The sequence below is a fragment of the Alcanivorax sediminis genome (genome assembly GCF_009601165.1).
GTDB classification, from domain to species: Bacteria; Pseudomonadota; Gammaproteobacteria; order Pseudomonadales; family Alcanivoracaceae; genus Alcanivorax; species Alcanivorax sediminis.
This window is the reverse complement of sequence record NZ_WIRE01000001.1, coordinates 517,208-572,540: the sequence shown is the minus strand read 5'-3', so window position 1 is coordinate 572,540 and position 55,333 is coordinate 517,208. Positions and strand designations below refer to the sequence as shown.

56 protein-coding genes (2 of these 56 cut by a window edge) are annotated in these 55,333 nt (G+C 58.7%); 29 read left to right on the top strand and 27 right to left on the bottom strand.

Annotated features, from left to right (window positions below; genetic code table 11):
- The 6 genes in view from GFN93_RS02435 to pilG are tightly spaced (at most 60 nt apart) and all read right to left on the bottom strand, a layout consistent with a single transcriptional unit that may run on beyond the window.
- Window positions 1-2,993 carry the 5' end (the start) of an Hpt domain-containing protein gene (locus GFN93_RS02435; RefSeq protein ID WP_153498836.1) on the bottom strand. The gene continues 4,129 nt to the left of window position 1, outside the view, so only the first 2,993 of its 7,122 coding nucleotides appear in the window; it begins with the start codon at window positions 2,991-2,993; the stop codon falls past the left edge of the window.
- Between the two features lie 50 nt (window positions 2,994-3,043).
- Window positions 3,044-3,922: a CheR family methyltransferase gene (locus tag GFN93_RS02430; protein WP_153498835.1), complete on the bottom strand. Its 879-nt coding sequence runs from the start codon at window positions 3,920-3,922 to the stop codon at window positions 3,044-3,046.
- Between the two features lie 31 nt (window positions 3,923-3,953).
- A complete protein-coding gene (locus GFN93_RS02425; protein ID WP_153498834.1) occupies window positions 3,954-5,984 on the bottom strand; it encodes a methyl-accepting chemotaxis protein in 2,031 nt (676 codons plus the stop codon).
- A gap of 60 nt (window positions 5,985-6,044) precedes the next feature.
- A complete protein-coding gene (locus GFN93_RS02420; RefSeq protein ID WP_153498833.1) occupies window positions 6,045-6,593 on the bottom strand; it encodes a chemotaxis protein CheW in 549 nt (182 codons plus the stop codon).
- Window positions 6,594-6,610: 17 nt separating this feature from the next.
- Window positions 6,611-6,979: a twitching motility response regulator PilH gene (pilH, locus tag GFN93_RS02415; protein WP_153498832.1), complete on the bottom strand. Its 369-nt coding sequence runs from the start codon at window positions 6,977-6,979 to the stop codon at window positions 6,611-6,613.
- A gap of 32 nt (window positions 6,980-7,011) precedes the next feature.
- Window positions 7,012-7,395: a twitching motility response regulator PilG gene (gene pilG / locus GFN93_RS02410; RefSeq protein WP_153498831.1), complete on the bottom strand. Its 384-nt coding sequence runs from the start codon at window positions 7,393-7,395 to the stop codon at window positions 7,012-7,014.
- A gap of 254 nt (window positions 7,396-7,649) precedes the next feature.
- On the opposite strand from pilG, the gene gshB reads away from it, so the two are divergent.
- The 5 genes from gshB to GFN93_RS02385 all read left to right on the top strand — a co-directional run bounded on the left by gshB (window position 7,650) and on the right by GFN93_RS02385 (window position 11,684).
- The gene (gene gshB / locus GFN93_RS02405) at window positions 7,650-8,603 is read left to right on the top strand and encodes a glutathione synthase (RefSeq protein ID WP_153498830.1); all 954 of its coding nucleotides are present in this window, start codon (window positions 7,650-7,652) and stop codon (window positions 8,601-8,603) included.
- Between the two features lie 232 nt (window positions 8,604-8,835).
- Entirely contained in the window at window positions 8,836-9,711 is an 876-nt protein-coding gene (locus GFN93_RS02400) for an energy transducer TonB (RefSeq protein ID WP_153498829.1), read from the top strand.
- Between the two features lie 203 nt (window positions 9,712-9,914).
- The gene (locus GFN93_RS02395) at window positions 9,915-10,475 is read left to right on the top strand and encodes a YqgE/AlgH family protein (RefSeq protein WP_153498828.1); all 561 of its coding nucleotides are present in this window, start codon (window positions 9,915-9,917) and stop codon (window positions 10,473-10,475) included.
- Between the two features lie 170 nt (window positions 10,476-10,645).
- Window positions 10,646-11,047, top strand: a complete 402-nt coding sequence (gene ruvX, locus GFN93_RS02390) for a Holliday junction resolvase RuvX (protein ID WP_153498827.1) — start codon at window positions 10,646-10,648, stop codon at window positions 11,045-11,047.
- A gap of 58 nt (window positions 11,048-11,105) precedes the next feature.
- A complete protein-coding gene (locus tag GFN93_RS02385) occupies window positions 11,106-11,684 on the top strand; it encodes a hypothetical protein (RefSeq protein WP_153498826.1) in 579 nt (192 codons plus the stop codon).
- 150 nt (window positions 11,685-11,834) lie between these two features.
- Here GFN93_RS02385 and GFN93_RS02380 read toward each other — a convergent pair whose 3' ends face one another.
- Together GFN93_RS02380 and GFN93_RS02375 are read right to left on the bottom strand one after the other, a co-directional pair.
- Window positions 11,835-12,425, bottom strand: a complete 591-nt coding sequence (locus tag GFN93_RS02380; protein ID WP_153498825.1) for a YceI family protein — start codon at window positions 12,423-12,425, stop codon at window positions 11,835-11,837.
- 30 nt (window positions 12,426-12,455) lie between these two features.
- Window positions 12,456-13,019, bottom strand: coding sequence for a cytochrome b (locus GFN93_RS02375; RefSeq protein ID WP_153498824.1), 564 nt, complete (start codon window positions 13,017-13,019; stop codon window positions 12,456-12,458).
- A 306-nt stretch (window positions 13,020-13,325) separates the two neighbouring features.
- Here GFN93_RS02375 and pyrR point away from each other — a divergent pair, with 306 nt between their 5' ends.
- From pyrR to GFN93_RS02360, 3 genes are read left to right on the top strand one after another with little or no spacing between them, the layout of a single operon-like run.
- Window positions 13,326-13,913, top strand: coding sequence for a bifunctional pyr operon transcriptional regulator/uracil phosphoribosyltransferase PyrR (gene pyrR, locus GFN93_RS02370; RefSeq protein ID WP_407921779.1), 588 nt, complete (start codon window positions 13,326-13,328; stop codon window positions 13,911-13,913).
- A 2-nt stretch (window positions 13,914-13,915) separates the two neighbouring features.
- Window positions 13,916-14,923 carry an aspartate carbamoyltransferase catalytic subunit gene (locus GFN93_RS02365; RefSeq protein WP_153498822.1) on the top strand — a complete coding sequence of 336 codons (1,008 nt, stop codon included), beginning with the start codon at window positions 13,916-13,918 and terminating at the stop codon, window positions 14,921-14,923.
- Window positions 14,913-16,193: a dihydroorotase gene (locus GFN93_RS02360; protein ID WP_153498821.1), complete on the top strand. Its 1,281-nt coding sequence runs from the start codon at window positions 14,913-14,915 to the stop codon at window positions 16,191-16,193. Before GFN93_RS02365 ends, GFN93_RS02360 begins: the two co-directional genes overlap by 11 nt.
- A gap of 207 nt (window positions 16,194-16,400) precedes the next feature.
- Here GFN93_RS02360 and GFN93_RS02355 read toward each other — a convergent pair whose 3' ends face one another.
- The 4 genes from GFN93_RS02355 to GFN93_RS02340 are packed head-to-tail and all read right to left on the bottom strand — an operon-like array spanning window position 16,401 to window position 19,276.
- Window positions 16,401-16,952: a thioredoxin fold domain-containing protein gene (locus GFN93_RS02355; RefSeq protein WP_153498820.1), complete on the bottom strand. Its 552-nt coding sequence runs from the start codon at window positions 16,950-16,952 to the stop codon at window positions 16,401-16,403.
- Window positions 16,949-17,767: a TlpA family protein disulfide reductase gene (locus GFN93_RS02350; RefSeq protein WP_153498819.1), complete on the bottom strand. Its 819-nt coding sequence runs from the start codon at window positions 17,765-17,767 to the stop codon at window positions 16,949-16,951. The genes GFN93_RS02355 and GFN93_RS02350 overlap by 4 nt, the downstream gene beginning before the upstream one ends.
- Window positions 17,768-17,815: 48 nt before the next feature.
- Complete coding sequence (locus GFN93_RS02345) at window positions 17,816-18,328, bottom strand: DUF4136 domain-containing protein (protein WP_153498818.1); 513 nt, start codon at window positions 18,326-18,328, stop codon at window positions 17,816-17,818.
- 48 nt (window positions 18,329-18,376) lie between these two features.
- On the bottom strand, window positions 18,377-19,276 hold the full coding sequence (locus tag GFN93_RS02340) for a LysR family transcriptional regulator (protein ID WP_153498817.1): 900 nt from the start codon (window positions 19,274-19,276) through the stop codon (window positions 18,377-18,379).
- A 126-nt stretch (window positions 19,277-19,402) separates the two neighbouring features.
- Between GFN93_RS02340 and GFN93_RS02335 the strand changes: the two genes are divergently transcribed.
- The 3 genes from GFN93_RS02335 (at window position 19,403) to GFN93_RS02325 (ending at window position 22,019) form a co-directional block, all read left to right on the top strand.
- On the top strand, window positions 19,403-19,990 hold the full coding sequence (locus tag GFN93_RS02335; protein ID WP_153498816.1) for an FMN-dependent NADH-azoreductase: 588 nt from the start codon (window positions 19,403-19,405) through the stop codon (window positions 19,988-19,990).
- Between the two features lie 56 nt (window positions 19,991-20,046).
- Window positions 20,047-21,051, top strand: coding sequence for a glutathione S-transferase family protein (locus tag GFN93_RS02330; protein WP_153498815.1), 1,005 nt, complete (start codon window positions 20,047-20,049; stop codon window positions 21,049-21,051).
- 107 nt (window positions 21,052-21,158) lie between these two features.
- On the top strand, window positions 21,159-22,019 hold the full coding sequence (locus GFN93_RS02325; protein ID WP_153498814.1) for a pirin family protein: 861 nt from the start codon (window positions 21,159-21,161) through the stop codon (window positions 22,017-22,019).
- A 38-nt stretch (window positions 22,020-22,057) separates the two neighbouring features.
- On the opposite strand, the gene GFN93_RS02320 is transcribed toward GFN93_RS02325, so the two are convergent.
- Window positions 22,058-22,216 carry a YqaE/Pmp3 family membrane protein gene (locus GFN93_RS02320; protein ID WP_153498813.1) on the bottom strand — a complete coding sequence of 53 codons (159 nt, stop codon included), beginning with the start codon at window positions 22,214-22,216 and terminating at the stop codon, window positions 22,058-22,060.
- A gap of 267 nt (window positions 22,217-22,483) precedes the next feature.
- Here GFN93_RS02320 and GFN93_RS02315 point away from each other — a divergent pair, with 267 nt between their 5' ends.
- The gene (locus GFN93_RS02315; RefSeq protein WP_153498812.1) at window positions 22,484-23,029 is read left to right on the top strand and encodes an NADPH-dependent FMN reductase; all 546 of its coding nucleotides are present in this window, start codon (window positions 22,484-22,486) and stop codon (window positions 23,027-23,029) included.
- A 186-nt stretch (window positions 23,030-23,215) separates the two neighbouring features.
- Here GFN93_RS02315 and GFN93_RS02310 read toward each other — a convergent pair whose 3' ends face one another.
- The 5 genes from GFN93_RS02310 to GFN93_RS02290 form a co-directional block, all read right to left on the bottom strand.
- Entirely contained in the window at window positions 23,216-23,800 is a 585-nt protein-coding gene (locus tag GFN93_RS02310) for an LOG family protein (RefSeq protein WP_153498811.1), read from the bottom strand.
- Between the two features lie 191 nt (window positions 23,801-23,991).
- Window positions 23,992-25,302 (bottom strand): phosphate regulon sensor histidine kinase PhoR, encoded by a 1,311-nt coding sequence (phoR, locus tag GFN93_RS02305; RefSeq protein WP_153498810.1) that lies wholly within the window; start codon window positions 25,300-25,302, stop codon window positions 23,992-23,994.
- Between the two features lie 71 nt (window positions 25,303-25,373).
- A complete protein-coding gene (gene phoB / locus GFN93_RS02300; RefSeq protein WP_153498809.1) occupies window positions 25,374-26,078 on the bottom strand; it encodes a phosphate regulon transcriptional regulator PhoB in 705 nt (234 codons plus the stop codon).
- A gap of 321 nt (window positions 26,079-26,399) precedes the next feature.
- Complete coding sequence (ubiA, locus tag GFN93_RS02295; protein ID WP_153498808.1) at window positions 26,400-27,272, bottom strand: 4-hydroxybenzoate octaprenyltransferase; 873 nt, start codon at window positions 27,270-27,272, stop codon at window positions 26,400-26,402.
- A 173-nt stretch (window positions 27,273-27,445) separates the two neighbouring features.
- The gene (locus GFN93_RS02290) at window positions 27,446-28,015 is read right to left on the bottom strand and encodes a chorismate--pyruvate lyase family protein (RefSeq protein ID WP_153498807.1); all 570 of its coding nucleotides are present in this window, start codon (window positions 28,013-28,015) and stop codon (window positions 27,446-27,448) included.
- 218 nt (window positions 28,016-28,233) lie between these two features.
- On the opposite strand from GFN93_RS02290, the gene rd reads away from it, so the two are divergent.
- The 6 genes from rd (at window position 28,234) to GFN93_RS02260 (ending at window position 32,895) form a co-directional block, all read left to right on the top strand.
- Window positions 28,234-28,398 (top strand): rubredoxin, encoded by a 165-nt coding sequence (gene rd / locus GFN93_RS02285; protein WP_153498806.1) that lies wholly within the window; start codon window positions 28,234-28,236, stop codon window positions 28,396-28,398.
- Window positions 28,399-28,521: 123 nt separating this feature from the next.
- Complete coding sequence (locus GFN93_RS02280) at window positions 28,522-29,670, top strand: NAD(P)/FAD-dependent oxidoreductase (RefSeq protein WP_153498805.1); 1,149 nt, start codon at window positions 28,522-28,524, stop codon at window positions 29,668-29,670.
- Window positions 29,671-29,741: 71 nt separating this feature from the next.
- Window positions 29,742-30,119 carry a hypothetical protein gene (locus GFN93_RS02275; RefSeq protein WP_153498804.1) on the top strand — a complete coding sequence of 126 codons (378 nt, stop codon included), beginning with the start codon at window positions 29,742-29,744 and terminating at the stop codon, window positions 30,117-30,119.
- Window positions 30,120-30,209: 90 nt separating this feature from the next.
- A complete protein-coding gene (locus tag GFN93_RS02270; protein ID WP_153498803.1) occupies window positions 30,210-30,689 on the top strand; it encodes a hypothetical protein in 480 nt (159 codons plus the stop codon).
- 84 nt (window positions 30,690-30,773) lie between these two features.
- Complete coding sequence (locus GFN93_RS02265; protein ID WP_153498802.1) at window positions 30,774-31,415, top strand: DUF4136 domain-containing protein; 642 nt, start codon at window positions 30,774-30,776, stop codon at window positions 31,413-31,415.
- A gap of 418 nt (window positions 31,416-31,833) precedes the next feature.
- Window positions 31,834-32,895, top strand: coding sequence for a GGDEF domain-containing protein (locus GFN93_RS02260; RefSeq protein ID WP_153498801.1), 1,062 nt, complete (start codon window positions 31,834-31,836; stop codon window positions 32,893-32,895).
- A gap of 282 nt (window positions 32,896-33,177) precedes the next feature.
- Here the strand turns inward: GFN93_RS02260 and GFN93_RS02255 are convergent, their stop codons facing one another.
- The 3 genes from GFN93_RS02255 to znuC form a co-directional block, all read right to left on the bottom strand.
- Entirely contained in the window at window positions 33,178-34,461 is a 1,284-nt protein-coding gene (locus GFN93_RS02255) for an MATE family efflux transporter (RefSeq protein ID WP_153498800.1), read from the bottom strand.
- 203 nt (window positions 34,462-34,664) lie between these two features.
- Window positions 34,665-35,447 carry a zinc ABC transporter permease subunit ZnuB gene (gene znuB / locus GFN93_RS02250; RefSeq protein WP_153498799.1) on the bottom strand — a complete coding sequence of 261 codons (783 nt, stop codon included), beginning with the start codon at window positions 35,445-35,447 and terminating at the stop codon, window positions 34,665-34,667.
- Window positions 35,440-36,213, bottom strand: coding sequence for a zinc ABC transporter ATP-binding protein ZnuC (gene znuC, locus GFN93_RS02245; protein WP_153498798.1), 774 nt, complete (start codon window positions 36,211-36,213; stop codon window positions 35,440-35,442). Before znuC ends, znuB begins: the two co-directional genes overlap by 8 nt.
- Window positions 36,214-36,368: 155 nt before the next feature.
- Between znuC and GFN93_RS02240 the strand changes: the two genes are divergently transcribed.
- Entirely contained in the window at window positions 36,369-37,232 is an 864-nt protein-coding gene (locus tag GFN93_RS02240) for a metal ABC transporter substrate-binding protein (RefSeq protein WP_153498797.1), read from the top strand.
- 93 nt (window positions 37,233-37,325) lie between these two features.
- On the opposite strand, the gene GFN93_RS02235 is transcribed toward GFN93_RS02240, so the two are convergent.
- Window positions 37,326-37,685, bottom strand: a complete 360-nt coding sequence (locus GFN93_RS02235) for a hypothetical protein (RefSeq protein ID WP_235901624.1) — start codon at window positions 37,683-37,685, stop codon at window positions 37,326-37,328.
- Window positions 37,686-37,838: 153 nt separating this feature from the next.
- On the opposite strand from GFN93_RS02235, the gene GFN93_RS02230 reads away from it, so the two are divergent.
- A complete protein-coding gene (locus tag GFN93_RS02230; RefSeq protein ID WP_153498796.1) occupies window positions 37,839-38,930 on the top strand; it encodes a cellulase-like family protein in 1,092 nt (363 codons plus the stop codon).
- An 83-nt stretch (window positions 38,931-39,013) separates the two neighbouring features.
- Here the strand turns inward: GFN93_RS02230 and GFN93_RS02225 are convergent, their stop codons facing one another.
- Entirely contained in the window at window positions 39,014-39,934 is a 921-nt protein-coding gene (locus GFN93_RS02225; protein ID WP_153498795.1) for a homoserine kinase, read from the bottom strand.
- Window positions 39,935-40,035: 101 nt separating this feature from the next.
- Here GFN93_RS02225 and GFN93_RS02220 point away from each other — a divergent pair, with 101 nt between their 5' ends.
- Both GFN93_RS02220 and GFN93_RS02215 read left to right on the top strand, forming a co-directional pair.
- A complete protein-coding gene (locus tag GFN93_RS02220) occupies window positions 40,036-40,668 on the top strand; it encodes an outer membrane beta-barrel protein (RefSeq protein WP_153498794.1) in 633 nt (210 codons plus the stop codon).
- A gap of 91 nt (window positions 40,669-40,759) precedes the next feature.
- A complete protein-coding gene (locus GFN93_RS02215; RefSeq protein WP_153498793.1) occupies window positions 40,760-41,803 on the top strand; it encodes an alpha/beta hydrolase in 1,044 nt (347 codons plus the stop codon).
- A 128-nt stretch (window positions 41,804-41,931) separates the two neighbouring features.
- Here GFN93_RS02215 and GFN93_RS02210 read toward each other — a convergent pair whose 3' ends face one another.
- On the bottom strand, window positions 41,932-42,705 hold the full coding sequence (locus GFN93_RS02210; protein WP_153498792.1) for an ATP-binding protein: 774 nt from the start codon (window positions 42,703-42,705) through the stop codon (window positions 41,932-41,934).
- 182 nt (window positions 42,706-42,887) lie between these two features.
- Between GFN93_RS02210 and GFN93_RS02205 the strand changes: the two genes are divergently transcribed.
- The 4 genes from GFN93_RS02205 (at window position 42,888) to GFN93_RS02190 (ending at window position 46,943) form a co-directional block, all read left to right on the top strand.
- On the top strand, window positions 42,888-43,187 hold the full coding sequence (locus tag GFN93_RS02205) for a hypothetical protein (protein WP_153498791.1): 300 nt from the start codon (window positions 42,888-42,890) through the stop codon (window positions 43,185-43,187).
- Window positions 43,188-43,199: 12 nt separating this feature from the next.
- Window positions 43,200-44,546, top strand: a complete 1,347-nt coding sequence (locus GFN93_RS02200) for a DUF2868 domain-containing protein (protein WP_153498790.1) — start codon at window positions 43,200-43,202, stop codon at window positions 44,544-44,546.
- 43 nt (window positions 44,547-44,589) lie between these two features.
- Entirely contained in the window at window positions 44,590-46,068 is a 1,479-nt protein-coding gene (locus GFN93_RS02195; protein WP_153498789.1) for a DUF3482 domain-containing protein, read from the top strand.
- Window positions 46,069-46,217: 149 nt separating this feature from the next.
- Complete coding sequence (locus GFN93_RS02190; protein ID WP_153498788.1) at window positions 46,218-46,943, top strand: DUF1963 domain-containing protein; 726 nt, start codon at window positions 46,218-46,220, stop codon at window positions 46,941-46,943.
- Window positions 46,944-48,107: 1,164 nt separating this feature from the next.
- On the opposite strand, the gene GFN93_RS02185 is transcribed toward GFN93_RS02190, so the two are convergent.
- Window positions 48,108-49,016 (bottom strand): helix-turn-helix domain-containing protein, encoded by a 909-nt coding sequence (locus GFN93_RS02185; RefSeq protein WP_153498787.1) that lies wholly within the window; start codon window positions 49,014-49,016, stop codon window positions 48,108-48,110.
- A 114-nt stretch (window positions 49,017-49,130) separates the two neighbouring features.
- On the opposite strand from GFN93_RS02185, the gene GFN93_RS02180 reads away from it, so the two are divergent.
- From GFN93_RS02180 to mmsB, 3 genes are all read left to right on the top strand, one after another.
- Window positions 49,131-50,627 carry a CoA-acylating methylmalonate-semialdehyde dehydrogenase gene (locus tag GFN93_RS02180; RefSeq protein WP_153498786.1) on the top strand — a complete coding sequence of 499 codons (1,497 nt, stop codon included), beginning with the start codon at window positions 49,131-49,133 and terminating at the stop codon, window positions 50,625-50,627.
- A gap of 108 nt (window positions 50,628-50,735) precedes the next feature.
- Entirely contained in the window at window positions 50,736-51,887 is a 1,152-nt protein-coding gene (locus GFN93_RS02175; RefSeq protein ID WP_328594140.1) for an acyl-CoA dehydrogenase family protein, read from the top strand.
- Between the two features lie 175 nt (window positions 51,888-52,062).
- On the top strand, window positions 52,063-52,953 hold the full coding sequence (gene mmsB, locus GFN93_RS02170; protein WP_153498784.1) for a 3-hydroxyisobutyrate dehydrogenase: 891 nt from the start codon (window positions 52,063-52,065) through the stop codon (window positions 52,951-52,953).
- A 171-nt stretch (window positions 52,954-53,124) separates the two neighbouring features.
- Here the strand turns inward: mmsB and GFN93_RS02165 are convergent, their stop codons facing one another.
- Together GFN93_RS02165 and GFN93_RS02160 are read right to left on the bottom strand one after the other, a co-directional pair.
- Window positions 53,125-53,493 carry a group I truncated hemoglobin gene (locus GFN93_RS02165; RefSeq protein WP_153498783.1) on the bottom strand — a complete coding sequence of 123 codons (369 nt, stop codon included), beginning with the start codon at window positions 53,491-53,493 and terminating at the stop codon, window positions 53,125-53,127.
- A gap of 250 nt (window positions 53,494-53,743) precedes the next feature.
- Window positions 53,744-55,333 carry the 3' portion of a hypothetical protein gene (locus tag GFN93_RS02160; RefSeq protein WP_153498782.1) on the bottom strand. The gene runs 192 nt beyond the window's last position, so the window shows 1,590 of its 1,782 coding nt (coding positions 193-1,782); its start codon lies off the right edge, out of view — the gene reads right to left on this strand; it ends in the stop codon at window positions 53,744-53,746.

Below are 55,333 nucleotides of genomic sequence, written 5' to 3'. Positions count from 1 at the left end.
CGATGCACTTCGTCATCCACATCATGCTCGGACAGGTCGCTGTCCAGGCTGTCCAGCCAGGTGCTGACCAGAGTCAGATTGCGGCGCGCCTCGCTGGCGAAGATCTCGCGCAGTACCGGGTCGGGTGCGTCGCCGTTCTCGTCTTCAGCGGACAGGTCGGGGATATCGGCCAGCTCATCACTGGCTTCGAACTCCACCATTTCAATGGATTCAGATGAGCCATCTTCGCCGTCATCCATCGCCAGCGCGGTGATTTCAAGGGTGTCATCCTCGCCGGCGCTGTCCTCTTCCGACAGGTCCAGCGTGATGCTGTCCTCCGCCTGGTCGTCTTCGTTATCGAACGCTTCCAGGGTGATTTCGTCTTCAGCGTCTTCCCAGCTTACGGCGGGTGCCGGCGAGGCGTCTTCGATCTCGACATTCGGCAGGGTGTCGAGGGTCAGGGTGTCGTCTTCGCCCTGCTCCTCGTCGCTGTCGAACTCGACCAGCTCCAGATCGTCGGCTTCCGCAGAGACCTCAGTCGTGTCGTCGGCAGGCTCGACAATATCGTCTGCCGGACTCTGTGCGGCCTCTCCGGTAACGCTGGGAATAGCATCAATCTGGCCGCCAGCGGCCAGGGTGTCAGCCGCATCAGAAAGTGGTTTTGGGTCAAACGGGTCCGGCTGACGGGTACAGAAGGCGTCCACCAGCGGCTGGATATGATTACGTACGGTCTGCACCAGCTCAATGAGAATCGGGGTCGGCGTGATGGTTTTGTCGATCACCCGGTTCATCATGTTTTCTACTGACCAGGCCAGTTCGCCAACGGTCATGGCGCCGACCATGCGGCCGGACCCCTTCAGGGTGTGGAAGGCACGACGGAATTCCACCAGGGATTCTTCATCACTGGTATTGGCAGCCCAGCGCGGAAAGTATTCGTCCAGGGCTTCCAGTACTTCACCCGCTTCTTCCTGAAAGATCTCGATGATTTCGTCGTCGATCAGGTCGTCATCGTCTTCCTCGGCGGCCGGGGCTTGCGCCACCGGTTCCGCAGCGGCGGGCTCGACAACAGGCTCGGCAAACGCTTCTTCGCTGGGGAGCGTGATGTCGTCTTCATCCGCCTCGACGAAAGCGACGTCGTCATCCGAAGCAGCGTCCAGGCTGAGGTCTTCAGCCTCTTCCGGTTCTGCGGATTCGAGAGTGAGCTCACTGACAGTGTCATCTTCATCGGCGGGCGTTGCTTCGTCAGAGGCGCCATCTTCGATGACCACATCGGTATTCATCTCGATGCGCTCAACCTCGACGCCACTGTCAAAATCACTTTCTGAATCCAGAGGATAGCCAAGCGCATCCACACTGGAGCGGGCCAGCTGGAGGATGTCATCGCTGGTTTCCGGATCGTCGCTGAGACGTTCCAGATAGTATTCCACCGAGGTAATCGCATCGGCGAGGGTATCCATGCTTCGCCAGTCCGGCTTGGCGCGGCCCTCTTCGAGCAGTTGTTCCTCGATATAGCGGACGCACTGGCGCAGGATCACGGCAGGACGGTTGAGCTGGATCACTTCCAGGCCGCCGCGAACGGCGTTGAGGCGCTCCGGCACCGGTGCCAGATTCTCTGTATTCCACTGCGAGGCAATGAATTCGACAATGCCGTCTTTGGCTTCTTCCAGGCCAGCACGGCATTCACGCAGCACGGCATCCATGGCCTGGCCCACGTGGCCGGGCATGGTGGTGGGCTCGCCGCCCCCGGCACCGCCGCTGTGGCGGTCGTTGCCGGAGAGGCCGGCCAGGGTCGCTTCCACGTACAACAGCGCGCCGGCGATATCCATCAGCTGGTCGCGGTCGGCCGGGCGTTTACCGCCGACGATCTCTTCCATCACCCTCAGTTGTTCTTCCACCAGCTTGCGCGGCTGGCCAAGGCCAAGCACGGCAACGGTGTCGGCCACCTGCTTGAGGGTAATGGTCTGGGGTTGCAGTTGGCTGGCATCCCGTTCGCCATTGTGGACGAAGGCTTCCAGGGCATCCTTGACGGTGGTGATCTCTTCGGAGAGGGCCACCACCACCGAGTTAATGGCATCGGCATCCGGACCGGTCATGCGCTCGCGTTCGGCGCTCACCAGATCATCCGAGGGCAACGCGTCTTCGAGACGGAAACGGGCCTTCACATCCTTGATGCGCGGGCTTTCCACCTCGGCCTTGGCCACGTAGTAAAGCAGGTTCTTGAGCAGGTCGGTGGGCGCAGGTTCGTTAAGACTGGCAGCGCCTTTGGCGGTCAGGTCACGCAGGGTGCGATCCACCTGACCCAGCATCATTTTCACCGAGGTGCCCAGCACGATGGCGTTCTCGGAGAGGCCTTCTATCAGGGCATTACTGATACTCCACAGCGGTGCGCGGGGGGCATCACCGGTGACCTGCTCCAGCTTGGTGAAGACCTTGGCCATGTAACCCAGGTTCTCGCCCATGCGATCGTTACGCAGCACGCCAAGCAGGGCAATCTGGAACATCTGACGAATTTTTTTGGCCAGGCTGGCAAAGCGCGGATCGTTGAGTAGTGCTGCGGGGATTTGCCCGCGGCCAGTGGCATCGGTGAGATCCGGCTTGAACAGGGAGGTTTCGGACAGCAGGGATTCACCGCGAGCGGCACGCAGGTCATTGAGCAGCGGCAGCAGGACTACGGGCAGGTCGCGGCGGTTGCTGGCGACACGGTCCAGATACGGAGGCAGCTGGAGCAGGGCCCGCATGAGGGTCTCCTGACCATCTGCCACATTGCCGACACGGCCTTCCAGCAGTGCCTGGGCCAGCTTTTCCATTTCTTCGGCGAGCAGGGCTGCGCCATAGAATTCGACCATCTGCAAGGTGCCGTACACCTGATGCAGGTGTGCCTGGCAAAAACGCATGCGGGTGGCATCGCTCGGGTTTTCCACGAACGCTTCCAATGCCTGCTGCGCCTGGTTCAGGGTTTCCTGGATTTCCCCGCGAACCCAGTCCAGAGCCAGATAGTCGTGACGGTCACTCATGACGTCTCCTGTCATACATAAACCTGCCTTCTCTACAGGCAGATTTCTTGTTATCTACAGCGGCGGAAAGCCAATGTGTCGGCAAAATGCACCCGTTCCAGATCCGGATGTTGCCAGTCGGTGACTTCGCCGGGGCCCAGTACCAGTAACCCCCCGGGAGCCAAACGTTCCGCCAGCCGGTTAACAATCTGGCGTTTCCGCCAGCGGCGGAAGTAAATCAACATGTTCTGGCAAAAAATCAGATCCATGTTGTTCATGGGCGCATTGCCCAGGTCGAGCACGTTGAGACGGGCAAAACAAATGTGCTGCTTCAGTTCTGGTGCCACCACCACAGTCTGCCCTGTTTCGCCCGGCTTGAAGTATTTCTCCCGCAATACAGGATCGACCTGCAGGGCGCGGCGCGCCGCGTACTCCCCTTTACGGGCCTTGGCCAGGGTAGGCAGGCTGATGTCGGTGGCGGTAATGCCAAAGAACATCTTGCGATCATTGCCGGCAAGTTGCTCGTTGATCAGCATGGCAAGGGAATAGGCTTCCTCGCCGGTGGAGCACCCCACGCTCCACACATCCAGGTTGGCGTTGTCAGGTTGTTCGGCGACAAAGCGCTGGACGTATTCCTCCACCAGTGCATAGGAGCTCTGGTGACGGAAAAAGCTGGTTTCCTGAACGGTAAGACGGTCCACCAGGATGGACCATTCCATGGCACGGGATTCGGTGGTGCCCACCATCAGGTGTTCGTAATAGGCTTCGTAGTCCTCGAAGCCCAGCTCACGCATGCGAATGCTCAAGCTGGTTTCGAGGAAACTCTTGCGTGCGTCGGACAGGGTCATGCCGGTTCTGTCTTCCAGCAATGCCTGCCATAGCTGGAATTGCTCCGCATCCATGGCGGGCGTGCTTCTGATTGACCATCGGTCTGTCACGGCAGCACCCATATCCTTGTATCCCTAACCGGCGCAGGCCGGATCAGGAATGCTCCGGCAGGCGGAAGCCGGCTACGGAGTTACGCATTTCCTGAGCCATCTCGGCGAGGTTACCAATGGACCGCGCGGTGGCGGTGGTACCGGCAGAGGTCTGAGAAGTAATTTCCTGGATCACGTTCATGGTGTTGGAAATGTGACCCGCAGACGCCGCCTGCTGACGCGCCGCGTTGGAAATGTTCTGGATCAGGTCCGCCAGGGTTTTCGATACGTTCTCAATTTCTTCCAGTGCCACACCAGCGTCCTGCGCCAGGCGGGCCCCTTTCACTACCTCAGCGGTGGTCGCCTCCATGGAGATTACCGCTTCGTTGGTATCGGTCTGAATCGTCTTAACCAGGGTTTCAATCTGCTTGGTTGCAGCGGCAGAACGTTCCGCGAGGCGCTGTACTTCATCCGCAACCACCGCGAAGCCGCGGCCCGCTTCACCCGCCATGGACGCCTGAATCGCGGCGTTAAGAGCGAGGATGTTGGTCTGGTCAGCAATGTCGTTAATCAACGATACGATGTCACCAATTTCCTGGGAGGATTCACCCAGACGCTTGATCCGCTTGGAGGTTTCCTGAATCTGCTCGCGGATGGTGTCCATGCCGTGGATGGTTGCCTGTACCACTTCGGCGCCCTTGTTGGCGATGGCTACCGCTCGTTCCGCTACCGCCGCCGATTCGGAGGCGTTAGCCGATACCTGGTCAATGGAGACCGCCATTTCGTTCACAGCGGCAGAGGCCCCGGCAATTTCCTGGGCCTGATGCTCGGAGGCCTCGGCCAGATGCATCGCCGTGGACTGGGTTTCCTGGGCAGCGGAGGCCACCTGTACCGCCGAGTTGTTGATCGTCTGTACCAGGCTGCGCAGCTGGTCAATGGAGTAGTTGATGGAGTCCGCGATGGCCCCGGTGAAGTCTTCGGTTACCGTCGCCTGTACGGTAAGGTCACCATCCGCGAGGTCGCCCAGCTCATCCAGCAGACGCAGAATCGCGGCCTGGTTACGCTGGTTCTCGCTTTCCAGTTCGTCTTTCTTTCTGGCTTCCTGACGGTTCCGCTGGGCCATGATCAGGAAGAACAGCAGGATGGCGATGGCGCCACACAGCGCCCCCAGACCCACCGAGGGGAACAGGCTGCCGGTAGAGCGCTCAAACTGGTTGTTCAGGTTGGTGGATTCCTGCAGCAGATCCTGGGAGCGGCGGAAGATGGTGTCGGCCGCGTTACGTACCTGGAACAGTTCCGGCGCGGTTTCCAGGATCTCATCCACGGACTGGTTTACGAATTCGTCAAACAGGTCGGCAATCTCGGCCAGGTAATCCAGGGCGTCCGGGTCGTTCACCTGGTCGATGCCCATGGCGCTGTCGCCTTCGATCATGCCGTTCATGACACGGCCGAACTGGCTGGCGTCACGACCGAAGGAGTCCGCCGCGATGACCGCGCCGTCGCCCCCTTCCAGTACCTTGGAGATGGATCGCACGATACGCTCGGCCAGCCAGGATTGGCGCTGCGCAAAAGCAATCTGTTCCGGTTCGGCACCGGTAGTCACGAGAATCTCGACAACGCCTTCATATTCGGCTTGCAGGGCAGGAATGGTCTGGGCCAGGGTGTCTGCCACTTCGTGCAGATCCAGAACCGTATCTTCCCCTCGCAGAATGGTGGCGGTGTTTTGGTCAACCTCTTTCCACAGGGTTTCCAGACGCTGCATTACCTGGGGATCGGAGACCTTTTCGTCTTTTACTGCGTCCCAGGCCTCCTGGAAGCTCTTGCGGGATTTATCCAGCAATTCGAAGGCGTCGGCGTTGCCGGCCGCGGCTTCAAGGGAGTTCTTGGCGATCTGCTGGGACACTACGCGCATCTCTGAAGCCCGGGTAATATTTTCCTGGGCCTTGTTCGCGGTGGTGGCAGAGAGGAGGAAGTTGACCAGTGCCAGTACGATAAAGATGGCAAGGCCCAGATACAGCGCAAGGTTCAGCGAATTGCCGCCGCTGCCTGCACCCCCCCGCAGTTTTTCAAAAAATGCTCCCGGATTGAACTTCATAGTCTGGCTCCTGGCCTGGCGTTCACTCTTCTTATGTACCCCAAAGTACGCGCAATGCGGTTAGCCTGTGCGGGCCACCTGCATGAAACGCGGGTCCTCTGCCAGCCGGGACAGGCTGAACACGGACCAGTACTCCCCGTCGCGCCGATAGGCCCCACGGACATAACCTGTCACGCTGGGATCACTGACCGGCAGTGATTCGACAAATTCATCAATGGGGAAATGCTGCATCCCCAACACCTCATCCACGGTCATGCCTGTGTAGAGGTCGTCCTGATCCAGTACCAGCAGTCGACGCCGCTTTTCCTGAATCGGTGAACTTTTTTCCAGAAAGCCGCTGAGATCCATGACGGTCATCAGGCGGCCACGTACGTTGGCGATACCCTTCATCCAGCTTTGCGCGCCAGGAATATGGGTATAGGCCGGCACCGTGAGGATTTCGGATACTTCATCAATCGGTGCAACGTATTTCTTGCCATCAAGCACAAAGCCCACGCCACTCCAGTAGCTCACCGCATCCTGTTGCATGGGCAGGTCTTTGGCCTTTTCCCGGCAACGCTGATGGTATTCAGCAAGCTTGATGTAGGCGGCGGAAGCGCTAGCGCTCATTCATGGCTCCTTGCGGTTCAGCTGTCGGCCAGCAGGCGGTCGACGGTTTGCAGGAGCAGATCTTCATCCACCGGCTTGGTCAGGTAGTCCCTGGCGCCCTGGCGTTTCCCCCAGACACGGTCGGTTTCCTGATCTTTGGTGGTGACGATCACGATGGGAATATGCGCGGTATCGGCGCCCTTGGTCAGTTGACGGGTAGCCTGGAAGCCGTTCAGGCCGGGCATCACCACATCCATGAGGACCAGTTCAGGCAGTTCGGAGCGGGCCATGGCCACGCCATCGGCGCCGTTGGCAGCCTCGAGAACCTCGTGGCCGTGCTTTTCCAGAATCTCCCGTAACTTGTAGGTTTCGGTGGGAGAGTCATCAACAATAAGAATTCGAGCCATCTTTTCCTCTATCCGGTCAGCAAAGGTGCTGCCTAACCTGCCATGTGCTGGCGAATTGCGCCGAGCAGTTCATCCTTGGAGAAGGGTTTGGTCAGGTATTCATCAGAACCCACGATACGCCCCTTGGCCTTGTCGAACAGGCCGTCCTTGGAAGACAGCATGATCACAGGGGTGGACTTGAAGGCGCTGTTGTTCTTGATCAGGGCACAGGTCTGATATCCATCCAGTCGCGGCATCATGATGTCCACGAAGATGATGTTGGGCCTGGTGTCGGCGATTTTGGCCAAGGCGTCAAAGCCATCGGTGGCGGTGATCACTTCACAACCTGCTTTTTTCAACAAGGTTTCCGCGGTTCGACGAATCGTCTTGGAATCGTCGATAACCATCACCTTGAGGTCTTGGAAATTGTCAGTCATGGAAACTGCCTTTAACCGTGAACCGTAATTGGCCGCAACTTGTTGTAATTTTTGGCCTTTCTAATAATGCGTTGGGCGGGTCCTGTGGCGGTGTCAGCCCAAGGAAAGTTTTTAACACAGATTCTACAATCAATCTATAAGACCCTATGAAACTTGGGAAAACTCCCCCGCGCCACACGGTGGTTTCCCGCATGGCGATCCCCTGCTGGCACTGCTAATATTGCCCGGCTCGCACCCCTATCTGTGGAGATCCCATGAGCCTGAAAATCGGCGTGGTGATGGACCCCATCGCCAAGATCAAACCCTGGAAAGACAGTACTTTTGCCATGATGCTGGAGGCCCAGCGCCGTGGCTGGTCTCTCTTCTACATGGAGCCTGGCGATCTCTACGTGCGCGATGGTCGCAGCTTTGCGGCCACACGGGCAGTCACTGTGACCGACAATAACGACGATTGGTACCGTCTAGCCGATACCGTGAACCAGGACCTGGCGGATTTTGACATTATCCTGATGCGTCAGGACCCGCCCTTCAACACGGAATACATCTACGCCACCTATTTGCTGGAGAAGGCGGAGCGGGAAGGCGTGTTGGTGGTGAATCGCCCTGGCAGTGTCCGTGACAGCAATGAAAAGCTGTTCGCCACGGACTTTCCCCAGTGTTGCACCCCGACGCTGGTGTCCAGCCAGGCGGGCCTGCTGCGGGATTTTGTACGGGAATTCGATGACACTGTCATGAAGCCGCTGGACGGCATGGGCGGCAGCAACATCTTCCGCGTGCGCAAGGACAGCCCGAATATCTCGGTAGTGATCGAAGTGCTGACCCAGCACGGCAAGACGCCGATCATGGCCCAGCGCTACGTGCCCGAGATCAAGGATGGCGACAAGCGCATCCTGATGATCAATGGCGAGCCGGTGCCCTATGCGCTGGCGCGGATTCCCAAGGAAGGCGAGCTGCGGGGCAATCTGGCCGCCGGCGGTACTGGCCAGGGGCGCGAGCTGACTGACCGTGATCGCTGGATCTGCGAACAGGTCGGGCCCACCCTGAAGCGCAAAGGGCTATATTTCGTGGGGCTGGACGTGATCGGTGACTATCTCACCGAAATCAACGTCACCAGCCCCACCTGCATCCGCGAGCTGGATGCGATTTTTGATATCAACATTGCCGGGCAGCTGTTTGATGCCCTGCTGGCGGTGCGGGACGCGTCCTGACCGCCTCTACCGCAGGAGCCTGCCTGCAGGCGAAAAGAAGTAACGAAAAGAAAGTAACGAGTCACGAGAAGCGAGTTTCGAAAGGCCAAACCCGGTACCACGCAGGCCTGGTTTTCGCAACTCGAGACTCGAAACTCGCTTACACCAGTGTATTCTCATGTGATGGTATGCCCGGGGGCACGGAGAGTGCTTGCGGAAAAAACACAATAAGCAGTAGTGAAAAGAAGAATTCATGGCAGCCAACTCACCCGTCAGTGCCTCTGATCGCCTCACCTTTACCGTGTTTCTGGCGCTGGCATTTCACGGCATTCTCATCTTTGGGGTCAACTTCGCGCCGGAGAAGCCGCGTGCGGCACCCCATACCCTGGAAGTGACCCTGTCCCAGTTCCGCAGCGATGACGAACCGGATGAGGCCGACTTTATTGCCCAGAGCAACCAGCAGGGCTCCGGAGACCTGGCCGAAAAACAGGAGCTGACTACCACCGAGCAGGCTGATTTCGCCGACAGCAAGCTGGAAAATGTCCAGCTCAAGGAAAAGACCACTCGCCAGCAGCGAGATCGTCAGTCCCAGCTGTTGGTGATCACCACCGCCCGTGAAAGTGAGCAGAAAGTGCAGGCGGAGCAAAAAGAAAAGGCGGACAACAAACCCCTCAAGGTGGCCGAGCAGGAAAATCTGCTGGATATGAGTCAGCAGATCGCCAGCCTGCAGGCCCGGCTGGCCGAGCAGAAGCAGGCCTACGCCAAGCGCCCGCGCATTCGCCGATTGACCTCGGTTTCCGCCAAGGCCCACTACGAAGCCCAGTACATCGACAGTTTTCGCCGCGAGGTGGAGGCCATGGGAACCCGCAACTTTCCCGCCCAGGCCCTCAACAGCAATACCTTTGGTGCGGTGCGCCTGATGGTGGCCATCAAGAAGGATGGCAGCCTCAAGGAAGTACGGGTGCTGCAATCGTCCGGCCACAAGTTCCTGGATCAGGCCGCGATCCAGAGCGTGCGCCTTGCCGCGCCCTTCGACACCTTCACCCCCGAAATGCGCCAGCATATGGATGTGCTGGAAATCATCCGCACCTGGAAATTCGATAGCACCCGCAAGGTGTCGTCGAAGTAACGCAACACGCAGCACGCAGCACGCCAGGACCGAAGCCGCGGTAGGAGGCTCAACGTGTTGAGCGAAAATCAGGGTTCGAGTTGCGAGTAGCGAGTTTCGAAAGGCTAAACCTCGGTGCGGCAAGGCCTGAAGGTTTTCGCTCCTCGAAACTCGTCACTCGCTTCCTGCTTGCAGCTCCACCCCCGGCACCGGATACTGTCCCCATGGACAACACAAGCCTCAAACACCAGTTGCTGGTGGCCATGCCACAGATGGCCGATCCCAACTTCGAACATTCCGTCACCTATATCGTCGAGCACAGCAGCGAAGGCGCCATGGGGCTGACCCTCAATCGCCCGGTACAGATCAGCCTGGGCGATATTCTTGAAGACATGGACATCGAAATCGAAGTGCCCCCCTCCGAGCGGCACCGCGTGGTGGCGGGTGGTCCGGTGCAGCAGGAAGCCGGGTTCATTCTCCATGAGGCATCCACTCACTGGGAATCCAGCATCCTGCTCAGCGATGGCCTGATGCTGACCACCAGTCGTGACATCCTCGAAGCCATCGCGGTGGGCGAAGGTCCGGACCGATCCCTGGTGTGCCTCGGTTACGCGGGTTGGGAAGCGGGGCAGCTGGAACAGGAGCTGGTGGAGAACGCCTGGCTGAGCACCCCGGCCAGTCGCGAACTGGTCCTGGATACCCCCTTTGAACATGCCTGGCATGATGCCGCAGCCTGCATCGGCGTGGACATGAGTCTGATCGCCACGCAGGCGGGACACAGCTAAACAGTTAATAGTGAATAGTTAACAGTGAACAGTGACGCGAGATCGGTTTGTTTTTTCTTCAAGGCGGCAGGCCGCGCTGAGAGATTGTGCGCGGCAGATAAGCTTTCAAAAGCACAATTAGCTTGTCGCGCCACTGTTCACTATTCACTGTTCATTGTTCACTGCTCCCCATGATTCTGGCCTTCGATTACGGCACACAAAAAATCGGTGTGGCGAGCGGTAATGAGCTGCTCGGCACCGCCTCTCCCCTGAAAGCCCTTCCCTGCAAAAATACCCAGCCCAATTGGGATGATATTGCTGCGCTGTTGAAAGAATGGGAGCCGGAAGCCCTGGTCGTGGGCTTGCCGCTGAACATGGATGGCAGCGAAAGCGAGTCCACTGCCCGGGCAAAGAAATTTGCTGGCCGTCTGAAAGGCCGCTTTGGCATGAAAGTCTGGCTGGTGGATGAGCGCCTAAGCACCCGCGAGGCGCGAGAACGGACCGGTATCCAGAAAGCCGATCCGCGTGTGGATTCCATGGCAGCGGTGATAATTGCGGAAGGTTTCTTAAGCCAGGGAGGAAAAGAAGTTTGAGGTACTTGTGGGAAATGGGAGGCCTGACCCATCTCACGTGTTTTGATGGCTAAGGATAATGATGGTGTTTGGAAAATTAAATGGATATGGCCTCATAATCTTCCTCTTTACTGCTGCTGTTTTTTTATATTTATGGGGAGGGTCTGAGAAAACTTACAGGACAAATGATATCAGCATTAAAGTTTTCTCCGGTGAGGGGGTGCCCATCGTTAACGCTTTGGTGGTGGCAGCTTGGCTGGATCGATGTGCCCCACATGGATCTTTTAGGGCAGTGGTTTTTGCTGTAGAAAAAGTTACTAACTCTGACGGCATAGCTACTTTTCCTGGAATGGAAATTGAGACATTGAATTGCATTGATCAAGATCAGCCGAGCATTGGTGTATTTCATTCTGGTTACGATTTTATTGGTCGAACCATTCATTCTGAAAAAGAAAGGATTGGATTGTTTGAATACAAGCTGATTTATGACGACGAATTTATAGTTACGGGTAGGGAGTGTTCTGATTGTTTTGACTTTAATACCAAAGTTTATTCGGTTTTAAGTCCAGTTAAATATCATGAGATGAGCTTGGAGCAGAAAAAAAATCTGCCAATTTTAAAAAGTCTGGTAGATGGGGTTGATAAAGAAGGTGTCTGAAGCCGGCCCATGACCCTAGGGAAGTTGAGAAAAGTGTAGCGTTAGCATTGTGAGAAGAGTAACGGGGCCAGGTCTTGCATCGTGTGTCTAGATGAAACACGCAGGAACTAACCCCGAATCTGACAAATCTCCGCCGTTGTATCAGCGCTGCTACTTCTTGATCCCTTCCACTGAAATAATAATCGCCACAGACTCAGAGGCCGGGCCCAGATCCTTGGTGATGCCGAAATCAGACAGCTTCAGGGTCGTGCTGGCTTCCAGGCCCATGCGGTAACCGCCCCACGGGTCAGCGCCGTAACCAATCATTTTGGCGTCCAGAGTGACCGGCTTGGTCACGCCATGCAGGGTGAAGTTGCCGGTGATCTTGGCGGTGTCATCACCGGTTTGCTCAATCTTGGTGCTCTTGAAGGTGGCGGTGGGGTATTTGTCCACATCCAGGAAGTCATCGCTGCGCAGGTGCTTGTCACGTTCGGCGTGGTTGGAGTCGACGCTGGCGGTCTGGATGGTGGCTTCCACCTTGCTGTTTTCCGGGTTATCCGCATCCACGGTGAAGCTGCCATTGAAATCATTGAAGCGGCCATACAGCCAGCTGTAACCCAGATGGGAAATCTTGAACATCACAAACTGGTGGGCACCCTCCTTGTCGAACTGGTAAGTGCCTCCGGGCTGGGCGGCCAGTGCCAGGCTGCTCATCATCACCGTCACGGTAATCAGCGCGGCTTTTTTCATCAGGTTCATCATGGTCTGTTCCTCAGGTTTTCAGGTGGGTGTTCATGGAATTTGACGGAGTGACATGCCCAGCATTCGGCGCAGGGTGTCATCCCGATCGAGAAGATGGTGTTTGAGTGCAGCCAGTGCATGCAGGCCGGCCAGAATGATCAGCGACCACACGGCGATTTCATGAATGTCGCCGGCAATCTCTTCGAGGCCGGAACGGTGGCCGGTGATCGATGGCACCGCGAACCAGTTGAATACGGATACGGAGGAGCCATCTGCGCTGGTGATCAGGTAACCGCTGACCATGGCCACGAACAGCAACCCATAGAGTGCCCAGTGGGCGAGATGGCCAAGTATGACCTCCCAGCGTTGATGGGTAGCCAGAGTGGCAGGGGGCGGAGAAATCCAGCGCCAGAGTAGCCGGGCAGACATCACCAGGAAAAGCAGGATGCCGATGCTGCGATGAAGGTCGGGGCCCTTGCGATACCAGGCATCGTAGTAGCCGAGATCGACCATCCACAGCCCAAGTGCAAACAGGCCGACCACAGTCATGGCCACCAGCCAGTGCAGGCCGATGCTGATCCATCCATAGCGTTGGCTGTTGTTGCGCAGCTGCATCCCTGTTTCCTGTAGATCGCGGTGACAGGTTAGAACCTGTTCTGCGTGCCAAGTTTCATTAATGTACAAAAGGTACCTTGCTGCTGTGTACGACTCCCATCCCAAAAAACTGAAGGGTTTGATCGGATTGTTAGGTAAAGAGTGTAGCGGACGATTGTGGGAGCGTGCCTGCACGCGATGGGAAGGAGGGAAAGCGAGTTTCGAGTTGCGAAAACCAACCCTCAGGAACCACCCGGTTTTGCCTTTCGAAACTCGCTTCTCGCAACTCGTCACTGATCAGGCTTTATTCTTTGCACAACAGGCGCCATGCTTGGTTCTTTCGCCATGCGAGCATGGCACCTTTGGATCGCTTTTCTGGAGAGCCCTTTGAGCTGGGACGAACAACAACTGCAGACACACCTGGATACCATGGCTGTGGCCGTGGCAGAGCGTTTTGCCGGGCAGGCCCCGCTGCTGGTCGGTATCGAATCCGGCGGAGCCTGGGTCGCGGAGGCCCTGAATGCGAAGCTGGAGACTCCGCTGCCGCTCGGTACCCTGAACCCGGCGTTCTACCGGGATGATTTTGATACGCGGGGACTCAAGGCCACCGTCACACCGTCGAAGCTGCCTTTCGAAGTGGACGGTCAGCATATTGTGCTGGTCGACGATGTGCTGATGACTGGCCGCACCATTCGTGCCGCCATGAACGAACTGTTCGATTTTGGCCGTCCGGCGTCTATTAGTCTGGTGGTGTTGTTTGATATTGGCCACCGGGAATTGCCAATCCGTGCGGATATTTGTGGCGAAACTTTGGCATTGCCCCCCCATCAACGGGTAGAATTACGCGGGCCCTCACCACTCATTGCGGAGATCCGCGAACTGGTGGCTGAGGACAACAGAGAGACAAGGTCCTAAGAATGACGCCGACGCTTGCGCCATCCTCCCGCGTACAACTTACCGAAGACGGTAAGCTTCGCCATTTTCTCACTACAGAGCATCTCCCCCGTTCCCTGCTGGAAGATATTCTCGACACCGCCGCCAGCTTTGTGGATGTGGGTGGCCGGTCCATCAAGAAGGTGCCGCTGTTGCGCGGCAAGACGGTGGTGAACCTGTTCTTTGAATCCAGTACTCGCACTCGCAGCACGTTTGAGCTGGCCGCCCAGCGTCTCAGTGCGGATGTGCTTAATCTGGATATCGCCAAGTCGGCTACCAGCAAGGGTGAGACCCTGCTGGATACCCTGCGTAATCTGGAAGCCATGGCCGCAGACATGTTCGTGGTCCGCCATCAGGATTCGGGTGCGCCGTTCTTCATTGCCAATGAAGTGACCCCCAATGTAGCGGTGATTAATGCTGGCGATGGTCGTCATGCCCACCCTACCCAGGCCATGCTCGACATGTACACCATCCGCCACTACAAGGGTGGTTTCGAAGGTCTCAAGGTGGCTATTGTCGGTGACATCCTGCACTCGCGAGTGGCCCGCTCCCAGGTACATGCGCTCAATACGCTGGGTGCCGAGGAAGTGCGGCTGATTGGCCCGAAGACCTTGCTGCCGGTGGATGCGGAGGCTCTGGGCGCCACGGTCTTCACCGACATGGCCCACGGCCTGAAAGATGTGGATGTGGTGATCATGCTGCGCCTGCAGAAGGAACGTATGGATTCCGCCCTGCTGCCCAGCGAGGGCGAGTTCTTTCGCCTCTACGGGCTCAACAACGAAAAACTGCACTACGCCAAAGAGGACGCCATCGTGATGCACCCGGGCCCCATCAACCGCGGTGTGGAAATCGCCTCGGAAGTGGCCGACGGGCCCCGTTCGGTGATCCTCAACCAGGTGACCTTCGGCATTGCCGTGCGTATGGCCGTCATGTCCATGACCATCAGTGGTCAGGACAGCGCCCCGGCGGGAGGTGCCGCCCATGGCAGCTAAGGCCCATATCCTGATTCGCAAAGGCCGGGTCATCGACCCGGCGTCTGGCCGCGACGATGTGGCCGACCTGCTGATCGAAAACGGCAGGCTGATTCGTATCGGTGCCAGTCTGGACGCGCCTGGCGCTGACATCATCGAGGCTGAGGGCCACTGGGTGTTGCCCGGTCTGGTGGATGCCTGCGTGCATCTGTCGCTACCCGGCAGCGGCCGTGCCGGTGACATCGCCAGCGAAACCCGTGCGGCGGCAGCCGGCGGGATTACCCACCTGGCGGCCCAGCCGGACTGTGGGCCGGTGGACTCCACTGCCGTGGTGCGCTTGATCCGCGAGCAGGCCGGCCAGGCGGGTTTTGCCCGCATCCTGCCCATTGCGGCCATGACCCAGGGGTTGAAGGGTGAGCAGCTGGCGGAAATGGCCACCCTGGCCAAGGCCGGCTGTATTGCAGTGGGTAACGCCGGTGGCAAGGTGGCCGATGCGCTGGTGCTCAAGCGTTGCCTGGAGTATGCCGCTACGTTCGATCTGCCCGTGATGTTCCGCCCCCAGGACGCCGCCCTGGGGGCGGGAGGTTGTGCCCATGAAGGGCCGGTGGCAACTCGCCTCGGTCTGCCCGGTATCCCGGCGGTGGCGGAAAGCGTGGATCTGTCCCGCGACCTGTTGCTGGTTGAGGCCACTGGCGTGCGCGCGCATTTCCAGCAAATTTCCAGCCGTGAATCCCTGCGCTTGCTGCGCGCCGCCAAGAAGCGTGGCCTGCCCGTCACGGCGGACGTGAGCATTCAGCACCTGTTGCTGGACGAATCGGCCCTGGAAGGCTTTAACAGTCACTGCCATGTGATCCCGCCGCTGCGCAGCAGCGATGACCGCGAGGCACTGCTGGAGGCGGTAGCGGATGGCACCATCGACGCTATTTGCTCCCAGCACACTCCCGTCGGGTCCTCGAGCAAGGCCGCCCCCTTCCCGGCCACCAAGCCCGGCATGGCAGGCGTGGATACGCTGCTGTCGCTGGTGCTGGGCCTGGTGGAAGACGGCAAGCTGGAGTTGCCGCGTGCGCTGGATGCCGTCACCGCCGCGCCGGCCCGTTGTCTGGGTATCCAGGCAGGCCAACTGGAAACCGGTCGCCTGGCCAGCCTGTGTGTGCTGGATGCCCGGGCCGAGAAAGACTATGGCGAACAGTGGCTGTCGGCCGGCAACAACTCGCCCTGGCGCCGCAGTGTGCTCAAGGGCAGCGTCAAACTGACAGTGTGTCAGGGCAAGGTGAGCTGGCTAACGGACTGAGGCAGTTAACAGTGAATAGTGAACAGTGCGCGTTAGCGCATTGGGATTGCTCAAGGCCAGGAGGCCGCGCCCGAATCTGGGTGCGGCCTTTTTTGTTCGGATCAGTTAATTAACGCTGGCAGTGTTGTGGTGCGATTGCCGCGGTCCAAGGCGTTGCGGAAACAGAAGCCCGCTATCGCGGGCTGTTCACTATTCACTGTTAACTGTTCACTGAAGTCGAAACACCTTCTCCCGCAAATCCCGCTCCCCGATCACTCCTGAGGCGCTGTGCCATTTGCCGTTGCGGCCCTGGTAGAACAGGGTCGGGGTGCCTTGCAGGCCGAGGTGGATAAACAGGCCGGTATTACTGTGGATCTGGCTACGGATGGCAGCAGGCACGGGCTCCACGGGGCGAATACCCCCTTGTTGAAACTGGCTTTCATGACGGGCCAGGGCGTTGGCGGGGTGACGTGCACCGAGTACGGCAGCACCCTGGGTGAAGCTGCGCTTGGGGTGGATCATGCCGACAATGATGTGACGAACCTCCAGGGTGTTGTCGGGATCGTTGACCATGGGCTGCATGTTGACCCACAGGCGCGCGCAATAGGCGCAGGCCATATCGGTAAACACATAAGCCACCCGTTCCGGCTTTTTCGGGCCCTCGGCCACCCAGTGACTGGATTCAAGCCTGCCCAGCAGTTCTTCCATGGCCGGGTCGCTCTTGGCCTGTGCCAGTAATGGCAACATCAGCAGGGCCAGCAGCAGGCGTGCAGTCTTCATGGGATCTCTCCGCTCAGGTAAGGATGGATAAAGTGGTGCAGGCTTGCATTGGACAGGGGACCAAAGTGGCGAGCCAGTTCATTTCCGTCGGCATCCACCAGCAAGGTCAGAGGCAGGCCGCTGTTGCCCGCATACTGGCCGAGCTGGGTGCGCGGGTCCATAAACATAAAATTGAAATGTAGCCCTTGCTCCGTGAGATAACGTTGCACAGTGGCGCTGTTTTCACCCTGGTTGGCAAGCAGCACCCGCAACGTCGGGTAAGTGGATTGGGCGGCCTGCAGCACGGGCATCTCCCTGCGGCAGGGTGGGCACCAGCTGGCCCAGAGGTTGATCAGTGTGAGATGACCCTGGGTAACGGAGTGCAGTGCCACAGGCTCACCCTGCAGGGTGGTCAGTACTGTGTCGGGAAGGGGTGAGGCCACAGGGCGCAAGGCAAGCAGCGTGACCAGTGCCACGGTGGCGCTGGTTGCGCTGGCCCCCAGGGCGATCATCAGGCCTTTGCGGTTGGCGGATTGTCGCCACACACAGACCGCGGCCACGGGGATCGCCAGCGCTGCGCCTGGCCACCACCAGCCGCCATCACGGACATCCAGCATGTCGGCAACACTGGGATACTGTTCCTGATAACGCCACAGAAATGCCAGTCGGGCAGCCAGCAGGCCGCTTAAAGCGGTGAGCCAGAGGGTTGTTTCGCTGCGCTCGCCGTCTACCCGCTTTTGCCACCACTGGTAAGTCAGCAGGGCGGAAAAGAAGGCAATCAGGGTGACAAAGGCGGGGGCAGGCAAGGCCAGGGGCCCAATGATGACAGCGTCCAAGCGGTATCCCGGTGAGCGAGGGTCGTGGGGTGAAGTGAAGAGCGCCGTTTAGTTCAGACGTTCGAACATGTCCTTCACGGCCTTGTCGATGTGGGCCTGACGCCGTTCGCTACTCATTTCATCGTGCAGGCGGTCGCGGCTGGTGGCCTGCCACACCACATTATTGCTGGCGGGATCGACGAATTGAACAACAAGTTTGTATTCCTCGGTCATCTCCCCTTCCACCGGCGTACTGGCGCCGACGCCAAAACGGTCGAAGCCGTAGCCAAAACCAAACTGCATGACAGAGCCGTCATAGCGCTGCTCGCGTTTGAAAAAATGCCGCACATGAACCTCGGCCTGATCCGCCGCCGCGGGCTGTACCCCCTTGGCCGCAAGAGCGGTTTCCAGTGCCTTGCGGGCACGCTGGTCGTCCAGTGCCCGCGGGGTGTCCTGATTCTGGTCGATGAAGGCGTAGGTCTGGTAGTTGCCCGGATTGGTGCCGCTTTGCTGGTCGATGACCACCGGGCTGACGCAGGCGCTGAGCAGCAGGCTGGCAATCATCAGGATCAGTGGACGCATGAACTTCTCCAAAGTGCTTTGCTATTCAGTGTGCCGATGCGGGGGTCACTAAACCGTGACGCCCGGACAAGGTTGGGCAACAGCCAGACGAATCTGTTCCCCAAGATAACGGGCAGCCTGCCCGGCGTATTGGCCGTCCGCATAGATCAGGTGCAGATCCACGAAACGCTCGAAGCCCTCTGCCAGCGGTAACACCTTCAATTCGCCGGTCTCAAGACTGGTGCCGATGTCTGATTCTGGCATCCAGGCAAAGCCCAGGCCGCGGAGAATGGCCGCATTGCGCGTGGACGAGTGCGACACGGTCCAGCGCTGCTCGGCGCCCAGCCAGCCGGCATCCATGCGGCGGGTACCAGAATCACGGATGACGATCTGGCGATGCTGGCGGAGGTCCTCGTGAGTCAGCGTTTCCCGCTGGTTCAGTGGGTGATCAGCCGCCGCCACGGCCAGAAAGCGAACCCGCATCAGGGGTTCACCAACGAAGCCGGGCGGAATCCGCGCATTGACGACCACATCGGCTTCCTTACGTAACAGGGCCTCATCAGTGCCAGAGAGCACCGTTTCCGTGTACTCAATACGGGTCAATGGGCTCTGTCGGGCGAAAGCGTCCAGCGCAGTGAGCATGCAGTGTTGCGGAAACAGGGCGTCAGCGGTCACACGTACCACCGGTTCCCAGCCCTGGCTCAACTGGATAGCGGTACTTTCGATTCGCTCAGCCTCTTCCACCAGAATCTTGGCCTGGCGGTATAGCATCTGGCCGGTTTCGGTGAGTTTGGCTTTGCGGCCCTCCAGGGCAAACGCCCGGACCCCCAGTTCGGTTTCAATTTTTTGCACCGCATAGCTGATGGCGGACTGGCTCTTGTCCAGTGCTTCAGCGGCGTTGGCGTAGCCGCCCTCGTCGACCACGGCAATGAGAGCCTGCCACTGATCCAGGGAGATTTTGGCTGACATATCGAAATTCCTGACCTAAACAAGCAAATTTACTCCGTTTTATATCGCCTAAACTGAAATCACAATAGCTTCATCGAATAAATACACCCGGCCAAGGTGGTCGGTGAGCGCGATGGAGTGAACGACATGAATATTCTGGTGATCAAGAGCAGTGTTTTCAGCGATGGCGGCAACTCCTCCACCCTGGTGAACGCCAAGGTAGAGTCTCTGAAAGCCGAACATCCCGACGCCACCATCGTGGAGCGGGATCTGGCTGCCAATCCGATCCCCCACCTGGACGGCGACCGCGTTGGAGCCTTCTTCACGCCGGCGGAGAATCGTACTGCTGAGCAGCAGCAAGTGGATGATTTCTCCATGACGCTGATCGAGGAGTTGAAGGCGGCTGATCACGTGGTGGTAGGGTTGCCCATGTACAACTTTGGCATTCCCAGCCAGCTGAAAAGCTGGATCGACCACGTGGCACGGGCAGGGATCACCTTTCGCTATACCGAAAACGGTCCTCAGGGTCTGATTGAGAACAAGCCTGTCACTATCCTGGCGGCTCGCGGTGGCCTCTACGCCGGCACCGAGAATGATACGGTGACCCCGTACATCAAGCTGTTCTTTGGTTTTGTAGGCATTACGGACGTGGAATTCGTGTTTGCCGAAGGGCTGAACATGGGTGATGAGACGAAGGCAAAAGCCATGGACGAAGCCAGGGCGGCGATTAGTTAAACGCGGCAACAGGCACGTTTAACGCAATAAATCCGGGACACTGATCAGGAGACATCATGGGACTGTTGGTAGATGGCAAATGGCAGGACAAGTGGTACGACACCAAGAGCACGGGTGGTCGTTTCAAGCGGTCCGAAAGCCAGTTCCGACACTGGATCACCGCAGACGGAGAGGCAGGGCCCAGCGGTGAATCCGGCTTTGCAGCCGAAAGCGGTCGCTATCACCTTTATGTCTCCTACGCCTGCCCCTGGGCGCATCGCACTTTGATTGTGCGGGCCCTGAAAGGCTTGCAGGAGCATATTGGTGTCTCGGTGGTGCATCCGCACATGCTGGAAAACGGTTGGGAATTGCGTGATGACTTTGACGGCGCCACGGGTGACGCGCTTTATGGTTTTGAAAAACTGTATGAGCTGTATCTGAAAGCGGATGATCGCTATAGCGGTCGGGTCACCGTGCCGGTGTTGTGGGACAAGCAGCGTGAAACCATTGTCAGCAATGAGTCTGCCGACATCATCCGCATGTTCAATGCCAGCTTCGATCATCTGGGGGCATTGCCGGGTAACTATTACCCGCAAGGGTTGCAGGCAGATATTGATGCGATCAACGAGCCGGTTTATCACGACGTGAATAACGGTGTGTACAAAAGCGGATTTGCGACCAGTCAGACGGCCTATGACGAAGCGGTAACTACCTTGTTCGAACGCCTGGAAGCCCTTGAGCAACGCCTGGCTGAGCAGCGCTACCTGGTCGGCAATACATTGACTGAGGCCGACATTCGTCTGTGGACTACCCTGGTGCGGTTCGATCCGGTTTACGTCACGCACTTTAAATGTGACCGCAAACGCATCAGTGATTACCCGAACCTGCAAGGGTTCCTGAAAGAGATTTACCAGCTGCCCGGGGTGGCAGAAACGGTGAATATGGCCCATATCCGCCACCACTATTTCTGCAGCCACCCGACGGTAAACCCCCACGGAATTATTTCCATCGGCCCGGAGCTGGATTGGCATACTCCCCATGGCCGTGAGCGGTTGGGGGAGCGAGAAATTATCAACCAGTAACGAGTTGCGAGCTGCGAGTTACGAGAAGCGAAAGGCAAAGACGTAGTTCTCTTTTGATTTTCGCAACTTGATACTCGCTTCTCGAAACGAATTATCAGGAGGTTCCCATGGAACGCACAATTCTCAACACAATTCGGGCCCTGGATACATCCGACGGTGCTGGCGTTCGCCTTAAGCGCGCGCTGGGTTATAACCCAATGGTGCGCCTGGATCCGTTCCTGATGCTGGATGCTTTCTCTTCGGACAATCCGGACGATTACATTGCCGGATTTCCGCCGCACCCGCACCGTGGCTTCGAAACCGTGACCTATCTGGTGGAAGGCCATATGCGCCATCGTGATCACCTTGGAAACGAAGGGGATCTCAAGCAGGGTGGCGTACAGTGGATGACCGCAGGCCGCGGAATTATTCATGAAGAAATGCCACAACAGCAGGATGGTTTGCTGCGTGGTTTTCAATTGTGGATCAATCTGCCGGCAGCGGAAAAACTGAAGCCCGCCGGCTACCGCGACATCGTGGACACGGAAATGCCGCGCCAGGATTTACCCACGGGTGGCCAGGTGAAAGCCATCGCGGGTGAAGTCACCCTGGACAACGGCGTGCTCACCGCACCGGTTAAAGGCGGTGCCACCGATCCGCTCTATCTGGATGTGGTGTTGCGCCCGCAGGAGAGTCTCACGGTGCCGATCAAGAAAGGCTATGGCAGTTTCCTGTACGTGTTTGAAGGCGCGATGCAGGTGGCGGGTGAAACGGTGTCCTGTGACCATCTGGCGACACTCACTGACGGTGAAGCCGTCACCGTGCAGGCTGGCAAAGACGGTGCACGGTTGCTGTTGCTGGCGGGTAAGCCTCTGGGCGAACCCATAGCGCAATACGGCCCCTTTGTGATGAACACCCAGGATGAGATCAATCAGGCCCTGAGTGATTATCGCAACGGGACACTGACGGCAGAACCGTCACTACTCTAAAGAGAAAGTAACGCCCCGGTTGATCCGGGGCGTTACGGTTAGCGAGAGGCAATCACCCACACGGCGTGCACAATGCCAGGCAGGTAGCCGAACAGGGTTAAAACGATGTTAATCCAGAAATGCTTGCCCAGCCCTTCCTGTAGAAAAACGCCCAACGGTGGCAGGAGGATGGCAATAAGAATGCGTAACAGATCCATGAACTGATTTCCTTTATTGTCTTGTCATAGTGAAAAGCCGTGACCCGAAAAAGGCCCCTCGCCCAGTCTTTACAAGATAAACATGGTTGCCCGGCAGTGTCAGCGCCAGGACGTAAAAAATGCCAGGGGATTTGCAAAAAGTGTTGGCTACGTCGGTAGGCGGCGCAACGTTGGATTGATTTCTGAAATGAGGTGTTCATCTCATGCGCTAACGGGCGTACCGTGGCAAACGAAAGAACCGATAACCCCAGGTGCAGGAGTGATTGCATGAATGTGTTAGCGTTTTCAGGGTCTCTCAGACAGGCATCGTTCAATTCAGGACTGATTCGCGCGGCGAAAGAACTGGCCCCGGAAGGAGTAAGGGTTGAACAGGCCGACATTTCAGCAGTGCCGCTTTATAACGGCGATGAAGATGGTAACAACAAGCCTGCTGCGGTTGCTCATCTGGCACAGAAAATCATCAAGGCGGATGCTTTGCTATTCGCTACCCCGGAATACAATTATTCCATTCCAGGTGTGTTGAAGAATGCCATTGATTGGTTATCCCGGGTCGAGGGCAGTATCTTTGCCGGCAAGCCGGCTGCGATCATGGGAGCGTCCATGGGCGGGATGGGAACCAGCCGAAGCCAGTATCACCTGCGTCAGGTACTGGTGTATCTGGATGTACATCCGCTCAACAAGCCGGAAGTGTTTGTGTCGGCAGCGCATCAGAAGTGCGATGAAAGCGGTAATCTCACTGATGAGAAAACCCGTGAAATGATTGCCAAACAACTCCAGGCATTGAAAGAGTGGCACGACACCTTGAAGGGTTAGCGTAAGATAAGGCGCGGGTTGTGAGGTACGAGTTTCAAGTTTGGAAAGGCAAAAGATCAAGAGGAAACCCTTTCGGTTATAGCCGGACCGGGTTTTGCTCTTCGAAACTCGAAACTCGAAACTCGAAACTCGAAACTCGAAACTCGAAACTCGAAACTCGCGATTGTCTCGCGTGCAGCGTCCTGCTCACAACTGGCTCGTGCGCTCGATCCAGATGTCCAGTAAAGGCGCGGGTTCGCTAAGGAAGTTGTCGAGCAATGTTTCGGGGTCCTGCTGAACCCGCAGCAAGTCACGATGCTGCTGGCGCAGTAGTCCTTGCTCTACCGTATGATCCAGAAACTGGATCAGGTGATCGTAATAGCCATCAATGTTCAAAAGGCCGACAGGCTTGTTATGAAAGCCCAGCTGAGCCCAGGTGAGAATCTCGAACAGTTCCTCGAAAGTGCCCATGCCGCCGGGCAAGGCAATAAATCCATCGGACTGATCTGCCATGGCGGCCTTGCGTTCATGCATTGAATCAACCACCTGCAACTCGGTCAGGTGATCGTTGCCGATTTCCCGGCGCATCAGTGCCTGCGGCATGATGCCAATCACGCTCCCTCCGCGCTCCATCACGGCGCTGGCCAGCGCCCCCATGATGCCGATGCTGGCGCCGCCATAGACCAGCTCCAGGCCGCGCGATACCAGCGCGTCAGCCAGCTTATCTGCAGCGGCAAGATAGGCATCCCCCTTGCCGGAACTGGAACCGCAATACACACAGATTTTTTTCATGGATTTCTCTGCCATTGATGCGATTAGACAGCGCAGAAAGCGAGTGTCGAGTGACGAGTTTCGAAAGGCAAACCCGATTTTGATTTTCGCAACTCGCAACTCGCAACTCGCAACTCGTTGCTTGGAATCGTATTGATTGTGGCGCTAACACTGATGCTCGCAGGAGAAAGGCATCCTGCGTACAGGGCGTGTTATCCCGCCACCGCCGTGGGCTTGTTGACCAGTCGATCAATGGGGAAGTGGCAGGTAAAGGTGCTGCCCTGTCCCAGCTGGCTCTTGATTTCGAGTCGCCCACCGTGGCGAATCATGACGTGCTTGACGATGGCCAATCCAAGACCGGTGCCGCCGGTCTGGGTGACGCGGCTGTTATCGGGTCGGTAAAAGCGTTCAGTGAGACGGGGGATGTGGGCCGGGTCTATACCCAGACCATTGTCTGTCACCGACAGATGTGCGCCCTTGTCATCCTGCCACCAGTTGATCCTGATGTGGCCGTTGGCGGGAGTGTACTTGACGGCATTGGTAATCAGGTTGCCGAATGCACTTTCCAGTTCTGCAGGGTTGGCGACCAGGCGAGCATCATCGGGTACCTCCAGTTCGATGACGTGCTGTTTGTCTGCACTGATGGCCAGCGCATTTTCCCGCATGCGGTTGAGCATGCCATGCACGGCCACGGCCTGGCGGTCATTGTCGGCATCGGTGTTTTCCAGTCGGGACAGTAGCAACAGGTCGGTCACCAGGGCTTCCATCCGATTGGACTGGCTTTCCATCTGGGACAGCGCCCGGCGTAAACGCGCCTGCTCTTCGGGAACGGTATCCAGCAATGTTTCCAGATAACCCTTCAGCACCGTGAGCGGGGTTTTCAGTTCGTGACTTACATTGGCGACGAAATCTTTTCGCATCTGTTCGAGGTGATGCAGACGGGTCACATCCCGGGCCATGATGAGTTGTTCGCCTACGCCAAATTCCGTGACCCGGAATTGCAGAATACGGTTGTCATCTACCGGAGAGGGGATTTCCAGCGGTTCCTTGAAATCACCTTCGTGCAGGTAATCAGTGAAACGCGGGTGGCGGACCAGGTTCGTCAGTGGTTGGCCCAGATCCTGGCCTGCATTGAAGCCCATGTAGCGTTCGGCAGAAAGGTTCCAGTACTCGAGATAGCCGTGTTGATCAATCAGGATGACCACGTCTTCCAGGGCATTAACCGATTGCTGGGCTCGATGAATGATGCCCTGAAGGGTTTCCTGCGCGCGGCGTTCCTTCTGAAAGAGATGTTCCAGGCGAGTGTAGAACTCCCCCCACAGGCCGATACTGTCCGGTGGCTCGGTGTGGTCATCGCGCACTAGCCAGCTATACAGGGCGAACAGCTGGCGGGTACTCCAGAAAATATAACCCACCAGGCCCGCCAGCAACGGCCAGATATGGCCGACGGCAAGGGCCGCAACGGCGGCCAGTGTGATAAGGCCGGCAATGCGGTTAACTTCTTTGGCCAGACTGGCTTTCATGCTGTCGAGTTGCCCTTTTCGGGAATCATCGGGGTACGGCGAACAAGCTGCACCCTATCACATTTTCCACTTCAGGACGCCTTGGCCGCCTTCACTGAAAAACGGTACCCGGTGCCACGTACTGTCTGGATAAAACGATCAAAACCAAAGGGGGCCAGGGCCTTGCGCAGGCGGCGGATATGGACGTCGATGGTGCGGTCTTCCACATACACATTGGCACCCCAGACCTGGTCCAGCAGCTGGGTGCGGGAATAGGCGCGCTCCTGATGGCTCATGAAGAATTCCAGCAGGCGGTATTCGGTGGGCCCCATGTCGACAGGCTCGTCATTGGCGCTAATGCGGTGGCTCACGGGGTCGAGGCACAGCCCTTCTACCTCGATGGCTTTTTCGGCCGCAGCGCTGGAAACGCGGCGCAGCACTGCCTTGATACGGGAGATCAGTTCGCGGGTAGAAAAAGGCTTGGTGATATAGTCGTCCGCACCCACGTCCAGCCCCTGCACCTTGTTATCTTCTTCGCTCTTGGCGGTGAGCATGATGATGGGGATTTCGTTGGTGGTCTCGTCGCGCTTGAGGCGGCGGGCCAGCTCGATGCCGGTGACGGAGGGCAACATCCAGTCCAGCAAAACCAGATCCGGGCGTTCGTCCACGATGATCTCGTGGCCGCGCTGGGCGTTTTCGGCTTCCAGAACGTCAAAGTCGGCCAATTCCAGGGCGACGGCGACCATCTCGCGGATAGCGGGCTCGTCATCAACAATCAATATGCGGTTTCGGGACATGGCGTACCTTTCCTTGCCTGTCTGTGATTTGACCCTATTAGATTGCTCTTTTATGACATCAGTATGACAAGTTGGGCTGGATTTGGGGGAAATGCAAGAGTAGTGACAAGCTTCAAGCTGCAAGCTACAACGCGGATCGATTGCGGAGCCACCCGAAGACTTCGGGGGCCGCGTTTCCAGGTCCGAGTGGGTAAGCAGTGGGCTGGACTTGAAGCCGTAAGGTTTGATCAGCCATTAATCGCGGGTACGGCATGGCAGAACCTGAAACCCTGACCCGCGTTGTAGCTTGTAGCTTGTAGCTTGTTGCTTGAAGCTTGCTACTCAAAAGTACTGGAAATACAACCCCACAAACACGCACGCCCCGCTCCAGTGATTGTTCAGGAAAGCGTGGAAACTGGGCCAGCGTTCCCGGTAACGGATCAGGGTATGCTGATAAATAAAGGTCAGCGACATGGCGGCGATGCCGGCATACCAGGGCCAGGTAAACTCCAGCCGCTGACCGACCATGATCAGTGCCAGCAACGTGAGTCCCTGCAACACCCCGATCATCAGCCGGTCGGCATCGCCAAACAGGATGGCGGTACTCTTGATGCCCATCTTCAGATCATCCTCCCGGTCGCACATGGCGTACTGGGTGTCATAGGCGACAGTCCACACCACATTGGCCACATACAGTAGCCAGGCGATTTCCGGTACTTCGCCGGTTTCCGCAGCAAAGGCCATGGGAATGGCCCAGCTGAACGCAGCACCCAAAAACAGCTGCGGCATGAAAGTGAAGCGTTTGGTGAACGGGTAAAGCACCGCCAGACCCAAACCGCCGAATGACAGCCAGAAGGTCAGCTCATTCAGGAACAGCACCAGCACAAAGGCCAGCAGGCCCAGCCCGGCAAACAGGGCCAGTGCTTTTTTGCTGCTGATCGCCTCGGTGGCCAACGGCCGCCCCTTGGTGCGCTCGACGCCGCCGTCAAAATCCCGGTCGGCAAAATCATTAATGACGCAACCGGCGGCGCGCATGATCACAACACCGAGAAAGAAAATGACGATGGTCTTCAGGCTTGGCGCGCCCTCCCCGGCAATCCACACCGCCCAGAGAGTTGGCCACAGCAGCAGCAAGGTGCCAATGGGGCGATCCAGGCGCATCAATTGCAGGTATGGCCATAGGGCAGGATAGCGGCGTTCAACGAAGGCAAACATGGGACATCCGGTTGTCAGGGCGGGGATAAGTTTCAAGTGACAAGATGCAAGTTGCAAGGAGACAGTTTCGAGTTACGAGAAGCGAGTTTCGAAAATCAAAACCCCGGCCCGCTTGCGGGGTTGTTGCCTTTCGCAACTCGAAACTCGTTACTCGCCATCATCGGTAATGCTGATCAGGCAGATGCGTGGTCCGCGCCTTGCAGCTTGAAGCTTGTCGCTTGCACCTCCGTTCCTACCTTCTCCCACAACGCCGGCAGGAAATACTCCGCCACCAGCAATGGCGCGCCGCGTTTGATAAAGCGTGACTGGCGGCCCCAGCACACCGGGTGGCCGTGACCAGGGGATGCCAGCCGGGCCCAGACCTGATCACGCTGGCAAAGCGGCCGTTTGTAGAGCTCCAGCCCCAGGGAGCGACTGCCCATGTGGCCCAGGGAGCGATTGGCGCCGCGCAGGCTGGTGATGGGCAGGATACTGCGGGCAGCGACCACGGGCGTATCATCCAGCATCAGGGTGACTTCGCGGATCAGTGCAGCCTGGCGGTCCGGTAGCCCCAGAAGCAGCCTTTCCTCAAGGGCGGGCACGGCCATGGCGTGAAAGCCCGGAATGACCCGAAACTGGCCATGACGCTTCAGACGCAGGGTCAGGGAATCGGGGTCAGCCATCCAGTCGCGGATCTGCACAGGCATCACCAGCTGTTCCAGCGGGCGCCAGTGGCTGTCAGGATGCAGGGGGGCAGGCAGCATGAATGTCTCTACAGATCAGAAAACGCAGGCGGCAGGACTATGGCCCATGGCGGCAGTCAGGGCAAGTGGAGCCCGGTCAGATGCCCGCAGCGTCTGAATATGACAGTGCCCACTGTCATTGATTTTTGGGGCTGGCACCGATAGGTTAGGCTCCCCCGAGAAACGCCCTGTATGCGCCATTGTGAGTGTGCGCTTACTATTAATTGATGAGGTTCACCATGAAGAAGTGGGAATGTGTTGTTTGTGGTTTCATTTATGACGAAGCCGAAGGCCTGCCGGAAGAAGGCATTGCCCCGGGTACCGCCTGGGATGAGGTGCCGGAAGACTGGGTATGCCCCGACTGCGGCGTCGGCAAGGAAGACTTCGAAATGGTGGAAATCTGATTCCGGACAGCATTGTCCGGGATTTGCCCCGCAGTGGATGCGGGGCTCCATTGACTTCCGCGCCACGCTGACAGGCCTGGCCCACAGCACCTCTGCCCATCCATCGCACTTTAAGGATCATCCATGAACCCAGTCGTCATCATCGGTACCGGTCTGGCCGGCTTCAATACCGTCAAGGAATTCCGCAAGCTGGACAAGGAAACGCCCATCGTCATGCTCACCGCAGACGACGGTCGCAACTATTCCAAGCCCATGCTGTCTGCCGGTTTTACCAAGGAGAAGACCGCGGATGATCTGTGCATGGCCACGCCGGAAAAGGTGGCAGAGCAGTTCAACGTGGAAGTCCGTACCGGCATCCATGTGGCGGGCATCGATACCGCTGCCAAGCGCGTACTGCTGCCGGATGCGCACCTGGATTACAGCAAGCTGGTGTTGGCCCTGGGTGCCGATACCTGGACGCCGCCGCTGGAAGGCGATGCGGTTGGCAAGGTGTTTTCTGTCAATGATCTGATGGACTACGCCAAATTCCGCGCGGCGCTGGAAGGCAAGAAGAAGGTCACTATTCTCGGCGGTGGTTTGATTGGCTGTGAGTTTGCCAACGATCTGTCCAATGGCGGTTATGAGGTCGCGCTGGTTGAGCCCATGGGGCGCTGTCTACCGCTGCTGTTACCAGAGGCCGCGTCAGAAGCGGTGGGCAACGGCCTGGCGGAACTGGGTGTGTCTTTCCACTTTGGTCCGCTGGCCAAGGCGGTACACCACGGTGAGGGCGAGACCCTGGTGACCGAGCTGTCCGATGGCAGTGAAATCGAATCCGATGTGGTGCTGTCAGCTATTGGTCTGCGTCCGCGTATCAGCATGGCGCAGGAAGCGGGTCTGGAAACCAACCGTGGCATTATCACGGACAAGACCCTGCGAACCAGTGCCGAAGACGTTTATGCGCTGGGCGACTGCGCGGAAGTGGAAGGCCACGTGCTGCCTTATGTGCTGCCGTTGATGGCGTCTGCCCGTGCCCTTGCCAAGACGCTGTCTGGTGAAACCACTGAGGTCAGCTATGGCGTGATGCCGGTGACCATCAAGACCCCGGCCTGCCCGGTGGTGGTGTGCCCGGCGCCCCATGGCAGCGAAGGCGAGTGGGAAATCGACGCTGATGGCAGCAACGTGCAGGCGCTGTTCCGCGGCAAGGATGGTAACCTGCTGGGGTATGCCCTCACCGGCGATGCGGTGAAGGAAAAAATGAAGCTCAACAAGGAACTGCCGGCGGTTATGCCCTGATAGCGCATCACGCGGCATGCACCACGCAACAGGCAACTGGGGTGTGGTGCTGATTTGATAAAGGACTCTCCATGAAATTTGCTCTGGTTCTGCTGATCCTCGGCTGGCGCTTGCGCTGGTTGGCGTGGCGCAATGAAGGTTTCCGCAAGCAGCTGGAAAACCGTAATGTGGTGATGCAGTGGCGGACGTTTTCCGGCAAACCGGGGCGTTGGTTTCATTTCACTCCGGGCAAGGTGGTCGCCAGGGGTGGTTTGAACCCCTCACCCACTGTCACCCTCAACTTCAAGGATGCGGACTATGCGTTCGCCACCCTGAAGCAGGCGGGCAAGAACCAGATGGCGTTCATGGAAGGCATGCAGGCCGGTGACATCAAGATTGAGGGGGATCCTGGCCAATTAATGTGGTTCATGACGCTGATGAAATTCATCATGCCCGGTGGGAAAAAATAAGCGAGCCTGGTGACCTTTGGTCGGGTCGACTGTCCGGCGTGGGGTTTGTTCGGTAGCATGACCAAAACAATATAATTGCATTGGTGCAGCATGCTACGACTCGCCTCCCTACTCTTTTCTTTGACGCTGGTTTCTCTCTCCTGGGCAGCAAAAACTGCGGATACCGATAAGGTTTATCTGGTCGCCAAGTTTGATGTGGACGGCACCACCTATAATGAAGTGGTGTTTTTCCAGGATGACGCGATTGATGAGCTGGCTGACTGTAATCGCGAGATCATGTACGGGCGTCGGGGAGGGTGGCAGGTTTATACCCATATCACCAAAGCGGTCAGTGGCTTCACCTACAGTACCAGCTATGCCTGTGCCGCTGGTGCGCAACGCTTCTCTGACTGGGATCGCAGTGGCCGGGCTCCGCGTAGCCAAGTCTTTTCCGTCACAATAAAAAATGAGCGTCTAGAAGTGAAATCGCACGCAAGCTATAGCCAGTGTATGGGCTGGGTGCGCCAGCGAGGCGGTGAAACCAGCAAACAGTACTGCGGGAAATCAGCGCAACGTATTGTGAATCAGTAATTGCGATGTTTTTGGTGCTTGGCGAAGTCAGGCTTGAGCATTACCCTGACACCATTCACTTTCTGGCATACCGAAGGATTCCCCATGCAGATGGTTCAACGTGCGTTTGTTTTGTGTGCAGTCTTGCTGCTGGCAGCCTGTGCCACCACCACGGAAACCCACTCCACCTGGCAGACGAAGACCGGTGAACCCCGCCCGGCCTTTGAGCACCTGTTTGTGATTGTGCTGGCGGAATCCCCGGTGACTTCTGCGGTGGTGGAAAAGGAGGTGGGCAAGAGCCTTGCCAAGCGTGATGTGAAAGCCACGTTGTCGTCAGACAGCCTGGGCGGGGAAAGCCAGAAAGCGGAGCAGTACCGATCCCACGTGGAAGCGGCCGTGAAGGAAAGCGGTGCTGACGGGGTAATGGTAGTCAGCCTGCTCAAGGTAGAAGAGCGCGATGAGTACGTGCCGCCCCAGGTCGATTATCTACCCATGACGTCTGCCCCTATGTATCTGGGTTACGGCCCCTATGTGGGTTACAGCTACAGCGCCGTTTACCAGCCGGGCTACTACCAGAACGCCACCGATTATTACCTGCAGACCCAGCTCTATAACGTGGCCAGCAAGAAGCCGGTATGGCAGGCCCAGTCACGCAGCATGAACCCCTACAGCCTGAATGCGGGCGCGGAAGGCTATGCCAAGAGCGTGATCGGCCAGCTGGACCGCGACGGTGGCCTGAAGCGGTAGTTTGCTTGTCCTGAGTACCGGGTTGCGGCAGGAAAGCGCCTGCCGGAGCTCGGCACTCGCCGCCGCTCCTCCGAATGTGTTTTTTCAGAACCTCTCGTCCGATCTCCCCTCCAAACCCGCCTGCTGGAAACCCTGAAAAGCAATGACAGCACCCGCTCAGGGCGCGAACACGTGTGAATTGAGACTTGCAGCGCCCCTTCCCGGCAGCTCTGAGTGAGTTTTTTGGGCACCCGGCCCCGGCTTATCTATTTCGAACTGATAATGCAAAAATGTGAACCAGGTCACTTTTGGTGCTGAGCGGTAGTTTGGACCGGATATGCGTCTGTTCGGGTTATAGAGTTCCATTGGCAGGGGGGTATGATGAAAAGAAGAGAGTTTGCATGGGGCCAGGAAGGCCCGCGGGGGCGAGGGAGCCGGCATGCCAAACATGAAAACCCTGCTGGAACAGCTGCGCTTTACTGAGTCGGAGATTCGCGTCCGCAAACGCCTGTTGAGTTTTACGGCGGAGGATGTGAGCGCGCTGAAGCATTGCTGCAGCCTGATCGAACAGCGACTCGATACTATTGTCGATGCGTTTTACAGCATCCAGACCAGCGAACCGGAAATCGCCGCCTTGATTGGCGATGCGGATACCCTGGAGCGCCTCCAGTCTGCGCAGCGTCGCTATATCCTGGATCTTTTCACCGGCAATTATGACCTTGAGTACGCCAACAATCGGCTACGAATCGGCCTGGTTCATAAGCGCATCGGGGTTGAGCCGAAATATTACCTGTCTGCGGTCTATTTGCTGCGCAGGCTGTTGGTGGAAAACCTGAATGATCTGCTTGGCGACAACGACTTGCGCCTGCGTGCCATCCAGGCGCTCGACAAGCTGCTGTACTTCGATGTAACCCTGGTGTTCGAAACCTATATCCAGAGCATGATGTCTGCACTGGAAGCGGTGAAGAACCGCACCGAGGATTATGCACGAGCACTGGAAGAAACCGTGGCCATGCGCAACGGCGAGCTGCGTACCGATGCGCTGACCGGACTGACCACCCGACGTTTTCTCCATGAGGCCTTGCAGCGTACCCTGAACGCAGCACAACGCCGCGCTGAGCCGGTGAGTGTGATCTTTGTGGATGTGGATGACTTCAAGTATCTCAATGATCATCGCGGTCATGCCTATGGCGATCAGGTGCTGTGTGAACTTGGCAAGGTGTTGCTGGATGCGGCTCGTGGTGAAGATACCTGCGTGCGCTATGGCGGTGATGAATTCTGTGTAGTGCTGGCCAACAGCACCGAAGAACAGGCGCTGACCAGTTACTGTAAACGGATCAATAGTCTGCTGGCAGAGCGGCTGCCTAATGTGAAAATCAGCATGGGCGTGGTGCAAACCGGGCCGCAGCATTTTGATAAAGCAGAAGAGCTACTCAAGCATGCCGATCATCGCATGTACAAGGAAAAGACGGTGAAGAAAAACGGGCTGGCAAAGCATTGAATGAATGCCGGACGCAAGACGCCCGATGCCTGACGTTGGAAACCAAACCCACGCTGCAGGAGCGTCAACTTGTTGGCCGAAAAGGATTAACCATTCTGCAGGTGATCCGAGCCGTGGCGAGGAAAAACAGTAACGAGTAACGAGTTTCGAAAGGCAAAAGATTAAGGAAATAACCTTTCGCTTATGGCCGGGCCGGGGTTTGATCCTCGAAACTCGAAACTCGAAACTCGAAACTCGAAACTCGAAACTCACACCATTTCTGCCCGGCGACTGTGATCTCGCTCAGTCCGACAGTCGTCTCCACAACACCCACCCCATGCATATCCCCCTTGTCGCCATAAAGCCGTTCATGGTCAGCCACAGGCCGTGGTTCCCCATCCCCTGGGTCAGTGCCCAGAAAAGGAAAAATATCACCACCGATAACAGCATGGTGTTGCGCATGGCTGCGCCCCAGGTGGCGCCGACAAAGATGCCGTCCAGCCAGAAACCTGCGCTGGCGGTCAGCGGTAGCAACAGTATCCAGGGCAGGTAATGAATAGCGGTATCGCGGATTTCGGGCAGGTCGGTCAGCAGCCCGATAAGGGGAGCCCCTGCCAACGCAAAGATACCCAGCCCAAGTGCAGCGCAGGCCAGTGTCCAGCGACCGGTGGCCGTAATGGCTCGAACCAGGCTGGCATGATCCTGTTTGCCCTTGGCTTCACCCACCAGCGCTTCGGCGGCATTGGCAAAACCGTCCAGCAGATTGCTAAGGATCAAAAGAAAGGTAATCAGCACGGCGTTGGCCGCCAGCACGGCATCGCCCAGGCGTGCGCCCTGGCTGGTAAAGAAAAAGAAAGTGCTGAACAGTGCCAGGCTGCGGATAAAGATATCCCGGTTGACGCTCATCAGCGCCAGGATGGCAGGCCATTGCCAGATCGTTTCCCGTTGGCGTGGTGGGCGCAGGGCATGACGCAACCAGAACAGGCCCCCGGCAAGACCGATATATTCCGCACAGGCGCTGGCGGTGGCGACACCGCGCACATCCCAGTCCCATACCTGCACCAGCAGGATATCCAGCAAGGCATTGCTGCTGTGCATGAGCAGGGTCATCTTCAGCGGCACCCGGGTGTTGTGGGTGCCGATGGCAAAGCCGATCAGGGCAAAGTTGGCCAGCGCTGCAGGTGCGCCAAGAATACGAATGTTGATGTACTGCCGCGCCAGAGCCTGAACCTCATCGCTACCGCCCAGCAACCACAGGCCGGTTTCCCGCAATAGCGGTGTCAGCAGGATCAGTACCAGCCCAAGTGCGCCGGAGAGTACCAGCCCGCGTAGCAGCACCACACGGGTGTCGCGTTCTCCGCCGCGGGCTTGGGAGGCAAAGCCCGTCGTGCCCATGCGCAGGAAGTTGAAGGAGAAATACAAAAACATGAAAAAGTTGCTGCCCAGTGCCACCGCCGCAAGATAGCGGGGATGCGCCAGGTGCCCCACCACCGCGGTATCCACCAGCCCCAGCAATGGTGCCGTCAGATTCGACAGCAGCAATGGCCAGGCCAGCATCCAGATACGTTGGTTAAGGGAAAGACTCATTCACACTCCGGGAAAATGCCTCGCCGTAGGGGCGCCGCAGGCGACGCGAAAAGGCAGTAACGAGTTACGAGTCACGAGTTTTGAAAACCAACCTCACTGGCCGGGAAGGTTTTGAGTGAGGGTTTCGCCTTTCGCAACTCGAAACTCGTTACTCGTTGACGCTCGCTTTACGGCTCAAGCGGTGCTCCTGCAGCACAGAATGGCTACGAGGTTTTCCGCAGCAACGTCAACACAAACAACCCGCTGGCGGCCACCACAATGGAGGGGCCTACCGGGGTATTGGCAAACCAGCTCACCGTCAGCCCGGCCAGTACCGACAGGGTGCCAAGCAGGCTTGCCACTGCGGCCATCTGCGCGGGGGTATGGGTCAGTCTTCGGGCACTGGCCGCGGGAATGACCAGCAGGGAAGTAATCAGCAGGACACCGACGGTACGGATGGCGCCAGCGATGAGTAGCGCCAGCAACAGCATCAGCAGCAGGCGGGTGCGTTGCACTGCCACCCCTTCCACCTGTGCCAGTTCCTCGCTGACGGTGATGCTCAGCAGGGCGCGCCATTGCCACAGCATCAACATCAGGATGACAACCGCGCCGCTCCACAGGCCGATCACATCCTGCCAGCCCACGGCGAGCAGGTCGCCGAACAGATAGGCGAACAGGTCCACCTGAATGCCTGTCTGCAGGCTGATGGCGATTACGCCCAGCGCCAGGGTGGTGTGAGCAACGATGCCAAGCAAGGTGTCACTGGCCAGCTGCCGCTGCCGTTGCAATCCGGTCAGCGCAGCAGCGAGTCCCAGACAGACTGCCACCACGGCCAGATACAGGTTGATATCCATGGCCAGGCCCAGAGCGGCCCCCAGCAGAGCGCCATGAGCCAGGGTGTCACCAAAGAAGGCCATGCGGCGCCAGACCACAAAGGCACCCATGGGGCCGGACACCAGCGCCACGGCCAGGCCGGCAAGCAGCGGGGGCAGCAGCAGTTCAATCATGGTTGCAGGGGCCTTCGTGGTCGTGGTGATGGTGGGCGTTACCGTGCAGGTCATGGTCGTGATCATGATCGTGGGTATACAACGCCAGATTCGGGGTGCCGGCGGCCGGGCCGAACAGCTCGTGGTAGGCCGGGTCGCGGCTCACTGTCTCCGGGTTACCGGAACAGCACACATGGCGTTGCAGGCAGATCACCTCATCCGTGGCCGCCATCACCAGATGCAGGTCATGGGAGATCAGCAGGATGGCGCAGCCCAGTTCATCACGGACATCCTTGAGCAAACCGTAGAGCGCATTCTGGCCGGCCACATCCACGCCCTGGGCGGGTTCATCCAGCACCAGCAGGTCCGGTTTACGCAGCAGGGCGCGGGCCAGCAGCACTCGCTGCATCTCACCGCCGGAGAGCTGTTGCACGGCACGACGGCGCAGATGCGCTACCCCGGCCCGCTCCAGCGCAGAGCGGCGTGCAGCGGTGGGACCCGTAGCCGCCAGCCAGAGGAAACGATCCACGGTCAGTGGCAGGCTGTCGTCCACCTGGATCTGCTGTGGCATGTAACCGATACGCAGCCCTTTGCGGCGGGTCACGGAACCGTGGTCGGCTTTTACCAGTCCCAGTACCACCCGCGCCAGCGTGCTCTTGCCAGCACCATTGGGTCCGATCAGGGTGGTGATGCGCCCGGGGGCCAGGTTCAGGCTCACATCGGACAGCACCGAAGTGCCACCGAGCGTGACAGAGACTGACTCAACCTGAACAAGGGGGTCCGACATGAGAAGGCGTCCGAATAACAAAGGCGCAATGATATACTGCCCGCCTTTCGCCTGCACTGAAGCATAAACGAGAAGCGAGAGACGAGTTTCGAAACGCGTGACTCGACACTCGCCTACCTGCACCGGGCAACTATGAATCGTTATGGTGAACTTCTATGCGCCGTCTTTGGCTGACATCCTTGCTCCTGCTTTGCTCCCCCGCCTGGAGCCAGACTATTGTGGCCAGTGTGGAGCCTCTGTCGAAGCTGATCCGTAGTCTGTATGGCCCGGAGGTCGAGGTGGTGACCCTGATGCAGGCCAACCAGAACCCCCACCAGCTGGCGCTGTCCCCGCGTCAGGCGATGCTGGTGAAGCAGGCTGACCTGATGGTGTGGCTGGGCGCGGCGGTGGAAGCGCCGCTGGCGCCGCTGGTCGCCCGGCGAGACAGGCCTGCAGTCGCGCTGCTGGATCTGCCGGACGTGGTCCGTCGCGATGGCGGTGGCCATGATCATGAGGGGCACGGGGATGATCATGCTCAGGATAATGCCTATCTGGATCCGCACCTGTGGCTATCTGTGGCGAACATGATCCTGTTATCCGACGCGATTGCGGCAGCCATGCCCACGGGGCTGGCGGACCTGCAGCCCGCGCAATGGCAGGAGCAGGCACGGCAGCGTCAGCAGAATCTGCGTGACCGTGTGGCTTCGTTTGCCGCGGTTCCCTGGCTCACCTATCACCACCCCTGGGGGTATCTCACCGACCCGCTGGGGCTGGCGGAGCCGGTGGTGGTTAGCCAGCAGCTGGATGCCGGGCCGGGCAGCCGCCGGTTTGTCGCCCTGGCCGCCGAGATTCGTGAGCGTGGTGTGCAATGCATGGTCCGCGAGCCAGAAGCGCGCACCGCGATGTTGCAGCGCCTGTGCGCAGGTTGCAGGGTGGAGGCGCTGGATCCGCTGGGTCGTGATCAGCCTGCGCTGTCGTACCTGGACTGGCTGGATCATCTGGGGAGCGGGTTTGAGCGCTGTCTGCAGGAGAGAAAGTGAGCACGCTGCTGCCGCCTCTCTCTCCCCATGCAGGAGTTCAACGTGTTGAGCTCCTGCGTGTAGCATGAGGGTGGTGCGTGCCGCGTCTCTGTTCTATAGATCCCTCACCGGCATCAGGGTCGGCGGTGGCGGTGGCGGGGTGTCATCCGGGGTGGGGATAATCTGCACCGTATCGCGCTGGCGTTGCAGCAGTTCCTGATCATTTTCCAGATAGCGGGAATCCGAGCTCAAGGCATTGAGGCCCTGGTTCTCATCAGTGGTGTCCAGTTCCACGGGCGATTGCAGATAAAGTGCTTCCAGCTCATGGCTTTCGAGCGCCTGCGAGGGGCCCTTCTCACGGCTCTGGGGCGCTTGTTCGTCAGGGGGAGCGCTATCCGGCAATTGCTCCGCCGCCGGCAGGGCGGCCGGTGCCAGAGAGGCGATCAACAGGGTGCGGAGCATGATTGTTTTCATGTCTCAGATCATAGCCTGATGGCTCTGCAAGGGGAATCGTCGAGGGCTCGCGTGTGTCAAGGTGGGTCATTTCGCCGATAACAGGGCCCACAGCCATTGAGGCCGGTCTGGAAAACGGTATGCTGGTGCGCTTGATTGGGAGACTGCAACGATATGCCTCAACCCTTGGCAATAGCTCGCTGGGATTTATCCTGGCTACTGCACCGCGATATTCGCGATGGTGCCTTTGCCTCGTTGGAGCGTGTCCTCGATGAAACCCAGCTGCGTGGCTTTAATGCGCTCAGCCTGGATCCCTGTCCCCACCTGATCGCTACGCCGGACAATGGCGTTCATCTGGATCGCTGCGAGCTGATGCCCGCTGGCGGTCCCGCTGTGGAAGTGAAAATCCGCAGCGCCCTCAGGCACCTCATGCAGTCCACCCACGAGCGTGGCATGAAGGTGTGGTTCAGCAGCCGCTTTATCAACGACAGCCGTGCCCGCCGCTCCTTTGTGCGCCGTCCGGAAGATTTTGTGTCGGTGTGGAGTGATACCCTGGCGCTGGTGTCCGACTGGGGTTATCTGGATGATGTCGTCGGGCTCGACTTCTGCTACCAGTTTCCGTCCCTGCCGGCAGCACACGGGGTTACCCGGCGGGTGTTTCAGCGTTCTCCGGAGCGGCCGCTGCCGTCTCACTGGTCGGAGCAGGCCAATCGCCGACTGGAAGACTATCTGCTGGAGATTCCCCGTGCCCTGCATGCCCTGTTTCCGTCTGTGCCGGTGGGGATGAGCACCACCGTCGCCTTGAGTGAGCGTCTGCGGCAACTGGATACCAGTGAGCTGGACTTCCTCGATTTCAGCCTGTGGCTGGATGATGATCCGCGTTACCGGCTAGCCAGTGGCGAATCCATGCCCATGTCCGGCCTGCTCAGCCGTTTCGCCAGTCCGATGAAGCAGCTGCTGCTGGATGCGGCGGGCAATCACTGGCAGCGGCGGCTGGAAGACCAGCTAAACCGGCGCATGGCCTTCACCCGGCTGCGGCGTATGCACCCGGTGCTGAGCGAGGGGTTCGTCAACCAGCCCCGCGATCTGCGCAGACTGCCCACCGGCTGGGCTGACCTGCACGAAATGATGGTGGTGAACGCTCTCACTCAGGGTGTGGAAGCCCTCACTCCCAGCTCGCTGGCCTGCCCGGATTACCCCTGGCTCTGGCAGGAACAGGAGTACCTGGCGCATTTGAACCAGATGATTCTGGCGGGTAGCGCCTGATTAAAGGTCTGACGCTCGACGCTGGATGCTTGACGCAAAACGCTGACCAGGGCGCTGTGCGGATTCATTTCAGGTGTCGAGCGTCAGCCGTTCAGGGCCTTCACTCGCCACCCATAAATCCTTGCGAACTCTTCCGGGTCCTTGCTGCCCTGCCCTTCACTGTGTTCGGCCACTGGTCCGGCCAGGCGGGATAGCCAGAAGCGCAGGGCGGCCACCGCCAGCGCCTGTGTCAGGCGGGCGTCGTTGATGCGGCCACCGTTGGCCCGATAGGCCTCTAAGAGGGCTTGCTCCCGGTTGGCTAGCGGTTGCCCGGCGCTGTCCACACACCAGTCGTTCAGGGTCACTGCCAGATCGTATTCGGGATCATCCAGGCAGGCGTTGTAGAAATCCAGCAGGGCGCTGATCTTGCCGTCTTGCCACAGCAGGTTGTCTCGGAACAGATCACCGTGGATCAAGGTGGCGCCGACGGGGCTGGCCTGCCAGTCACTCAACAAGGCGCGGGCGCGGGCCTGTTGCTCCTGCGGAAGCTTGCCGAGCTGTGCGGCCAGCGTGTTCAGCCGTTGGCGTTCGTTTGGCAGTGGTAGCAATGCCGTCGTGTCGCACTGATGCAGCCGCGCCAGTAGCGCGCCCACCTGACGGCAGCGGTCGTCATCCACCGCAAAATCATGTTCGCCGGGCAGGCGTGGCATCAGTACGGCCGGTTTGCCGGCGACGCTGATCTGCCATTGCCCCTGATCATCGTTGAGGGGGCCTGGAACGGGCAGTTGCCGGTCGGTCGCGAGCTGGGACAGCAGATGCAGATACGGACGCACTGCGGCTTGATCCAGACTTTCGAACACGGTCAGGACCAGGGCCCGTGGCTGGCCCTGGCTGTCCTCGGCCTCAATCAGGAAAGTGCTGTTTTCAATGCCGTGGCTGGCTCCCCGGTAACCCACCAGCGTAAAGCCAAACGGCCTTAGCACCTGTGACATCTGGGAAGCATCAAGCGGGGTATAGACAGACATGAAGGATTTCCTGATTCAGCCAGTGGGGCAAAGACTCTGCCCGCTGGCGATGGTATAACAGGCAGCCGTTACTCGAACAATAACAAAAAGGACGACCTTCCATGCGTTACTGGATGCTTATCGGGCTGCTGTTCAGTCCTGCCCTGTGGGCGGCAGATGAAGCCGAAGAGACTCAAGGCCCCCGGATAGCTCACTTTCAGGATTCGCGCTACGGCTATGCTGCAGCCAACCTGATGCACTTCAACCTGGATTACGACGAATACGAATTGACCCCCTCTGGGCTGGGATTGCGCCTGGGAGGCATGGTCGATGAGAACTGGGGGGTGGAGTTGCGTTTGGCCACCGGCCCCTCACCTGACACCCGCCGCACGGAAACCCGCCGCTACAAGGTGGATTACACCGTCGAGCACGTGGGTGCCCTGCTGGCGACGGGCAAGTGGTCGTTTCAGTCGCCGGTAACATTGCCGGGACTGGACCCCTACATCGACAGCTTCTTCGTGCAAGGCTTCGCCGGAGTGGCGGACGTGAAGGTGAAAACCGAGACCCGCCGTTGCAATGCACTGGGTTGCCGCACCGACACTGATCGCAATGATGATACCAGCCTGGCCTTTGGTGCGGCGATGGGGCTGAGGACGGCCTACAACATTGGCTTGAGCCTTCAGTACATGCAGTACGTGGACAAGGACTACATCACCGTCTCCGCCGTTGAAGGCGGCCTTGAGTGGTATTTCTGATACACTCGCGCAGGTTCTGTTTAGGCTTCGCCGCGAGGATGGCAAGCCGTTCATGCCTGATGCCAGTGAGATCACCACGAAAGGAGTCCTGATGAGCCCTGTTGCCCTGGAGCGCGTTGCGCTGAAGTCCCTGATGCTGCTGCCGCGGCCGGTTTTGTCCCGTCTGGCGGCTGGCGTGGAAACCCGGGGGCGTGATCATCTCGACCCGCACATGCGCTTTCTGTTGGCTCTCAGCAGTGCCAAACCGACCTTGAACAGTGCCTCTGTGCCCGAAGCACGCAAGCTGTATCAGGACATGATCGCGCTGATGGATGTGGCAGAGCAGTCGCTGCCAGTGGTGGTGGATCATCAGGTGCCGGTGGAAGGCGATGCCTCCATTCTGGTACGCCGCTACCGTCCGGAAAATGCCCCGCGACTGGCTCCGGCCATTCTGTTCTTCCACGGCGGCGGCTTTACCGTGGGAGGCGTGGAAGAATACGACCGCCTGTGTCGCTACATCGCCGTGCATACCAATGCGGTGGTATTGAGTGTGGATTATCGCCTTGCACCGGAGCATCCCTCCCCCACGGGTGCCAACGATGGTCTGGCGGCCTGGCGTTGGCTGCTGGACAACACGGCGGCACTGGGGCTCGATCCGGATCGACTGGCCGTCATGGGTGACAGTGCGGGCGGTAATTTGAGTGCGGTTGTATCCCAGCAGGCCAGGCTGGCCGGGTTGCCCGTGCCGGCCCTACAGGTACTGATTTACCCGACCACTGATGCCGAGTTGAAGCACCCGTCTGTTCAGAGCCTGGGGCAGGGGTTTGGGCTCGATTTGCCGCTGCTGACCTGGTTCCGCAGTCACTTCATCACGGACCCGGCGATGATGGAAGATTACCGGTTGTCGCCGCTGCGTAACCCGGACCTGGCGGACCTGCCGCCGGCAATTCTGGTCACCGCTACGGATCCGCTGCGTGATGAGGGCCTGGAATACGGTGACAAGCTGCGCCGGGCCGGTGTCGACGTTACCAGTCTGGATTATCCGCAGCTGGTTCATGGATTTATCACCATGGGCGGGGTGATCCCGGCGGCCAGAAAGGCAGTGGATGCGATCTGCGACGCCACAGCAAGGCAGCTCAAAGCCTCCCGCGTCTGACGTGCTGAACGCCCTCTAAACGCCTTGCCAGGGCGAGAGGGGCAAGCAGCGAGTAACGAGTTTCGAGTTGCGAAAACCAGACATCGCAAGCCTGACGGTTTTTCCTTTCGAAACTCGCTTTTCGTTACTCAAAACTCCCCGACAAACTGATTGTAAAACTGCCTTGCCGTACGACCGGAACGCACCCCCTTTTCAATAGAGAAGCGTCGCGCGCGAATGTGCAGTTGCTGACGATGCTTTACCTCGCCAAAAAGATGATCCACGATCGCGAAATATTGTGGTTCGCTGATTGGATAAAAACTCAACCCGAGCCCGAATCGATCCGCCAGGGAAATTTTTTCTTCCACCGCATCGCCATGATGCAGCTCTCCGTTAACCACGCGAGACTCAGCGTTGTCACTCATGTATTCAGGCAACAAATGACGGCGATTACTGGTAGCGTAGATACGCACGTTTTCCGGCGGTAGCTCCAGCGAACCTTCAAGAACACTTTTCAAATGTTTGTACTGGTTTTCGCCATCCTCAAACGACAGATCATCGCAGTAAATGATGAAACGTTGGCCACGGTCACGGATGTCATCCACGATCTCGGGCAGGTCATGCAGGTCGTCCTTGTCCACCTCAATGACTCGTAGCCCCTTGTGGGCATATTCATTCAGCAGCGCCTTGACGATAGAGGACTTGCCGGTGCCCCGGCTACCCCACAGCAGCACATGATTACAGGGTTTTCCGGCCAGAAAACGTTCCGTGTTCTGAATGATTTTCTGCTTCTGGGTATCAATGCCGAGCAGGTCATCCAGGCGCACGGGATCCGGTTTGGGCACTGGTCGCAGGGTGCCGTTGCGGCCGCGCCAGATGGCGGCCGGCAGGGTGCGCCAGTCGATGGGTTGGGGTGCGGTCATTGAAGCCTCAGCAATGGGATTTAACGAGACCCGGATTATGCCAGAATCACTGGTGCAACTGTCGTGTCCGGGGCGTTCCCGGTTTGCGTCAGGCGCCCGGGTGGCTTGCCTGATGCGTCAGCCGTGATGCGTAGGTATGCTTGCAGCAGGAAATGTTTCCCCACTGCTTCAGGAGAACCCGGATGAAAGCTGCTTACCTGGCCTTGCCGGCACTGGCAATGATCATTGCTGGCTGCACCCACAAGTACGAGACCGATTACCCCATGGGCTTGCCGGATACCACCGAGAGCTGCCCGGAAGATCCGCCGAAGATGTGTACCCAGGATTACCGCCCGGTGTTTGGCTATGGCGAAGACGGAGGCCTGCAGGGTGAATTCAGCAATGCCTGCATGGCTTGCGCCAAGGATGAGGTGATGTACACCTCACCGAAGCAAGAGGCGCTGCCGGCACCGGCCAAGGCTCCGGAAGCAACTCCCGAATAAGCGAGAGCGGCCTTGACGCAATCCCTGACCCGATTGCTGGATTTCGATGATCAGTTTCGTCGTGACAGCCAGCAGCCCCAGGCTTTTCTGCACCGTCGTGATCGACGCTTTGCCCAGCAACAGCAGACGCAAAAGCGTCCATTGACGGTGACGGCCTGGCTAGCCGAACTTCATGCCCTCAATGACCAGCGTCAGCGCGACGGCCATGATCCCCGTCTGCGCCGCTGGCGTCAGGCGCGCTGGATCTTTGCCGCGCTGGGCGCGGTATTGGGTGCGGCCTTCATGGCAGGCTTGCTGGTTTACGACGGCAGCCGCCAGATCAATGTGACCCTGTTACTGGTGCTGATCGCCTTGCAGCTCGCCTTTGCCGTGCTCACCAGCCTGCAAGCCTGGCTGGGCTGGCAGCCCTGGAGTAGCCTGTTGGGACGTACCGGGGAAGACGGGGATCCATTACAGTCTCTGCGCCCTGCTCTGTCCGCCCGCATCGCTCACACCGGTGGCCTCCTGTTTGCCCTCAGCGGCTTGCTGACGCTGCTGGTGATGGTGCTGGTACAGGACCTGGCGTTTGGCTGGAGCACGACGCTGCAGGCATCGTCGCATAGCTATCACCAGTTGGTATCGCTCATCGCGCTTCCCTGGCAGGCCCTCTGGCCCGATGCAGTCCCCAGCGCGGAGCTGGTGGCCGCCTCGCAGTATTATCGGCTGGGCCAGGGCTCAGCGACGAACCCGGCACTGTTAGGGACCTGGTGGCCCTTTGTGTTAATGGCCTGGCTCACCTATGTGTTGCTGCCCAGAGTGGTGTTGCTGCTGCTGGCGGCCTTGCAGTTACGCTGGCAGGCAGCGGCGGCGCTGCGTCGCCACCCCGGGTATGCGTCCCTGTTGTTCCGCTTCGAAAGCCCCTGGGTGGAGACTCGTGGTGAAGATGAAGCGCCCCGGGAGCCCGCCCCGGTGCAGGTGTCGGTGGCGCCTTTGCCGGCATCGGCCACCCTGATCCACTGGGCCGGCGCCGGGCATGGCAGTAGCGCGTTGGTCTCAAGCTTGAGCCGGGATGGGGCGCCACTGCAGTTGCGCGCAGGCGGCAACAGCAGCCTGGAGGAAGATGCCGCCGCCCTGCGTCAGGCGGGCGAGCGTCGAGAGCCGGTGATCCTGATCGCGCGGGGCTGGGAGCCGCCCACCGCCGAGCTCAGTGACTTTGTACAGGATGCCCGCGTGCAGTGGCCTGCCGGCACCCTGCTGGCGCTGGTGCCGCTGGCCGACGAGCAGGGCGAAGCGCTGAAAGACGCCGGTTTGCTGGCCCAGTGGCAACGCTTTGTGGAGCGCCAGAACGACAGCCTTCTGCTGCTGAGTGCGCCGCAGTGAGTGTCGGCGCGTCATCCATCACCTTAACTTGCTGATGAGCATCATGGATTCGAACGGCAATAGTGACCGCAGCACAGAGAACATCGACGACCGGCAGAGTGATAGCACCCTGCCCCGCTTTGCGGTGGTTGGCCACCCCAACAAGGGGAAATCCAGTGTGGTCGCGACCCTGGCCCAGAACGACTCCATCGCCATCGCCATGGAGCCCGGCACCACCCGTGACAGTCATCGCTATCCCATGAAAGTGGATGAGGTCACCCTCTACGAGCTCATCGATACGCCTGGATTCCAGCGCCCCCGCAAAGTGCTGGCATGGCTGCAGGGACACAGCCTGTCTGCTTCGGATCGTGCTGAAACCGTGGCGGCTTTCGTCACCCAGCATCGCGACGACCCGCGTTATCACGACGAATGTGAGCTGCTGCGTCCGATTGTGGAGGGGGCCGGCATTATCTATGTGGTAGATGGGTCGGTGCCGTATAACCGCGAGCACGAGGCAGAGATGAACATCCTGCGCTGGGCTGGCCGTCCCAGCCTGGCGCTGATCAACCAGATTGGCAGTGATGACTACAGTGCGGACTGGGAAGCGGCGCTTGGCCAGTATTTCCAGATTGTGCGGCGTTTTGATGCGGTGCGGGCACCGTTCGAGAAACACCTGGAACTACTGCGTAGTTTCGGCGAACTTGCGCCCAACTGGCGCGAACCTCTTGATGCGGCACTGGAATACCTGCAGGCGATCCGGTTTGGACGTGATCATCAGGCCCTGGAGCATATCGCCGATGCCCTGATCGAGATGCTGGGCCATCAGGAAACTGCCCGGCTGGGCGAGTTCGAGGCTGCCGGTCCGTTACAGCCCCGGTTGCGTCAGCGCTGGCAGGCGTGGCAGCGCGAGCGGGAGCAGCGTCTGCGACACAGTGTGGAAGATCTCTACCAGTACCGCCGCCTGCAGCGCCAGGAATCGGATCTGTTGCTGCCCGACGATGATGACCTGTTCGGGGAGCGTACCCGCCAGCTATGGGGCATTAGCAAGGGGCAGTTAGCCGCGGCCGGCTTTGGTGCCGGGGCCGTGGGTGGTGTCGGCCTTGATGCGGTGACGCTGGGGCACTCGCTGGGCACCGGAGCCCTGATTGGCGGCTTGTTGGGGGCGGCGGGGAGCTATTATTACAGTGACAAACTCACCAAGGTAAAGCTGGGCCCACTCAGCGGGGGCTTCCGGGAAGCCATTTACGGGCCGCTCAAGGACCCCCAGTTTGGTTATGTGGTGCTGGGCCGGGCGCTGGTGCACTGGTATCAGATCAGCCAGCGCAATCATGCCGGGCGCGATGTGCTGGTGGTCACTGACAGCGATGCTCATTGGTTGGATGCATTGTCGCGCAGTGATCGCAATGGCTTGCAGAAGTCACTGCAAGCCCTGGCCAGACGCCGTTTTGAACCGAGCAAGCGGCAGCGCCTGATCGAGCAGCTGGAGCTGGCCCAGCAGGCGTTTTCCCAGTGGCAGTTGAGCGAATTTTCCTCAGCACGCTAGTGCTATTCCAATCACATTTTCCGCGAGAACCTGGTCACAAGTACAAAAATTGCACGCCGCTCAGCCATTAAAAAAGCCCTGGTAGCGGTTTGTGAAGGCTGTTCGGAGCTATTGCTGGCATGGTGAAATCGAGAGAACGAGGACACCCAATGCTACCCGAAGAAATCAAACTCAGACTGGCTTCCTTTTCCAGACCTGCCTGGCGCCCTCAGGCGGGCCCGGCGGTGCCGGGTGCCATGTCCAAGTTTGGTGGCCTGCCGCTGTTGAAGCCCGACGAATCCTGGCCGTGCTGCGGGCACTGCCACCAGCCCATGCAGTTGTTCTTGCAGCTGGATGCCCGGGATCTGCCGCGCACCATGCGCTCCCCCTTCGGTGATGGCGTTCTGCAGGTGTTTTATTGCACCAATGGTGAGGAAGACTGTGAAGTGTTGGGCCAGTCCCATCTGCCCTTCTCCGAAGCCACGCTGGTGCGGGTGATCCCGCGCGAACAAGCCAATGGCTTTGATGCCTTGCCGTTGAGTCTGCCGGATGCCTTCCCGGAAAAATCCCTGACCGGCTGGATCCCCCTGGCCGATTACCCGGACCGCAAGGAAACGGCGGCCATTAACGATGATGATCGTGACGGCACCCTTGCCTTGCTCCATGCCCATCGTCCAGCGCCGCGCCCCGGCGACAAGCTGATGGGCTGGCCCCACTGGACCGCCGATGTGGCCTACCCCGGCTGTCCTTGCTGCCACGAACCCATGCAGTTCATCATGCAGCTGGACTCTGTGGATTCGCTGCCCTTCCGTTTCGGTCACTATGGCTGTGCCCACGTGTTTCAGTGCGACACCCACCGCGACGTGATGACTCTGACCTGGCAAAGCCGCCCTTAAGCAGGGGCGCAATACGCGACACGCACAACCGGTATCGCGCACCTACGTTTCCCCTATAGGAGCCATGCTCGCATGGGGATCCACAGCCGGAACCCGATCGCCATGAAAGCATAGCTCCTACAAAGACAGCGTCTGGCTCCACTCGCTGTGGGAGCTTGTCCGCAAGCGAATTCCCATCGCCAGCAGCCTGGCTCCCACATCCGGTATCGCGCACCTACGTTTCCCCTGTAGGAGCCATGCTCGCATGGCGATCCACCGCCGGAACCCGATCGCCATGCCAGCATAGCTCCTACAAAGACAGCGTCTGGCTCAGCTCGCTGTGGGAGCTTGCCCGCAAGCGAATTCCCATCGCCAACAGGCTGGCTCACACATCCGGTATCCCGCCCCCACGCCTCCCCTGCGGGCGTCCATGCTCTCATGGCGATTCACCGCCGGAGCCTGATCGCCATGCAAGCATAGCTCCTACAAAGACAGCGCCTAGCTTCACTTGCTGTGGGAGCTTGCCCGCAAGCTAATTCCCATCGCCAACAGGCTGGCTCCCACAACCGGTATCCCGCCCTCACGCCACCCCTGCGGGCGTCCATGCTCGCATGGCGATCCTTCGCCGGAGCCTGATCGCCATGCCAGCATGGCTCCTACAAAGACAGCGACAGGCTTCACTTGCTGTGGGAGCTTGCCCGCAAGTGAATTCCCATCGCCAGCAGGCTGGCTCCCAACCGGTATCACGCACCTACGCCTCCCCCGCGGGCGTCCATGCTCTCATTGCGATCCACCGCCAGGGCCTGATCGCCATGCAAGCATAGCTCCTACAAAGACAGCGTCTGGCTCCACTCGCTGTGGGAGCTTGCCCGCAAGCGAATTCCCATCGCCAGCAGGCTGGCTCCCGCAGCCGCTATCGCGCACCTACGTTTCCCCTGTAGGAGCCATGCTCGCATGGCGATTCACCGCCGGAGCCTGATCGCCATGCCAGCATAGCTCCTACAAAGACAGCGTCTGGCTCCACTTGCTGTGGGAGCTTGCCCGCAAGCGAATTCCCATCGCCAGCAGGCTGGCTCCCACATCCGGTATCGCGCACCTCGCTTCCCCTGTAGGAGCTATGCTTGCATGGCGATCCGAGCGACAGCGAGGGAGGTCCTTCTGTCACCCCTTCCCGGTCCGTTCTCCCTACTGCCCTCTTTCCTGCCGATAACGCTGTGGCGATACGCCCATTACCCGCTTGAACAAGCGCGAAAAGTAATAGGGGTCGTCATAGCCGAGCCGGGCGGCGATCTGCAGCACGGTGTCTTCACTGATATCCAGCAGGTAGCAGGCATGGCTCACCTTGATGCGCTGGAAGGCCTGCATGGGGGTCTGCCCGGTCTGACGTTTGTACTCGCGAATGAAGTGATAGCGCGACAGATCGCTGGTCGCCGCGGCCAACTCGTCCAGTGACAACCGACGATGCAGCGCTGTCTGCAGATACCCATTCACCCGGTTCACATCCAGGGTCGCGTGGCGTACATCGTGCTGGTGACGCATCAGGGCCGCAAAGGCCAGCAGGCTGCGCAGCAGGTTGGCGGCATACACCAGATGTTCCGGCTGCACCCGGGTGGCAGCTGCCAACAGGGCCTGAAACTCCTCTGCCAGCCGCGAGTGAACCCCGACCCGTACGGTTCGTCCCCCTTCTTGCCCGGCAATTTCGTCAAAAAAACGGGGCACCTCATGGCCGCCAAGATGCACCCAGTAGATACTCCAGGGATCGCGCCTGTCAGCATGGTAACGATGGGCAAGTGCCTGAGGCAGCAATACCAGATCGCCACCGTCTACCTCATAGGTTTGCCCTTCAACCTGAAGCTCACCGCGCCCGCCGACGCAGTAAATCAGCAGATAATCTGCGGGATTATCCCGCAACATACGATGTCCGCGGGCTTGTGGATAGAAACCCACGCCATGGGGCATGCAGCCTTCACAAAGGGGGTGCCCGGCAATGCTGTCCAGCACCGCGGGAGGAATAATGGTGCGTTGACCGGTGGCAGGCAGTGGCCAGCTGGAGGGCTCGGCAGGGGCATGAGCGACTGAGGAAGAGGTATCCATAGGCAGCAATATAATCCATTACCGGCAAAAGAGGCTATCTATCCCGGGGCCTCCCTGTGTTACAACATAGTCGTACCGATAATGTGAAACACCCAACCTGTTCCGGAGAGCCCCATGAGTCGTCGCCTGCCCCTGCTGATTAACGGTGAATTTGTTGCCAGTACCACTGACCAGTGGATCCCGGTGACCAACCCCGCCACCCAGGAGGTGTTGTGCGAAGCGCCCGCCGCCACGCCAGCGGAAATGGAACAGGCGATTGCTGCCGCCAAAGCCGCGTTTGAAAGCTGGAAGGAAGTGCCGGTATCCGAACGGGCGCGGCTGATGCTGCGCTACCAGGCGTTGTTGAAAGAACATCAGGAAGAGATCGCCGAGATTCTGAGCCAGGAAACCGGCAAGACCTTTGAAGATGCCAAGGGTGATGTGTGGCGGGGAATCGAAGTGGCCGAGCAGGCTGCCAACATCGCTTCGCTGATGATGGGCGAGACGGTCGAGAACGTGGCGCGCAGCATCGACACCCATTCCTGGACCCAGCCACTGGGTGTCTGCGCCGGCATTACCCCGTTCAACTTTCCTGCCATGATCCCCCTGTGGATGTTCCCGTTGGCCATCGCCGCAGGGAATACCTTTGTGCTCAAGCCCTCCGAGCAGGACCCCATGACCCCCAACCGTCTGGTGGAACTGTTCCTGGAAGCCGGTGCACCTCCCGGTGTCCTGCAGCTGGTCCATGGTGGTAAGGAGCAGGTGGATACGCTGCTGACTCACCCGGACATCAAGGCCGTTTCCTTTGTGGGTTCGGTGCCGGTGGGCCAGCACGTTTACCGCACCGCCACCGATCACATGAAACGTGCTCAGTGTTTTGCCGGTGCCAAAAATCACATGGTGATCATGCCTGACGCCAACAAGGAGCAGGTGGTCAACAGTCTGGTGGGCGCGTCCTGCGGTGCCGCCGGTCAGCGTTGCATGGCCATCAGCGTGGCGGTATTCGTGGGTGATTCCAAAGCCTGGATTGATGAGCTGAAAGACGAGTTTGCCAAGATTCGCCCTGGTGCCTGGAACGACCCTCAGGCAGCTTACGGCCCACAGATTAGTCCGCAGGCAAAACAGCGCGTGCTGACCCTGATCAAGCAAGGCAAGGAAGAGGGCGCAACCTGTTTGCTGGATGGCTCAGAGTGCAGCGTAGACGGTTTGCCTGATGGCAACTGGGTGGGGCCGACCCTGTTCACAGATGTGACACCGGAAATGGCCATCTACAAGGAAGAAATTTTTGGCCCGGTACTATGCTGCGTCACCGTGGATTCACTGGAAGACGCGTTGCAGCTGGTGAACAGCAGCCCCTATGGCAACGGCACGTCCATCTTTACCGCCAGCGGTGCGGCCGCCCGGAAATACCAGCATGAAGTGGAAGTGGGGCAGGTGGGCATCAATGTGCCGATTCCGGTGCCACTGCCGTTCTTCAGCTTCACCGGCTGGAAAGGATCGTTCTATGGTGATCAGCATGCCTACGGCAAACAGGCCGTGCGTTTCTATACCGAAACCAAAACGGTCACCAGTCGCTGGTTCGAAGATGATATTCCAGCGAGCGGACCGAATATGAGTATTCATCTGAAATAACCAGCCCAACTCTGTGGGAGCTTGGGCGAAAGCGATTTTGTCATGCCGGATGAATCTCGCTTGCAGGCAAGCTCCTACGGAAAAAACGCAAACCAAGCGAGAAAAACCGTGGATTTTTCTTTCACTGAAGAACAGCAAGCCTTTCGTGAAACCGCGCGGCAGTTTTCTGAAAAAGAACTGGCCCCCTTTGCAGCGGAATGGGATGCAAAAAGTATTTTTCCCAAGGAAGCCATTCGTAGAGCGGGTGAGCTGGGATTTTGTTCTCTGTACTGCGCTGAAGAGCATGGTGGAATGGGGTTGTCACGTCTTGATGCCGCGCTGATCTTCGAGCAGCTGTCACAGGGCTGTACCTCGACCACTGCGTTTATCACCATCCACAACATGGCCACCTGGATGCTGACGCGATTCGGCAACGATGCCACACGCGCACGCTGGGCCGATAAGCTGTTGTCCGGTGAACAGTTGGCGTCCTACTGCTTGACTGAACCCAATGCCGGCTCTGATGCCGCATCGCTGGCCGCCACCGCAAGGAAAGAGGGTGACAGCTATGTGCTCAACGGTGCCAAGGCATTTATTTCCGGTGCAGGCGATACCGATGTGCTGGTCATGATGGCACGCACCGGTGGAGCAGGGGCCGGTGGTATTTCCTGTTTTGCAGTGCCGGCAGATACCCCCGGCATTTCCTACGGCCGCAACGAAGACAAGATGGGCTGGAAAAGCCAGCCTACCCGCGCGGTGATCATGGAAGAGGCGCGCATTCCCGCAGAGTGTCTGATGGGTGAAGAGGGGCAGGGCTTCAAGATTGCCATGGCTGGCCTGGATGGTGGACGCATCAATATCGCCAGCTGTTCACTGGGCGCCGCCCAGGCCGCATTGAAACACGCCCAGCAATACGTGCAGGAGCGCAAACAGTTCGGGCAGGCCCTTGGTGATTTTCAGACTGTGCAATTCACCCTGGCCGACATGGCCACGGAGCTGGTAGCCGCACAACAGATGGTGCGCCTGGCAGCCTGGAAACTGGATCAGAATCACAGCGATAAAAGCATGCTGTGTGCGATGGCCAAACGCATGGCGACTGATCTGTGTTTCAACGTCTGTAACCAGGCGCTGCAGCTGCATGGTGGTTACGGTTACATCCGTGAGTATCCGCTGGAGCGCTACCTGCGCGATACCCGCGTACATCAGATTCTGGAAGGTACCAACGAAATCATGCGCGTGATCATCGCGCGAAATGTGTTGAAGGATTTGTCGTTCCTTTAAAAAACGCCGTAGGAGCCCTTCTGCTCGTCAGGGTATGCCTGCAGGCGATAAAGCCGTTGCGAGTAGCGAGAAGCGAGTTTCGAAAGGCAGGACAGGAAGTTGGGCAAGCCATGCCAGTTCCGTATTCGAATCGAGTGCCGCTCACGCATCCCGAAAGCGATAGGGAGAGATAACAATGAAAATCGGATTCTTCGGTGTAGGTCATATGGGTGGCCCCATGGCGGCGAACCTGGTCAAGGCTGGCCATGAGGTGACGGTTTTTGATCTGGTGCCGGAGCTGTTGCAAGCGGCAGTCAATGACGGCGCATCGGCGGCCAGCAGCGCGGCAGAAGCCGTGCGGGATGCGGATGTTGTTGTCAGCATGTTGCCTTCTGCGGCTGCCGTGCGCGGTCTGTATCTGGGCGGCGACGGTGTGCTGCCCCATATCGATACGCGAGCCTTGATCATCGACTGCTCCACCATCGATGCCGATACCGCCCGTGATGTGGCCAGCATTGCCCACCAGCAAGACAGGCTGATGATTGATGCGCCGGTGTCGGGCGGCGTGGGCGGCGCGAAAGCGGGTACGCTCACCTTTATCTGTGGCGGACCGGAAGCCGCCATCGAGCGTGCCCGGCCGGTACTGGAATGCATGGGCGCGCAGGTGTTCCGGGCAGGGGATAACGGGGCAGGGCAGCTGGCAAAGATCTGCAACAACATGCTCCTCGCCATTCATATGATTGGTACGGCAGAAGCACTGCAGATGGGGGTAGACCATGGCCTCGATCCAGCGGTGCTGTCCGAGATCATGAAAGCCAGTTCGGGAGATAACTGGTCGCTGGACAAGTACAACCCCTGGCCGGGTGTGATGGAAACCGTGCCGGCGTCCAATGAGTATGAGGGTGGCTTTGCGGTGAAGTTGATGAACAAGGATTTGGGCCTGGCCATGCAGGCTGCACTCAGCACCCAGTCAGCTACCCCGATGGGCAACCTGGCCAAATCCCTGTATGCCGCGCATGGCAACCATGGCTATTCCGACAAGGATTTTTCCAGTATCCAGCGCTTCTTTCGGCACAAGCGGGACTGATCGGTGGAGGCGTGCCCACGCGCGGAAAAGGGATAAGTTTCGAGTTGCGAGAAGCGAGTTTCGAAACTCAAAACTCGTTACTCGCTTCTGTCTCTCTGTCGCATGCAGGTAGATCCTGACGAGCATAAGGTTCTCCCACAGGGAAACCGGCATTGGCAGGATCGACAGTGTCTATTTTCCGAGAATTTCCGGTTTCATGTCGTACAGGATTTTCAGCACTTCGGCCTGCTCCAGATCGCCCAGCCCTTCGGACTTCATGGCATCCAGGATATCGTCCAGAGCGGCAACCAGCTCGGCGGCAGTAATGTTCATACCCGCGTGTGCATCGGGCATGGATTTCCCTTCATAGGTTTCTACACCGCTAAGGCCAGTACAAAAGAATTCGGTAGCACTGGCCACCATTTCTTTCTGACTCATATGGGCATTGGTGAAGCGGGTAGAGATGACCGGGTTACTGAAATGATTGGCGACGGCTTTTTCGGTGATGGCGCGGATGCCATTGCGGCCTCCCATGCGTTCATACAGAGACGGGCTATCCATGTTCCTGTCCTCTTGTCGTTACCCCATGTCGTTCTTACCTTACTCTCCATCACGTGAAGGTTCTCAAGCTATTTACTGATTGAAATTGGGTTCACCATTTTTTTCAGCTATGGGCAGGGTTGCACTTTTATGCGGCTGGCGCGGGGAGGGGATATCTCAAATCATGAATAACACGTTTCGATAGCCAGGCGTATTGTCCGGAAAATAAAAAAACGCCCGCATAAGCGGGCGTTTTTATTATGGAAAACGGTTACTGAAGGCTTTCAAGCCACTGCACCAGCTGGGTGGTGTTGTAGCCGTTCTGGGGGTACTCGGAAGCAAACTTGTTGATGTCCTGCTTCACTTCTTCAAGATAGCCAGCGATGGACAACGGCGAGCCATCGAGCAGACCAGCGATCAGGGCGGTCAGCAGAATGTCGGTGGCTTCGGTTTTCTCGGTGACACCCGGGAAGGCATTGACGATCAGCATGACTTCGCCATTGTCGGCCGGATCGCCGAATACTTTCTTCAGCATCTCATCGATCAGGTCGGTGAGTGCGATCGCCTCCGGTACTTCGGCCAGCAGATCGATGGCGGGCTGCAACAGGGCGCCGCTGGTCTGGCCCAGCAGAGTGTCCAGCAGACGGTTGAGTAGCTCGGCCAGTTCCGGCTCGTGGGCCAGTACCGTGTTCAATTGCGCCAGCGAAGTCTGGGCATTGGCCAGGCAGGTCTGCGCATCGCTACCGCACTGGAAGGCCGCCAGGATTTCGTTCAGCAGCGGCTCCGCGGTGGGCAGGGAATCCAGCAGCGGGGAGATCAATGCCAGTGCTTCCGGTGTCAGGTCAGCCAGCAGGTCATCCACATTCAGCGGGATGTCGTTGTTGCCGTCGTCGGCGAGCAGGTCATCGATGATGCCGCCGAGAGCGGGCAACTGCTCGACGATGTCATAGGCAGCCAGCAACTCGTTGAGGAATTCGAACAGGTCGAAGTTGGCCGGGTCGGCTTCGTAGTCGGCATTGATCAGATCGCCAAGGCCGGGAATCGCATCCAGCAGGTCTGGCAGGTCTTCCAGCAAGGAAAGGTTGCTCGGCTCGCCGGTGTCGGTGGCTGGGTCCAACGCAGTGATCAGGTTGTTGATAAAGTCCGGATCCAGCGGTTCGCCGCCAGTGGCTTCCACTACCGGGCCAATCAGTTCGCCACTGTTCAGCAGACAGGTCAGCGGGGCGGTGTCGCTACCACAGATGGCGCCAAGGCCGGCCCCCAGGTTAAGGGTCGCATCGGTATTGCTAACAATTTCAGCCAGGCACTGCTGGGCGTTTGCTTCGCTGGTGCCGTCCATGAGTGCGGCAGCATCAGGACACAGCGCCTGAGACAGGGTGTTGTTGTTGCTGATCAACTGCAGGGCGTTTTCAAGATCCTGGCCGGCAGCGACCAGGCACTGGTACAGGGTCTGGCCTTCCTCACAGTCGAGCAGCTCAATGACTTCTTCCGGTGTGGTTTCCGGATCGCTCTCGATGATATCGACAATACAGTCCTCAACGGTTTCTGCATCCGGGCAGACAAGATCTACCAGGCCATTGTCGTCATCCAGCACATCACCCAGATCGCCGCCGGCGCCTTCCAGGCTCTCGGCCAGACAGGCCGGCAGGAAACTGATGTCGGTGATCTCAGCGATGGGTGTGGTATCCAGTGCCGCCTCGGCGGTGGCCACCGGACACAGGTCTTCAAGATGCTGGTCGTTGTCGTTGTAGATCACGCCCAGGGCTTCATTTTCACAAGCCACCACATCGGCTGCGGTCAGGCTGGCGCCATTTACCAGCGTGGCGCTCAATTGCGGGCACACCGTGGCGATGAACTGGTT

What these genes read in the sequence shown, in the direction of transcription:
- GFN93_RS02430 (WP_153498835.1), bottom strand. Translation starts at nt 3,922, where the DNA reads ATGGGTGCTGCCGTGACAGACCGATGGTCAATCAGAAGCACGCCCGCC.
- GFN93_RS02425 (WP_153498834.1), bottom strand. Translation starts at nt 5,984, where the DNA reads ATGAAGTTCAATCCGGGAGCATTTTTTGAAAAACTGCGGGGGGGTGCA.
- GFN93_RS02420 (WP_153498833.1), bottom strand. Translation starts at nt 6,593, where the DNA reads ATGAGCGCTAGCGCTTCCGCCGCCTACATCAAGCTTGCTGAATACCAT.
- pilH (WP_153498832.1), bottom strand. Translation starts at nt 6,979, where the DNA reads ATGGCTCGAATTCTTATTGTTGATGACTCTCCCACCGAAACCTACAAG.
- pilG (WP_153498831.1), bottom strand. Translation starts at nt 7,395, where the DNA reads ATGACTGACAATTTCCAAGACCTCAAGGTGATGGTTATCGACGATTCC.
- gshB (WP_153498830.1), top strand. Translation starts at nt 7,650, where the DNA reads ATGAGCCTGAAAATCGGCGTGGTGATGGACCCCATCGCCAAGATCAAA.
- GFN93_RS02400 (WP_153498829.1), top strand. Translation starts at nt 8,836, where the DNA reads ATGGCAGCCAACTCACCCGTCAGTGCCTCTGATCGCCTCACCTTTACC.
- GFN93_RS02395 (WP_153498828.1), top strand. Translation starts at nt 9,915, where the DNA reads ATGGACAACACAAGCCTCAAACACCAGTTGCTGGTGGCCATGCCACAG.
- ruvX (WP_153498827.1), top strand. Translation starts at nt 10,646, where the DNA reads ATGATTCTGGCCTTCGATTACGGCACACAAAAAATCGGTGTGGCGAGC.
- GFN93_RS02385 (WP_153498826.1), top strand. Translation starts at nt 11,106, where the DNA reads ATGATGGTGTTTGGAAAATTAAATGGATATGGCCTCATAATCTTCCTC.
- GFN93_RS02380 (WP_153498825.1), bottom strand. Translation starts at nt 12,425, where the DNA reads ATGATGAACCTGATGAAAAAAGCCGCGCTGATTACCGTGACGGTGATG.
- GFN93_RS02375 (WP_153498824.1), bottom strand. Translation starts at nt 13,019, where the DNA reads ATGCAGCTGCGCAACAACAGCCAACGCTATGGATGGATCAGCATCGGC.
- pyrR (WP_407921779.1), top strand. Translation starts at nt 13,326, where the DNA reads ATGCTTGGTTCTTTCGCCATGCGAGCATGGCACCTTTGGATCGCTTTT.
- GFN93_RS02365 (WP_153498822.1), top strand. Translation starts at nt 13,916, where the DNA reads ATGACGCCGACGCTTGCGCCATCCTCCCGCGTACAACTTACCGAAGAC.
- GFN93_RS02360 (WP_153498821.1), top strand. Translation starts at nt 14,913, where the DNA reads ATGGCAGCTAAGGCCCATATCCTGATTCGCAAAGGCCGGGTCATCGAC.
- GFN93_RS02355 (WP_153498820.1), bottom strand. Translation starts at nt 16,952, where the DNA reads ATGAAGACTGCACGCCTGCTGCTGGCCCTGCTGATGTTGCCATTACTG.
- GFN93_RS02345 (WP_153498818.1), bottom strand. Translation starts at nt 18,328, where the DNA reads ATGCGTCCACTGATCCTGATGATTGCCAGCCTGCTGCTCAGCGCCTGC.
- GFN93_RS02340 (WP_153498817.1), bottom strand. Translation starts at nt 19,276, where the DNA reads ATGTCAGCCAAAATCTCCCTGGATCAGTGGCAGGCTCTCATTGCCGTG.
- GFN93_RS02335 (WP_153498816.1), top strand. Translation starts at nt 19,403, where the DNA reads ATGAATATTCTGGTGATCAAGAGCAGTGTTTTCAGCGATGGCGGCAAC.
- GFN93_RS02330 (WP_153498815.1), top strand. Translation starts at nt 20,047, where the DNA reads ATGGGACTGTTGGTAGATGGCAAATGGCAGGACAAGTGGTACGACACC.
- GFN93_RS02325 (WP_153498814.1), top strand. Translation starts at nt 21,159, where the DNA reads ATGGAACGCACAATTCTCAACACAATTCGGGCCCTGGATACATCCGAC.
- GFN93_RS02320 (WP_153498813.1), bottom strand. Translation starts at nt 22,216, where the DNA reads ATGGATCTGTTACGCATTCTTATTGCCATCCTCCTGCCACCGTTGGGC.
- GFN93_RS02315 (WP_153498812.1), top strand. Translation starts at nt 22,484, where the DNA reads ATGAATGTGTTAGCGTTTTCAGGGTCTCTCAGACAGGCATCGTTCAAT.
- GFN93_RS02310 (WP_153498811.1), bottom strand. Translation starts at nt 23,800, where the DNA reads ATGAAAAAAATCTGTGTGTATTGCGGTTCCAGTTCCGGCAAGGGGGAT.
- phoR (WP_153498810.1), bottom strand. Translation starts at nt 25,302, where the DNA reads ATGAAAGCCAGTCTGGCCAAAGAAGTTAACCGCATTGCCGGCCTTATC.
- phoB (WP_153498809.1), bottom strand. Translation starts at nt 26,078, where the DNA reads ATGTCCCGAAACCGCATATTGATTGTTGATGACGAGCCCGCTATCCGC.
- ubiA (WP_153498808.1), bottom strand. Translation starts at nt 27,272, where the DNA reads ATGTTTGCCTTCGTTGAACGCCGCTATCCTGCCCTATGGCCATACCTG.
- GFN93_RS02290 (WP_153498807.1), bottom strand. Translation starts at nt 28,015, where the DNA reads ATGCTGCCTGCCCCCCTGCATCCTGACAGCCACTGGCGCCCGCTGGAA.
- rd (WP_153498806.1), top strand. Translation starts at nt 28,234, where the DNA reads ATGAAGAAGTGGGAATGTGTTGTTTGTGGTTTCATTTATGACGAAGCC.
- GFN93_RS02280 (WP_153498805.1), top strand. Translation starts at nt 28,522, where the DNA reads ATGAACCCAGTCGTCATCATCGGTACCGGTCTGGCCGGCTTCAATACC.
- GFN93_RS02275 (WP_153498804.1), top strand. Translation starts at nt 29,742, where the DNA reads ATGAAATTTGCTCTGGTTCTGCTGATCCTCGGCTGGCGCTTGCGCTGG.
- GFN93_RS02270 (WP_153498803.1), top strand. Translation starts at nt 30,210, where the DNA reads ATGCTACGACTCGCCTCCCTACTCTTTTCTTTGACGCTGGTTTCTCTC.
- GFN93_RS02265 (WP_153498802.1), top strand. Translation starts at nt 30,774, where the DNA reads ATGCAGATGGTTCAACGTGCGTTTGTTTTGTGTGCAGTCTTGCTGCTG.
- GFN93_RS02260 (WP_153498801.1), top strand. Translation starts at nt 31,834, where the DNA reads ATGCCAAACATGAAAACCCTGCTGGAACAGCTGCGCTTTACTGAGTCG.
- GFN93_RS02255 (WP_153498800.1), bottom strand. Translation starts at nt 34,461, where the DNA reads ATGAGTCTTTCCCTTAACCAACGTATCTGGATGCTGGCCTGGCCATTG.
- znuB (WP_153498799.1), bottom strand. Translation starts at nt 35,447, where the DNA reads ATGATTGAACTGCTGCTGCCCCCGCTGCTTGCCGGCCTGGCCGTGGCG.
- znuC (WP_153498798.1), bottom strand. Translation starts at nt 36,213, where the DNA reads ATGTCGGACCCCCTTGTTCAGGTTGAGTCAGTCTCTGTCACGCTCGGT.
- GFN93_RS02240 (WP_153498797.1), top strand. Translation starts at nt 36,369, where the DNA reads ATGCGCCGTCTTTGGCTGACATCCTTGCTCCTGCTTTGCTCCCCCGCC.
- GFN93_RS02235 (WP_235901624.1), bottom strand. Translation starts at nt 37,685, where the DNA reads ATGAAAACAATCATGCTCCGCACCCTGTTGATCGCCTCTCTGGCACCG.
- GFN93_RS02230 (WP_153498796.1), top strand. Translation starts at nt 37,839, where the DNA reads ATGCCTCAACCCTTGGCAATAGCTCGCTGGGATTTATCCTGGCTACTG.
- GFN93_RS02225 (WP_153498795.1), bottom strand. Translation starts at nt 39,934, where the DNA reads ATGTCTGTCTATACCCCGCTTGATGCTTCCCAGATGTCACAGGTGCTA.
- GFN93_RS02220 (WP_153498794.1), top strand. Translation starts at nt 40,036, where the DNA reads ATGCGTTACTGGATGCTTATCGGGCTGCTGTTCAGTCCTGCCCTGTGG.
- GFN93_RS02215 (WP_153498793.1), top strand. Translation starts at nt 40,760, where the DNA reads ATGAGCCCTGTTGCCCTGGAGCGCGTTGCGCTGAAGTCCCTGATGCTG.
- GFN93_RS02210 (WP_153498792.1), bottom strand. Translation starts at nt 42,705, where the DNA reads ATGACCGCACCCCAACCCATCGACTGGCGCACCCTGCCGGCCGCCATC.
- GFN93_RS02205 (WP_153498791.1), top strand. Translation starts at nt 42,888, where the DNA reads ATGAAAGCTGCTTACCTGGCCTTGCCGGCACTGGCAATGATCATTGCT.
- GFN93_RS02195 (WP_153498789.1), top strand. Translation starts at nt 44,590, where the DNA reads ATGGATTCGAACGGCAATAGTGACCGCAGCACAGAGAACATCGACGAC.
- GFN93_RS02190 (WP_153498788.1), top strand. Translation starts at nt 46,218, where the DNA reads ATGCTACCCGAAGAAATCAAACTCAGACTGGCTTCCTTTTCCAGACCT.
- GFN93_RS02185 (WP_153498787.1), bottom strand. Translation starts at nt 49,016, where the DNA reads ATGGATACCTCTTCCTCAGTCGCTCATGCCCCTGCCGAGCCCTCCAGC.
- GFN93_RS02180 (WP_153498786.1), top strand. Translation starts at nt 49,131, where the DNA reads ATGAGTCGTCGCCTGCCCCTGCTGATTAACGGTGAATTTGTTGCCAGT.
- mmsB (WP_153498784.1), top strand. Translation starts at nt 52,063, where the DNA reads ATGAAAATCGGATTCTTCGGTGTAGGTCATATGGGTGGCCCCATGGCG.
- GFN93_RS02165 (WP_153498783.1), bottom strand. Translation starts at nt 53,493, where the DNA reads ATGGATAGCCCGTCTCTGTATGAACGCATGGGAGGCCGCAATGGCATC.